The organism is Roseovarius marisflavi (genome assembly GCF_900142625.1).
GTDB classification, from domain to species: Bacteria; Pseudomonadota; Alphaproteobacteria; order Rhodobacterales; family Rhodobacteraceae; genus Roseovarius; species Roseovarius marisflavi.
Genome location: NZ_FRBN01000023.1, coordinates 1 through 54,688, shown reverse-complemented (window position 1 = coordinate 54,688; position 54,688 = coordinate 1). Strand labels below are relative to the sequence as shown.

63 protein-coding genes and 1 tRNA gene (1 of these 64 cut by a window edge) are annotated in these 54,688 nt (G+C 61.7%); 22 read left to right on the top strand and 42 right to left on the bottom strand.

Annotated elements, in window-relative coordinates:
- A protein-coding gene (locus BUB78_RS16315; RefSeq protein ID WP_073199859.1) for a GNAT family N-acetyltransferase crosses the window boundary here: on the bottom strand, nt 1–625 show its 5' portion. The gene continues 92 nt to the left of window position 1, outside the view; only the first 625 of its 717 coding nucleotides appear in the window; its start codon is at nt 623–625; its stop codon lies off the left edge, out of view.
- A complete protein-coding gene (locus BUB78_RS16310) occupies nt 622–1,344 on the bottom strand; it encodes a competence/damage-inducible protein A (RefSeq protein ID WP_073199877.1) in 723 nt (240 codons plus the stop codon). The genes BUB78_RS16315 and BUB78_RS16310 overlap by 4 nt, the downstream gene beginning before the upstream one ends.
- A 49-nt stretch (nt 1,345–1,393) precedes the next feature.
- Here BUB78_RS16310 and sfsA point away from each other — a divergent pair, with 49 nt between their 5' ends.
- Together sfsA and map are read left to right on the top strand one after the other, a co-directional pair.
- The gene (sfsA, locus tag BUB78_RS16305; protein ID WP_073199857.1) at nt 1,394–2,095 is read left to right on the top strand and encodes a DNA/RNA nuclease SfsA; all 702 of its coding nucleotides are present in this window, start codon (nt 1,394–1,396) and stop codon (nt 2,093–2,095) included.
- A gap of 376 nt (nt 2,096–2,471) precedes the next feature.
- A complete protein-coding gene (gene map, locus BUB78_RS16300) occupies nt 2,472–3,284 on the top strand; it encodes a type I methionyl aminopeptidase (protein ID WP_073199855.1) in 813 nt (270 codons plus the stop codon).
- A 2-nt stretch (nt 3,285–3,286) separates the two neighbouring features.
- On the opposite strand, the gene BUB78_RS16295 is transcribed toward map, so the two are convergent.
- Nucleotides 3,287–4,705 carry an FAD-binding oxidoreductase gene (locus tag BUB78_RS16295; protein WP_073199853.1) on the bottom strand — a complete coding sequence of 473 codons (1,419 nt, stop codon included), beginning with the start codon at nt 4,703–4,705 and terminating at the stop codon, nt 3,287–3,289.
- Nucleotides 4,706–4,866: 161 nt separating this feature from the next.
- Between BUB78_RS16295 and BUB78_RS16290 the strand changes: the two genes are divergently transcribed.
- Entirely contained in the window at nt 4,867–5,427 is a 561-nt protein-coding gene (locus tag BUB78_RS16290) for a TetR/AcrR family transcriptional regulator (protein ID WP_073199851.1), read from the top strand.
- Nucleotides 5,428–5,432: 5 nt separating this feature from the next.
- A complete protein-coding gene (locus tag BUB78_RS16285) occupies nt 5,433–5,822 on the top strand; it encodes an META domain-containing protein (RefSeq protein ID WP_073199849.1) in 390 nt (129 codons plus the stop codon).
- Nucleotides 5,823–5,846: 24 nt separating this feature from the next.
- Here the strand turns inward: BUB78_RS16285 and recO are convergent, their stop codons facing one another.
- The 12 genes from recO to folK form a co-directional block, all read right to left on the bottom strand.
- Complete coding sequence (gene recO, locus BUB78_RS16280) at nt 5,847–6,584, bottom strand: DNA repair protein RecO (RefSeq protein WP_073199847.1); 738 nt, start codon at nt 6,582–6,584, stop codon at nt 5,847–5,849.
- Between the two features lie 70 nt (nt 6,585–6,654).
- The gene (locus BUB78_RS16275) at nt 6,655–6,987 is read right to left on the bottom strand and encodes a DUF1491 family protein (protein ID WP_073199845.1); all 333 of its coding nucleotides are present in this window, start codon (nt 6,985–6,987) and stop codon (nt 6,655–6,657) included.
- 78 nt (nt 6,988–7,065) lie between these two features.
- Entirely contained in the window at nt 7,066–7,968 is a 903-nt protein-coding gene (era, locus tag BUB78_RS16270) for a GTPase Era (protein WP_073199843.1), read from the bottom strand.
- Nucleotides 7,965–8,651 carry a ribonuclease III gene (rnc, locus tag BUB78_RS16265; protein ID WP_073199841.1) on the bottom strand — a complete coding sequence of 229 codons (687 nt, stop codon included), beginning with the start codon at nt 8,649–8,651 and terminating at the stop codon, nt 7,965–7,967. The genes era and rnc overlap by 4 nt, the downstream gene beginning before the upstream one ends.
- Entirely contained in the window at nt 8,648–9,478 is an 831-nt protein-coding gene (lepB, locus tag BUB78_RS16260) for a signal peptidase I (RefSeq protein WP_073199839.1), read from the bottom strand. Before lepB ends, rnc begins: the two co-directional genes overlap by 4 nt.
- A gap of 63 nt (nt 9,479–9,541) precedes the next feature.
- Nucleotides 9,542–9,955, bottom strand: coding sequence for a holo-ACP synthase (gene acpS / locus BUB78_RS16255; RefSeq protein WP_073199837.1), 414 nt, complete (start codon nt 9,953–9,955; stop codon nt 9,542–9,544).
- Complete coding sequence (locus tag BUB78_RS16250) at nt 9,952–10,665, bottom strand: hypothetical protein (protein WP_073199835.1); 714 nt, start codon at nt 10,663–10,665, stop codon at nt 9,952–9,954. The genes acpS and BUB78_RS16250 overlap by 4 nt, the downstream gene beginning before the upstream one ends.
- 66 nt (nt 10,666–10,731) lie before the next feature.
- Nucleotides 10,732–11,487: a pyridoxine 5'-phosphate synthase gene (locus BUB78_RS16245; protein WP_073199833.1), complete on the bottom strand. Its 756-nt coding sequence runs from the start codon at nt 11,485–11,487 to the stop codon at nt 10,732–10,734.
- A 37-nt stretch (nt 11,488–11,524) separates the two neighbouring features.
- Nucleotides 11,525–12,187, bottom strand: coding sequence for a DUF2062 domain-containing protein (locus BUB78_RS16240; protein ID WP_073199830.1), 663 nt, complete (start codon nt 12,185–12,187; stop codon nt 11,525–11,527).
- A gap of 11 nt (nt 12,188–12,198) precedes the next feature.
- Nucleotides 12,199–14,340 (bottom strand): RelA/SpoT family protein, encoded by a 2,142-nt coding sequence (locus tag BUB78_RS16235; RefSeq protein WP_073199828.1) that lies wholly within the window; start codon nt 14,338–14,340, stop codon nt 12,199–12,201.
- A gap of 37 nt (nt 14,341–14,377) precedes the next feature.
- Complete coding sequence (gene rpoZ / locus BUB78_RS16230; RefSeq protein WP_073199826.1) at nt 14,378–14,731, bottom strand: DNA-directed RNA polymerase subunit omega; 354 nt, start codon at nt 14,729–14,731, stop codon at nt 14,378–14,380.
- 78 nt (nt 14,732–14,809) lie between these two features.
- The gene (folK, locus tag BUB78_RS16225; RefSeq protein ID WP_073199825.1) at nt 14,810–15,376 is read right to left on the bottom strand and encodes a 2-amino-4-hydroxy-6-hydroxymethyldihydropteridine diphosphokinase; all 567 of its coding nucleotides are present in this window, start codon (nt 15,374–15,376) and stop codon (nt 14,810–14,812) included.
- Nucleotides 15,377–15,519: 143 nt separating this feature from the next.
- On the opposite strand from folK, the gene BUB78_RS16220 reads away from it, so the two are divergent.
- The 8 genes from BUB78_RS16220 to BUB78_RS16185 all read left to right on the top strand — a co-directional run bounded on the left by BUB78_RS16220 (nt 15,520) and on the right by BUB78_RS16185 (nt 20,690).
- On the top strand, nt 15,520–16,092 hold the full coding sequence (locus tag BUB78_RS16220) for a LabA-like NYN domain-containing protein (protein ID WP_073199823.1): 573 nt from the start codon (nt 15,520–15,522) through the stop codon (nt 16,090–16,092).
- A 45-nt stretch (nt 16,093–16,137) separates the two neighbouring features.
- Complete coding sequence (locus tag BUB78_RS16215) at nt 16,138–16,590, top strand: YqaA family protein (RefSeq protein WP_073199821.1); 453 nt, start codon at nt 16,138–16,140, stop codon at nt 16,588–16,590.
- Between the two features lie 67 nt (nt 16,591–16,657).
- On the top strand, nt 16,658–17,608 hold the full coding sequence (ispH, locus tag BUB78_RS16210; RefSeq protein ID WP_073199820.1) for a 4-hydroxy-3-methylbut-2-enyl diphosphate reductase: 951 nt from the start codon (nt 16,658–16,660) through the stop codon (nt 17,606–17,608).
- Nucleotides 17,609–17,695: 87 nt separating this feature from the next.
- Nucleotides 17,696–18,511: a GNAT family N-acetyltransferase gene (locus BUB78_RS16205; RefSeq protein WP_073199818.1), complete on the top strand. Its 816-nt coding sequence runs from the start codon at nt 17,696–17,698 to the stop codon at nt 18,509–18,511.
- Nucleotides 18,512–18,567: 56 nt separating this feature from the next.
- The gene (locus BUB78_RS16200; protein ID WP_073199875.1) at nt 18,568–19,020 is read left to right on the top strand and encodes a DUF3429 domain-containing protein; all 453 of its coding nucleotides are present in this window, start codon (nt 18,568–18,570) and stop codon (nt 19,018–19,020) included.
- Nucleotides 19,021–19,055: 35 nt separating this feature from the next.
- A complete protein-coding gene (locus BUB78_RS16195; RefSeq protein ID WP_073199873.1) occupies nt 19,056–19,610 on the top strand; it encodes a class I SAM-dependent methyltransferase in 555 nt (184 codons plus the stop codon).
- Nucleotides 19,603–20,070 (top strand): ribonuclease HI, encoded by a 468-nt coding sequence (gene rnhA, locus BUB78_RS16190; RefSeq protein WP_073199817.1) that lies wholly within the window; start codon nt 19,603–19,605, stop codon nt 20,068–20,070. Before BUB78_RS16195 ends, rnhA begins: the two co-directional genes overlap by 8 nt.
- A complete protein-coding gene (locus BUB78_RS16185) occupies nt 20,067–20,690 on the top strand; it encodes a trimeric intracellular cation channel family protein (RefSeq protein WP_073199815.1) in 624 nt (207 codons plus the stop codon). The genes rnhA and BUB78_RS16185 overlap by 4 nt, the downstream gene beginning before the upstream one ends.
- Nucleotides 20,691–20,736: 46 nt before the next feature.
- Here BUB78_RS16185 and BUB78_RS16180 read toward each other — a convergent pair whose 3' ends face one another.
- From BUB78_RS16180 to def (BUB78_RS16155), 6 genes are all read right to left on the bottom strand, one after another.
- Entirely contained in the window at nt 20,737–21,144 is a 408-nt protein-coding gene (locus BUB78_RS16180) for a GFA family protein (protein ID WP_073199871.1), read from the bottom strand.
- A 135-nt stretch (nt 21,145–21,279) separates the two neighbouring features.
- Nucleotides 21,280–21,519: a GlsB/YeaQ/YmgE family stress response membrane protein gene (locus BUB78_RS16175; protein ID WP_073199813.1), complete on the bottom strand. Its 240-nt coding sequence runs from the start codon at nt 21,517–21,519 to the stop codon at nt 21,280–21,282.
- 6 nt (nt 21,520–21,525) lie between these two features.
- A complete protein-coding gene (locus BUB78_RS16170) occupies nt 21,526–21,768 on the bottom strand; it encodes a hypothetical protein (protein WP_073199811.1) in 243 nt (80 codons plus the stop codon).
- A 9-nt stretch (nt 21,769–21,777) separates the two neighbouring features.
- The gene (fmt, locus tag BUB78_RS16165; RefSeq protein WP_073199869.1) at nt 21,778–22,686 is read right to left on the bottom strand and encodes a methionyl-tRNA formyltransferase; all 909 of its coding nucleotides are present in this window, start codon (nt 22,684–22,686) and stop codon (nt 21,778–21,780) included.
- A gap of 88 nt (nt 22,687–22,774) precedes the next feature.
- Nucleotides 22,775–23,269 carry a peptide deformylase gene (def, locus tag BUB78_RS16160; RefSeq protein ID WP_073199809.1) on the bottom strand — a complete coding sequence of 165 codons (495 nt, stop codon included), beginning with the start codon at nt 23,267–23,269 and terminating at the stop codon, nt 22,775–22,777.
- A 4-nt stretch (nt 23,270–23,273) separates the two neighbouring features.
- Complete coding sequence (gene def / locus BUB78_RS16155; protein WP_073199807.1) at nt 23,274–23,792, bottom strand: peptide deformylase; 519 nt, start codon at nt 23,790–23,792, stop codon at nt 23,274–23,276.
- 96 nt (nt 23,793–23,888) lie between these two features.
- Between def (BUB78_RS16155) and BUB78_RS16150 the strand changes: the two genes are divergently transcribed.
- The gene (locus BUB78_RS16150; RefSeq protein WP_073199805.1) at nt 23,889–25,061 is read left to right on the top strand and encodes a MalY/PatB family protein; all 1,173 of its coding nucleotides are present in this window, start codon (nt 23,889–23,891) and stop codon (nt 25,059–25,061) included.
- 10 nt (nt 25,062–25,071) lie between these two features.
- Nucleotides 25,072–25,992: a dihydrodipicolinate synthase family protein gene (locus BUB78_RS16145; protein ID WP_073199803.1), complete on the top strand. Its 921-nt coding sequence runs from the start codon at nt 25,072–25,074 to the stop codon at nt 25,990–25,992.
- A 146-nt stretch (nt 25,993–26,138) separates the two neighbouring features.
- Here BUB78_RS16145 and cobM read toward each other — a convergent pair whose 3' ends face one another.
- From cobM to BUB78_RS16110, 7 genes are all read right to left on the bottom strand, one after another.
- A complete protein-coding gene (cobM, locus tag BUB78_RS16140; RefSeq protein ID WP_073199801.1) occupies nt 26,139–26,918 on the bottom strand; it encodes a precorrin-4 C(11)-methyltransferase in 780 nt (259 codons plus the stop codon).
- A 2-nt stretch (nt 26,919–26,920) separates the two neighbouring features.
- Nucleotides 26,921–28,744, bottom strand: coding sequence for a precorrin-3B C(17)-methyltransferase (gene cobJ / locus BUB78_RS16135; protein WP_073199799.1), 1,824 nt, complete (start codon nt 28,742–28,744; stop codon nt 26,921–26,923).
- Entirely contained in the window at nt 28,735–29,436 is a 702-nt protein-coding gene (cobI, locus tag BUB78_RS16130; protein WP_073199797.1) for a precorrin-2 C(20)-methyltransferase, read from the bottom strand. The genes cobJ and cobI overlap by 10 nt, the downstream gene beginning before the upstream one ends.
- A gap of 75 nt (nt 29,437–29,511) precedes the next feature.
- Complete coding sequence (gene cbiE, locus BUB78_RS16125; protein ID WP_073199795.1) at nt 29,512–30,714, bottom strand: precorrin-6y C5,15-methyltransferase (decarboxylating) subunit CbiE; 1,203 nt, start codon at nt 30,712–30,714, stop codon at nt 29,512–29,514.
- A 39-nt stretch (nt 30,715–30,753) separates the two neighbouring features.
- Nucleotides 30,754–31,392: a precorrin-8X methylmutase gene (locus BUB78_RS16120; protein ID WP_073199794.1), complete on the bottom strand. Its 639-nt coding sequence runs from the start codon at nt 31,390–31,392 to the stop codon at nt 30,754–30,756.
- A 74-nt stretch (nt 31,393–31,466) separates the two neighbouring features.
- Nucleotides 31,467–32,720 carry a sirohydrochlorin chelatase gene (locus tag BUB78_RS16115; protein ID WP_073199792.1) on the bottom strand — a complete coding sequence of 418 codons (1,254 nt, stop codon included), beginning with the start codon at nt 32,718–32,720 and terminating at the stop codon, nt 31,467–31,469.
- Complete coding sequence (locus tag BUB78_RS16110; RefSeq protein ID WP_073199867.1) at nt 32,720–32,947, bottom strand: DUF6732 family protein; 228 nt, start codon at nt 32,945–32,947, stop codon at nt 32,720–32,722. The genes BUB78_RS16115 and BUB78_RS16110 overlap by 1 nt, the downstream gene beginning before the upstream one ends.
- A 301-nt stretch (nt 32,948–33,248) precedes the next feature.
- On the opposite strand from BUB78_RS16110, the gene BUB78_RS16105 reads away from it, so the two are divergent.
- Nucleotides 33,249–34,223 carry a glutathione S-transferase family protein gene (locus BUB78_RS16105; RefSeq protein WP_073199790.1) on the top strand — a complete coding sequence of 325 codons (975 nt, stop codon included), beginning with the start codon at nt 33,249–33,251 and terminating at the stop codon, nt 34,221–34,223.
- A gap of 71 nt (nt 34,224–34,294) precedes the next feature.
- Here the strand turns inward: BUB78_RS16105 and BUB78_RS16100 are convergent, their stop codons facing one another.
- Complete coding sequence (locus BUB78_RS16100) at nt 34,295–34,696, bottom strand: (R)-mandelonitrile lyase (RefSeq protein WP_073199789.1); 402 nt, start codon at nt 34,694–34,696, stop codon at nt 34,295–34,297.
- Nucleotides 34,697–34,942: 246 nt separating this feature from the next.
- On the opposite strand from BUB78_RS16100, the gene rpmB reads away from it, so the two are divergent.
- The 3 genes from rpmB to BUB78_RS16085 all read left to right on the top strand — a co-directional run bounded on the left by rpmB (nt 34,943) and on the right by BUB78_RS16085 (nt 36,220).
- Nucleotides 34,943–35,236 (top strand): 50S ribosomal protein L28, encoded by a 294-nt coding sequence (gene rpmB / locus BUB78_RS16095; protein WP_073199787.1) that lies wholly within the window; start codon nt 34,943–34,945, stop codon nt 35,234–35,236.
- 106 nt (nt 35,237–35,342) lie between these two features.
- Nucleotides 35,343–35,693 carry a hypothetical protein gene (locus tag BUB78_RS16090; RefSeq protein WP_220084020.1) on the top strand — a complete coding sequence of 117 codons (351 nt, stop codon included), beginning with the start codon at nt 35,343–35,345 and terminating at the stop codon, nt 35,691–35,693.
- 47 nt (nt 35,694–35,740) lie between these two features.
- Nucleotides 35,741–36,220 carry a copper chaperone PCu(A)C gene (locus BUB78_RS16085; protein ID WP_073199785.1) on the top strand — a complete coding sequence of 160 codons (480 nt, stop codon included), beginning with the start codon at nt 35,741–35,743 and terminating at the stop codon, nt 36,218–36,220.
- 18 nt (nt 36,221–36,238) lie between these two features.
- Here the strand turns inward: BUB78_RS16085 and BUB78_RS16080 are convergent, their stop codons facing one another.
- A complete protein-coding gene (locus BUB78_RS16080) occupies nt 36,239–36,931 on the bottom strand; it encodes an NAD-dependent deacylase (RefSeq protein ID WP_073199783.1) in 693 nt (230 codons plus the stop codon).
- Between the two features lie 52 nt (nt 36,932–36,983).
- Between BUB78_RS16080 and BUB78_RS16075 the strand changes: the two genes are divergently transcribed.
- From BUB78_RS16075 to cuyB, 3 genes are all read left to right on the top strand, one after another.
- A complete protein-coding gene (locus tag BUB78_RS16075) occupies nt 36,984–37,421 on the top strand; it encodes a low molecular weight protein-tyrosine-phosphatase (protein WP_073199781.1) in 438 nt (145 codons plus the stop codon).
- A 123-nt stretch (nt 37,422–37,544) separates the two neighbouring features.
- Nucleotides 37,545–38,849: a histidinol dehydrogenase gene (gene hisD, locus BUB78_RS16070; RefSeq protein WP_073199863.1), complete on the top strand. Its 1,305-nt coding sequence runs from the start codon at nt 37,545–37,547 to the stop codon at nt 38,847–38,849.
- Between the two features lie 57 nt (nt 38,850–38,906).
- On the top strand, nt 38,907–39,587 hold the full coding sequence (cuyB, locus tag BUB78_RS16065) for a cysteate racemase (protein WP_073199779.1): 681 nt from the start codon (nt 38,907–38,909) through the stop codon (nt 39,585–39,587).
- Nucleotides 39,588–39,737: 150 nt separating this feature from the next.
- On the opposite strand, the gene rpoC is transcribed toward cuyB, so the two are convergent.
- From rpoC to BUB78_RS16010, 11 genes are all read right to left on the bottom strand, one after another.
- Complete coding sequence (gene rpoC / locus BUB78_RS16060) at nt 39,738–43,985, bottom strand: DNA-directed RNA polymerase subunit beta' (protein ID WP_073199777.1); 4,248 nt, start codon at nt 43,983–43,985, stop codon at nt 39,738–39,740.
- Nucleotides 43,986–44,083: 98 nt separating this feature from the next.
- Entirely contained in the window at nt 44,084–48,220 is a 4,137-nt protein-coding gene (gene rpoB / locus BUB78_RS16055) for a DNA-directed RNA polymerase subunit beta (protein ID WP_073199775.1), read from the bottom strand.
- A gap of 239 nt (nt 48,221–48,459) precedes the next feature.
- Nucleotides 48,460–48,837 carry a 50S ribosomal protein L7/L12 gene (gene rplL, locus BUB78_RS16050; RefSeq protein WP_073199773.1) on the bottom strand — a complete coding sequence of 126 codons (378 nt, stop codon included), beginning with the start codon at nt 48,835–48,837 and terminating at the stop codon, nt 48,460–48,462.
- A 74-nt stretch (nt 48,838–48,911) separates the two neighbouring features.
- Nucleotides 48,912–49,430 (bottom strand): 50S ribosomal protein L10, encoded by a 519-nt coding sequence (gene rplJ / locus BUB78_RS16045; RefSeq protein ID WP_073199772.1) that lies wholly within the window; start codon nt 49,428–49,430, stop codon nt 48,912–48,914.
- 253 nt (nt 49,431–49,683) lie between these two features.
- Nucleotides 49,684–50,382 carry a 50S ribosomal protein L1 gene (gene rplA / locus BUB78_RS16040; RefSeq protein ID WP_073199770.1) on the bottom strand — a complete coding sequence of 233 codons (699 nt, stop codon included), beginning with the start codon at nt 50,380–50,382 and terminating at the stop codon, nt 49,684–49,686.
- 1 nt (nt 50,383) lies between these two features.
- Nucleotides 50,384–50,809: a 50S ribosomal protein L11 gene (rplK, locus tag BUB78_RS16035; RefSeq protein WP_073199768.1), complete on the bottom strand. Its 426-nt coding sequence runs from the start codon at nt 50,807–50,809 to the stop codon at nt 50,384–50,386.
- A gap of 107 nt (nt 50,810–50,916) precedes the next feature.
- Nucleotides 50,917–51,450 (bottom strand): transcription termination/antitermination protein NusG, encoded by a 534-nt coding sequence (nusG, locus tag BUB78_RS16030; protein WP_073199766.1) that lies wholly within the window; start codon nt 51,448–51,450, stop codon nt 50,917–50,919.
- Nucleotides 51,451–51,641: 191 nt separating this feature from the next.
- Complete coding sequence (gene secE, locus BUB78_RS16025) at nt 51,642–51,839, bottom strand: preprotein translocase subunit SecE (protein ID WP_073199764.1); 198 nt, start codon at nt 51,837–51,839, stop codon at nt 51,642–51,644.
- A gap of 117 nt (nt 51,840–51,956) precedes the next feature.
- Nucleotides 51,957–52,463: a hypothetical protein gene (locus tag BUB78_RS16020; protein ID WP_245813539.1), complete on the bottom strand. Its 507-nt coding sequence runs from the start codon at nt 52,461–52,463 to the stop codon at nt 51,957–51,959.
- A 466-nt stretch (nt 52,464–52,929) separates the two neighbouring features.
- Nucleotides 52,930–53,005 (bottom strand) — tRNA-Trp (locus tag BUB78_RS16015).
- Between the two features lie 275 nt (nt 53,006–53,280).
- The gene (locus BUB78_RS16010) at nt 53,281–53,661 is read right to left on the bottom strand and encodes an MAPEG family protein (protein ID WP_073199759.1); all 381 of its coding nucleotides are present in this window, start codon (nt 53,659–53,661) and stop codon (nt 53,281–53,283) included.
- Nucleotides 53,662–53,742: 81 nt separating this feature from the next.
- On the opposite strand from BUB78_RS16010, the gene BUB78_RS16005 reads away from it, so the two are divergent.
- Nucleotides 53,743–54,525, top strand: coding sequence for a helix-turn-helix domain-containing protein (locus BUB78_RS16005; RefSeq protein ID WP_073199756.1), 783 nt, complete (start codon nt 53,743–53,745; stop codon nt 54,523–54,525).
- Between the two features lie 68 nt (nt 54,526–54,593).
- On the opposite strand, the gene BUB78_RS16000 is transcribed toward BUB78_RS16005, so the two are convergent.
- A partial coding sequence (locus BUB78_RS16000) for an EF-Tu C-terminal domain-related protein (RefSeq protein ID WP_207545791.1) occupies nt 54,594–54,688 on the bottom strand: 95 nt, incomplete at its 5' end.

The window sequence follows — 54,688 nt, the reverse complement described above, 5'->3', positions numbered from 1 at the left end:
CCACGCTCATATGGGTTGCGCCGTGGCTCGCGGCCCATGTGGCGGCGGCCTGCATCACGTGGCGGCCCATGTTCTTGCGCCGACTTTGGGGGTGAACCTCAAGCGCGTGGACCATGGCGACCCCGTCATGGATGGCACAGAATGCAGTGGCGGCGGGGCGGTTCTCGGCGCGCCCGAAGATGGTGGTCTTTGGGGCCTGCGCACGGCGCATTACGTCGATGCGGCCCGGCCCGATGCCCCCCGCCGCCCAGATATCAAGCTGGATCGCCAGAGGCTCCCATATGGCAAAGGTGCTGGTGGGCGGCGTCGGCCTGGCAAGGTCGACAATAGGTGTCACGTAGATATTGACCGGATCGACGATGCCATACCCCTGATCCGCCAGCATCCGGTCAAGCGCCGCGTCGCCCCCTCGGATCATGAAAAGCGGGGGCTGGCCAAGCGCCTGCATCGCGCTCTCGGCGACGGCGAGCTTATCAGCCGTGACCGACTGGCGCGCAGTGGCCGACGACACCCGTTTGCCGCCGCCCTGCCCGTCACGGATCACCCAATCGTCAAGCTCGGATATGGCGACGGGCGGCCATGTGCCCTCGACCACGTCGTAAAGGGTGTGCACGTCCGGGGTCATGCGGAAAAGATCGCCGCAAGCTCGGCCATGGCGGCGTCAACGCGGCTCCCGTCCTGGCCGCGAATGACGATATTGGCGCCATAGCATCCATCGCGCTGAAACGGGTAAGAGCCAATGGAAAGGTCGCTATAGCGCGCGGCCAATTCGCCAAGCGGGCCAGCGATATCGCCCTCGCCCCGGTTGATCTCAAGGGTTTGCGACAAGACCGGCGCGCCCCCGGTCAATGTCGGCAGGATGCTGGCCAGCATTGCCTGAAAGATCGAGGGCACCCCGGCCATCACATGCACGTTCTTGATGCTGAACCCCGGCGCGGTGCTGATCGGGTTGTCGATCAGGGTGGCCCCGTCGGGAATGCGCGCCATGCGCAGGCGGGCCTCGTTCAATTCCTGACCGGAGCGTGCGTAATGCGCGGCCAAAAGCGCGCGGGCATCCTCGCGGATGCCAATCGGGCGATCAAAGGCGCGCGCCACGTTCTCGGCCGTGATATCATCATGGGTCGGCCCGATCCCGCCCGAGGTAAAGACCGTGTCATACCCCGCACTGAGCGCCTTGACCGCAGCGGTGATGGCGTCCGGGTCATCGCTCACCACGCGGACCTCCTGCAGGTCGATCCCCGCCTTGGTCAACTCTGTGGCAAGGTAATGCATGTTCGCATCGCGCGTGCGCCCCGACAGGATCTCATCCCCGATGACAAGCATGGCGGCGGTTGGGTTGGGCATGATACGGGCCTCCTTGAACAGATCCATGACCCGGTATAGGCCTGCTGCCATGCGCTTTCAAACCCCTCTTGTGTCCGCCGTGCTTATCCGTCGCTATAAACGCTTTCTTGCCGATATCCGGCTTGAGGATGGCCGCGAGGTGACCGCCCATTGCGCCAATCCCGGAAGCATGATGGGTCTGGCCGAACCGGGCCTTAAAATATGGGTCGAGCCGAATGACGATCCGAAGAAGAAACTCAAATACGGCTGGCGACTCGTCGAACATGCCGATGGACATTTTACCGGCGTCGATACCAGCCTGCCCAACCGCGCCCTGCGCGCCGCCCTTGAGGCGGGCGACATTCCTGAACTCGCCACCTATGGCACCGTGCGCCCGGAGCAAAAGTACGGCACCAAGAGCCGAATTGATTTCCTTTTGCAACACACTGGATTGCCCGACGCCTACGTCGAGGTGAAATCCGTGACCCTGTCACGCACCACAGGCCTGGCCGAATTCCCCGATAGCGTGACGGCGCGTGGCGCGAAACATCTTGGTGAATTGGCCGAAATGGCGCGCATCGGTCACCGCGCCGTCCTGTTCTACCTGATCCAGCGCACCGATTGCGCAGAAATGACACTCGCAGCGGATATCGACCCCACCTACGCCGCCGCATTCGCCAACGCCAGGTCCGCAGGTGTCGAAGTGCTTGCCTATGGCACCAGAATCACCCCCAAGGCGGTCACACTTGGCACGCGTGTGCCTGTCAAATGATCCGCCCCCTATCGCCGCCAAAGCAGTGCCACTTGAGTATTTACGGAAAGATGAAAGTCAAAGCGCGCTCACATTCACCGTTCCCCAAATACTCATATCAGCTCTCCCTCGCGCCAAAGCCGTTTTGCGCGTCACGCCTCCCCCATCTCTGAGGAAGGCATCGCCTGACGAGGACCAAAGTGCGCGCGCCAGCGCGCTCCGTTCGGTCAGGCCTGAACGCACCAACAGCACCGCGAAAGGCACAAATTCCCGCAATCCAAGGATACATGCGCATGGGCGAGGCCCTAGATGAGCCCAGCATGCCGCACCCTCTGGCCCTTTGCTGCAATCCCGCCTAAACAGGGCTTAACAGATCAAGACGGCACGAGGCATAGACGTGAACACACACAAGGGACGACTGACCCGAGACGGCATCCGAATTCATGAGGACTCGGATTTTGCCGGCATGCACAAGGCCGGCGCACTGGCCGCACGCATTCTCGATGAGATCGCCGACCACGTCTTCGTCGGCCAAACCACCGGCGCAATCGACAAGATGATCGAGGATAAGGTCAACGAGGCAGGCGCCAAATCGGCCACCATCGGCTATAAGGGCTACCGTCACGCCAGCTGTATCAGCGTCAACCACGTGGTCTGTCACGGCATCCCGGGCGACAAATTGCTGAAAGACGGTGACATCCTGAACGTCGACGTGACGGTGATTGTCGATGGCTGGTTTGGCGACACAAGTCGCATGTACGTCGCAGGTAAGCTGAGCCGGAAGGCAGAGCGGCTTATCGAGATCACGCATGAATCCCTGATGAAGGGGATCGAGGCGGTCAAACCCGGCAATACCTTTGGCGATATCGGCCACGCGATTCAGTCTTATGTAGAGGCGCACCGCATGTCAGTGGTGCGTGATTTCTGCGGTCACGGCCTTGGCCGGGTGTTTCACGCCCCGCCCAACGTTCTGCACTATGGGCGTCCGGGCACCGGGCCGGCCCTCGAAGAGGGCATGTTCTTTACCATCGAACCGATGGTAAATCTGGGCCGCCCGGAAACCAAGGTTCTGGCCGATGACTGGACGGCGGTGACGCGTGACAAGTCGCTCTCGGCGCAGTTCGAGCATTCCATAGGGGTCACCGGAACCGGCGCCGAGATTTTCACGCTTTCGCCCGCGGGCCGGTTTCACCCGACCTGGACCGCATAACCTTAGACGGCGCGCAACACCGCGCCGGGGTTCATGATCCCCTTTGGGTCAAGTGCGGCCTTGATTGCGCGCATCGCCGAGAGTTTGGCCGGATCACCATAGCGCTCTAGGTCATCAACCTTGAGCCGCCCGATACCATGTTCGGCAGAGACCGAACCGCCCATCTCATCCACAAGATCGTGCAGTGCCCGCTTGATTAGGTCACGCTCGGCGTCATGATCGGCGCGGGTCTTTCCGGGCATCGGAAAGATGTTGTAATGCAGGTTGCCGTCGCCAAGATGGCCGAAGCAATTTATCCTGAACGCCCCCAAAACGGCGATTGCCTCTCGGCCTTTTTCGACGAATTCGGGAATCGCGCCCATCGGCAGGGAAATATCATGCGAACTGACCGACCCGACGCGCCGGTTGGCCTCGGGGATCTGTTCGCGCACCTCCCGAAAGGCCTGACGCTGTGCCTCGGATTGGGCAATCATGCCATCGCTGACCAATCCCGCCTCCATCGCCTCGCCGAACAGGGTCTCAAGCGCGCCCGCCGGGTCAAGCCCGCGGGCAAGGCCGACCTCGATCAACACAAACCATTCCGGGCGCTCTTCAAACGGCTGGCGAATATCGGGCAATTCCTGCGCCAGAAACTCCAGCCCCTGACGATGCATCAGCTCAAACGCACTGACGCCCTCGCCCATGTGATCGCGCGCCAGTGCCAGCAAATCCAGCGCCGCGCGTGGGTCTCGCACAACCATCACCGCCGTGCCCTCGCCTGCGGGACGCGGATATAGCTTGAGAGCGGCTGCGGTGATCACCCCAAGCGTGCCCTCGGACCCAATCAAAAGGTTTCTAAGATCATACCCGGTATTGTCTTTGCGCAACCGCTTGAGACCCTGCCAGATTTGCCCGTCCGGCAACACCGCCTCAAGCCCAAGACATAAATCGCGCGCATTGCCATAGCGCAGCACATTCACCCCACCGGCATTGGTCGCCAGGTTGCCGCCGATCCGCGCGCTGCCCTTGGCGGCGATGCTTAGCGGGAAAATCCGGTCAACCCTGGCCGCGGCCTCGTGAATGTCCTGAAGGATCATACCGGCCTCGACCACCATGACGTTCTCTTCGGGGAAAATCCCGCGCACCGCACGCATCCGCTCAAGGCTCAGGATCACCGGCAGCGCCCCCTCGGGGCAAAGCTGTCCGCCGACAAGCCCGGTCCCGCCGCCATAGGGCACAAGCGGCACAGCGGCCTCAGATGCAGCGCGCACGACCTTGGCCACATCGGCGGTGCAATCAGGTGCCACAACGACGCCTGCGCGTCCCTGCCAACGCCCGCGCGGCTCTTCTAGATAGGCCGGGCTCGCCTCACGAAAGGCGGCGGCAGGCAGTTCTGCGCGCAGATGATCGACAAAGGCGGGGGTGGCGGAATTCAATGTCATGCGCTCTACCTATCACGCAAAAAGAGGCAATCCAGCCCTTTCACCGTTCCAAAAATACTCGGCACCGCCGCCGCTCAACGAATAACGCCCCGTGCATGGTGCGACGAAGGGTGACAGAAGGGCATCTTGCGGCACTGCAGCATGAGGCGTATGCCTGAAGGATGAACACACAGCGCCGCCCCCGATTGAACCGTACCGACTGGCTTGTGGCCGGGCTCTCTGCGCTTTGCGACGAGGGGCCTGGGGCGCTTGGGGCCGAACCTCTGGCGCGGCGCGTCGGGGCGACCAAGGGGTCGTTTTATTGGCACTTCACCGATGTGCCCGCCTATAATCTTGCCCTTTTGGATTTATGGGAGGCCGCAGCGCGCCATGCACTGGCGACCTGCGCAGAGGCGGATGCGACCGACGCCACGCGCCTGCGCGCAACGGCTCAGATGATTGCCGCAACATCGAGCAGCGATACCCCCGCATTGCGCGCCGAGCCCGCGATTCGTGCATGGGCGCGCGACGACACCGGCTGCGCCACCGTGGTGGCCGAGGTGGACGAGGCGCGGCTGCAGCAGTTGCGCGGACTTTTGTCGGCCTGTGGCATCGACAATGGCGAAATGGCGCGCATCATTTACGCCAGTGCCATCGGCATGGAAGATCTGCACGACCGTGACGCAGCGCAGAATTCAGACGCGATCGGCTCGCTGGTCGATCTGGTTCTGGCGCTCCGGTAGCCCGGATGCGGTTTGCTGTTCTCCTCTCGGTGCTCTCCCTGTTTGGCGCCTGCAAGGACGAAACCGTGACCGGCTACGGCGGGGATGCCGCGACCTGGACCCTGCAAAGTATCGACGGGCGACCATTTGGCGCCCGTGCCACGCTGATCCTGCCCGAAGAAGGCCAGATCGCCGGGCAGGCACCCTGCAACAGTTATTCGGGCCAGCAGACCGCGCCCTATCCGTGGTTCGCGCCCACGGGCATTGCGGCCACAAAACGCGCCTGTCCCGAATTTGACGCCGAAGCCCGCTATTTTCGCGCCCTGGCGGAAATGACCCTTGTCGAAGTGGTCGGGGATATCCTTATCCTGAGCAATGACGCCGGGCGCGAGATGATCTTTTCCGCCGCAAGGTAACCGCGCGCCCCGCAAGGCGGCCTGTCAGGGGCGGTGAGCGCGCTGCACAAACCGGTCAACAAACCTTTGGCGCGCATCCGGCAGCGGCTTGTTGCCAAGCTCGGGGGCGAGATGATTGCGCAGGAAATGCCCGGTCAGATCGAACCCCTGCAATATCTCGGCATCAGGGGCCGGGCCCTGCCCCAGCATGCAGGGCGGCAGGGGCAGCAACCGATCGGCCCACTCCCCCGCCCCGGCGCGCGAAACGGCACGCCCGCTGCGCGGCGAGACGAACGACAGGTCGTTGGCCTGCGGCCCCATCACCGCACAGGCGCGCAGATCAACGCCAAAGCCCATCTCTTCCAGCAAGGCCAATTCCCAGTTGAGATAGGCCAGCGGCCAGATCTCCGGCTGATCCAGCAGGTCAAGCAATGTCTCGGTGCGCCGGTAAAGCGGCAGGCAGGCCTCGCGTTCAGGCAGACAGAACAGCAACAGCGAGGTCACCGCGTTCAGCCCCGCCAGCGCCAGCCTGTCGCCCATGGCCGTACCCGCGCGCGAGCGCAGCGGCTCGACCCGGAAGGTGCCGATGTGATCTTCCAGCCGCGCGCGCCATTCAAGATCAAGTTGGGCACCGGGTTGCAGGATCGGGGAAAGTTTGCGCGAGGCCCCACCGCGGACCACACCGGCATGGCGCCCGCGCTCGGGCGTCAGAACTTCGATGATGGCGGCATTTTCACCGTGCCTGCGGCTTGCCAGCAATATCCCCTGATCGCGCCAGTCCATCACCCGTTCCCTGCCCTCCGATCGCGCCATTTCACACCAGACGATGCGCCCTGCCAAGCCCCTTGGCGTTTCAGTCGGACAGACCCGGCTCATCAAGCAGGTGGCGCCCGGCGCGATCTTCGACCTCGATCACCCAGATATCCGGGTCAAACCCGCGCTGCCGGGCGATGGCGGCGTCAACCTCGGTCTCGTCGCCCTCGGCGAGAACCACCCAGGCCCGGGCGCCAGTCATCAGATCGAACGACCGCTGATAGGCGCGCGCCTGACCGTCGAGCGTGTTGAGCTTGACCAGAACCGCGCCGCCGGTGTCATCGCCATGGGCCACGACAAAGGCGGGGATATCCGCAAGCCGCAGACGCGCCAGATAGGCCTGCACCCAGAAAGAGGCAGTCAGGCGCGCCATCAGGCAGCTGTGCCTGTCGCGCGCGCGGACGCCTCCGGCGGGAGTATTTTTGCCAAGAAGAAGCCCGGGGGCATGACCCTAGTTCCCGTCCTTGAAATTGAGGCCCATTTCGGAATAGCGCTCGGATTCCTCAAGCCAGTTGGGACGTACCTTGACCTGTAGAAACAGGTGGATGCGCCGGTCTAGGAATTCCTCAAGCTCTTCGCGGGCCGCCTTGGATACGGCCTTTATCGTCTCGCCGCGATTGCCGAGGATGATGCCCTTGTGGCCGTCGCGCATGACATAGACGACCTGATCAATCTTGGCCGAGCCATCCTTGCGCTCTTCCCAGTTCTCGGTTTCGACCGTGAGTTGGTAGGGCAATTCCTGATGCAGGCGCAGGGTCAGCTTTTCGCGGGTGATCTCGGAGGCGATCATCCGCATCGGCAGGTCGGCGATCTGATCTTCGGGGTAAAGCCAGGGGCCTTCGGGCATCTGCTCGGCCAGCCAGGCACGCAGATGATCGACGCCGTGCCCCTTTTCCGCCGAGATCATGAAGGTCTCGACGAAGGGAAAGCGGGCGTTCATCTTTTGGGTCAGCGCCAGAAGAACCGGCGAATGCACCCGGTCGATCTTGTTGATGGCAAGCGCCACCTTGCGGCCCTTGGCGATATCGCCGAGGCCCTCAAGAATGCGCTCGACGCCTTCGGTGACGCCGCGATGCGCCTCGACCAGAAGCACGACCACATCAGCATCCGCCGCACCGCCCCAGGCCGCCGCGACCATCGCGCGATCAAGGCGGCGGCGGGGTTTGAACAGGCCCGGCGTGTCGACAAAGACCAGCTGGCTTTCGCCCTCCATCGCCACGCCGCGAATGCGCGCCCGCGTGGTTTGCACCTTGTGGGTGACGATGCTCACCTTGGCCCCGACCATCCGGTTCAAGAGCGTGGATTTGCCTGCATTGGGTTCGCCAATCAAGGCGATGAAACCGGCGCGGGTCATGTGTGTTTATCCAATCTGTCCAAAAGGGCACGGGCCGCCGCCTGTTCGGCGTGGCGTTTTGATCCGGCAGTTGCCTCGGCGGTTTCGCCGGTTTTAAGCGTTGCCTCGATGGTGAATTGCGGGGCGTGATCGGGCCCCGAGCGGCGCGTTTCCATGTAATCGGGCGGCGGCAACCCGCGCGCCTGCGCCCATTCCTGAAGCGCGGTCTTGGCATCGCGCGCATCATCCTTGACCGACCCGACCCGCGCGCCCCAGAGCCGCAGTACCAGATCGCGCGCGCCCTCGAACCCGGCGTCAAGATAAACGGCGGCAATCACCGCCTCCATCGCGTCGCCCAACAGCGCCTCTTTGCGTCGCCCGCCTGACATCATCTCGGAGCGACCCAATTTCAAGACCACCCCAAGATCAACCTCCCGCGCCACATCGGCGCAGGCCTCTTTGCGCACGAGCGCGTTGAAGCGCGGCGCAAGCTGGCCCTCAGTCGCGCCCGGATCATGCGCCAGAAGCGCCTCGGCCATGACAAGGCCCAAGACCCGGTCGCCCAGAAACTCAAGCCGCTGGTTGTCGTCGCGCGTCGGCGAGGACATCGAGGAATGCGTCAAAGCCCGCACCAGAAGTGCGGGCTTGGAAAACTGATAGCCCAACCGCGCCTCAAGCGCTTTCATGTCGCTTGAAAGCTTCAATCGAGCCTCGTGAAAAAGCGGTCGCTGCGCCATGTCCAGAAGGCCAGCATGGAAGAGCCCGCCGAGGAAAAGATCACCCGGTTGGCGCGGCCGATCAGGTTCTCGTAGGGCACGTAGCCAACCCCGCCCACCGCCGCCGGAAAGCGCGAGTCGGTCGAGTTGTCGCGATTGTCGCCCATGAAAAAGTAATGCCCCTCGGGCACGGTAAAGACGCCGGTGTGATCGGCGCGCTGATCACCGATGTTGATGATGCTGTGCGACCGGCCATTCGGCAATGTCTCGATCTGGCGCGACTTGATGCAGGCACCGCCCTCGCCCACAACCCCGTTTTCACAGCGCGGGCGAATGCCCATGGGGCCCTGGCGGCTGAATTCTTCGACGAAATCCGGTGCAGGCTCCAGCTTGACGGCGACATCATTGATATGCAGCACGCCATCCTTCATCTGGATGCGATCCCCCGGCAGGCCGATCACCCGCTTGATGAAATCGGTGCCATCGGTGGGCTGGCGGAACACGATGATGTCGCCGCGCTCTGGCTCTGATCCAAGGATGCGGGTGTTGTCGCCATCCAGAAAGCCACAGATATCCTTGGCATCGATATCAAGCCCGGCAAAGCGGATCGACGGGCAGGACGCATAGGAATAGCCATAGGCCATTTTGTTGACGAACAGGAAATCGCCGATCAAAAGCGTGTCTTTCATCGACCCGGAGGGAATCCAGAACGGTTGGAACAGCAGGGTGCGGAACAGGCCCGCAATCACGAGCGCCCAGAACACCGTCTTGATCGTCTCGACGATGGAATTTCCTGGTTTGGCGTCAGATGCCATCGGTGTCTCCGAAATTAACTGAATAAGAGGTTTGGGGCTACATGCGGTGCATGCGGCGGGGTGTCAAGCCGCAGGGCCGGCAATCGGGCGGGCCTCGATCACCACAAAGGCCTGCGCCCAGGGGTGATCATCGGTCAGCGTGACATGAATGATCGCAGCATGACCCGGCGGTGTCATCTCGGCCAGACGCTCAGCGGCCCAACCGGTGACCTCCATCACGGGCTGGCCGGTCTCAAGATTGCTGACGGCCATGTCACGCCAGGCGATGCCCATCCGAAGACCGGTGCCAAGCGCCTTGGAACAGGCCTCTTTCGCGGCCCAGCGTTTGGCATAGGTGCCGACAACATCGCGGCGACGCTCGGCCTTGGCCTGTTCGACGGGCGTAAAGACGCGATTGCGGAATCTGTCGCCAAAGCGCTCAAGCGTGCGCGCAATCCGCTCGATATTGGCAAGGTCTGTGCCGATACCAAGGATCATTGCGCCATAACCTCGGCTTCACCACAGGTAAACCAACGGCAGGCGAGCCCGATCATACGTTCATATGTACCCGTGAAGGATACATCCGGCAGATTGTCATATAAGCCCCTTACGCGTTTCCAAGCATCACCGGGGCTCTGACGGATAGTTTGCCATAGCTCTGCGTTCGTAGGGGCCTGCATTCCGCAAACCTCGCGCGCGTCGATCGCGTCTTCCGGATTAAAGGCGATATCGAGTTCATGGAGATCCTTGATCATTTCGCAGGCATCATGAAGCTCCCAGGCAGTTGCCGCAACTATGACCCCTACTCCGATCACAGGCATCGCCTCCCCTGCCATAGAGCCGACATTGCGCGCTGAAGCTGTCGCCACTCTCCGGCTTACCCGCGTGCTGGTATCTTTGACCGCCTCGCGCACGCTGCGCTTGGCACCGCGATAGGTGACGCCAGTATCCATTAGCTTACCCTTGAGCAGTTTATTATCAGCCTTGAGACGGGAATTTCTTCGGCCAAACTCGTCATTACGCGTTTTAAGGTCACTCACAGTCGCAACGTGCCTAGCCCGAACAGTGCGCGCCCCGGCCACGGCCTCGACGGCGTTAGAGAATACACCAAACACAGTTGAAGATGTCACGGTCAAGACAGTCAGGGCAAATGACATTACCATCACCAAGGCGAGAAACGCTTTTGATGTGGAAAGTATAATTTTCATCGGAAATCGGACATATGCAAAAAGTCGCGTCATCTAGTTTTTACCCAACAAATTATCAAACGAAGGTCAAAGCCCTCCCCGCGCCTCGTCCATCAGGCGGCGCATTTCGCCGATGGCGGGGCCGAGGCCGCGAAAGATTGCCTCGCCGATGATGAAATGCCCGATATTGAGCTCGGCCACCTCGGGAAAGGCCGCGACCGGCTTGACGGTTTCATAGTTAAGACCGTGCCCGGCATGCACCTCAAGACCAAGCGAATGGGCATAGGTCGACATTTCGCGCAGTGCGGCAAGCTCGGTGTCGCGCTCTTTGAAGCGGCCCTCGGCATGGGCGTCGCAATAGGCCCCGGTATGCAGCTCGATCACCTGCGCGCCGATGCGCGCGGCGGCCTCGATCTGACGGCTGTCGGCGGCGATAAAGATCGACACCCGGCTGCCGGCCTCGATCAGCGGGGCGATAAAATGGGCAAGACGGTTTTCCTCACGCGCCACTTCAAGCCCGCCCTCGGTGGTGCGCTCTTCGCGCTTTTCGGGCACGATGCAGACCGCATGCGGCTTGTGGCGCAGGGCAATCGCCTGCATCTCGGCGGTGGCGGCCATCTCGAAGTTGAGCGGCACGCTGAGGCCCGCCATCAGCCCATCGATATCCGCATCCGAAATATGGCGGCGATCCTCGCGCAGATGCGCGGTGATGCCATCGGCGCCGGCCGCTTCGGCCACCTTGGCCGCGCGCAGCGGATCGGGATAGGCCCCGCCGCGGGCATTTCGCACCGTGGCAACATGGTCGATATTCACGCCAAGGCGCAGTTTGCCCTCAAACGACATCGGCTTTTCCTTTGTTGTAACGCGACTCGAGACGAACCTAGTCCTGTTTTGGCTTGGCGTCAGCCTTGAGCGCCTTTTTTTCCTTCAGCGCCGCCCATTTTGCCTTGAGCGCGCCCTTGCGGCGGTTCTGATAGGCCTGAATGACCGGCAGACTGAGGTAATAGCAAATCAGCGCCGTGATGATGCCCGGAATGATCCCGCCGATCATGTAGGGGAAAAACACCTCGTCATAGAACACATGCAGGCTATACCAGTCGGCCTCGCGCTCGGAAAACATCGCGAGAAAGTTGTCGCGCAGATCGTCCCCCGCATCGAGGAATTTACCGCCCAGCGAGCGGCGCACTTCATCCTCGCCCGGGCCGGTGCCCCCCAACAGAAAATGCCCGGTCTGCAGCGACACCACACCAATCGGCACATAGGTCAGCGGATTGCCGAAGAACGTGCCCAAAAGAGCCGCCGGGATACTGCCGCGCAGCACCCAGGCCAGAAACGCCGCCACCACGAAATGCAGCCCGTAAAATGGTGTAAACGTGGTGAAAACACCCGCAAAGATCCCGCGCGCAATCCGGTGTGGCGGATCCGGCAGACGATGCAGGCGGTGCTTGACATAGGTAAACGCCCGCGCCCACCCACCACGGGGCCACAGAAAGTCAGAGATGACTTTCCAGAAGGGGCGTTTGTCTCGGCGTTTGAAAACCAACAGTCGGGCTCCTAGGGTTCATGGCTCTGCATAGCCCCGGACCGGGACGGATCACGATAGCGTTCAATAGCGGCGACGTCGGTTTCGGCATCAAGCGCGGACAACACACCATGCAGGTGTTCGGCGTCGCGCAATTCAACATCTATAAGCAATCTGTAAAAATCTGGTTTCCGGTCTACAAAGGTCAAGTCCGAGATATTGGCCTTCTGCTCTCCGATCAAGGTGCAAATCCGCCCCATCACGCCGGCATCGTTGCCAATCGTGATATCAAGCGTCACCGCATAAACCGCAGGGTGTGTTCCGTTGTGCCAATGCAAGTCAAGCCAGCGCTGCGGCTGATCGTCATAGGCCGACAGGGTTTCGCAATCAATCGCGTGAATGACCACCCCACGCCCGCGATAGGTGATGCCGACGATGCGCTCGCCCGGCAGCGGCTGGCAACAGCGCGCGCGCTCAAAGCTCTGATCCGCCTCAAGGCCGATCACCGCAAGATCACGCGCCACCTCGTTGCCCGCATCGGGCACCAGATCAGGGTAAACCGCGTTCAGAACCTGATGCGCAGTCAACTCTGCACTGCCAAGGCGCGCGCGCACTTCCTCTGCGTTCTTGAGCCGCAGCGTACGCGCCGCCGCTTCAAGCGCCTTGTCGGTGGCCTTTTTGCCAACATGCTCGAACGCCGAGCGCGCCAATTCACGCCCCAGCTTGATAAAGCGGTCGCGATCAAGCTCGCGCAGCGCACGGCGAATGGCGGCGCGGGCCTTGCCGGTGGTGGCAATATCAAGCCATGTCGCCTGCGGCGTCTGGCCCTCGGCGGTGATCACCTCGACCGATTGTCCGTTCTTGATCCGGGTCCAGAGCGGCACCCGCATGCCGTCGATCTTGGCGCCGACGCACACATGCCCGATCCGGGTGTGAATGGCATAGGCGAAATCAATCGGCGTCGCCCCGCGCGGAAGCTTGATCACATCGCCCTTGGGCGTGAAACAGAACACCTGGTCGGCGTACATCTCAAGCTTGACCGCTTCCATGAATTCGGTGTGGTCTTCTTCGGCGTCAAACTGTTCGGTGACCGATGAAATCCAGCGCGCGGGATCGACCGCAAAGGGGTTTTCGCTGCGCACCCCGTCACGATACGACCAATGCGCCGCAACCCCGGTTTCGGCCACGTCATGCATCTGGCGGGTTCTGATCTGAACCTCGACGCGCTTGCCATCGCGGCCCGACACGGTGGTGTGGATCGAGCGATAGCCGTTTGATTTCGGCTGGCTGATGTAATCCTTGAACCGCCCCGGCACCGCGCGCCAGCGTTGGTGGATCGCTCCGAGTGCCGCGTAGCAGTCATTCTCGCTCTGGGTCACGACGCGAAACCCGTAGATGTCAGAGAGACGCGAAAAGCCCATCTCCTTTTCCTGCATCTTGCGCCAGATCGAATAGGGCTTTTTAGCGCGGCCGAACACCTCGGCGGTGATCCCGGCCTTGTCAAGCTCGTGACACATGTCATTGGTAATCCGCTCGATCACATCGCCGGTTTCTTTTTGCAGGGTGATAAAGCGGCGGATGATGCTGGCGCGGGCCTCTGGGTTGAGCACGCGAAAGGCAAGATCCTCCAGCTCTTCGCGCATCCACTGCATGCCCATCCGGCCCGCCAGCGGCGCAAAGATATCCATGGTCTCGCGGGCCTTCTGGGCCTGCTTGTCCGGGCGCATTGCCTTGATCGTGCGCATGTTGTGCAAGCGATCCGCCAGCTTGACCAGAATAACCCGCAGATCCTTGGACATCGCCATGAACAGCTTGCGGAAGTTTTCGGCCTGCTTGGTTTCGGAACTGCTGAGTTGCAGATTGGTAAGCTTGGTGACCCCGTCGACAAGATCGGCCACCTCGCGCCCGAACTTTTCCTCGACCGTCTGATACGACGCTTTGGTATCCTCGATCGTGTCATGCAAAAGCGCGGTGATGATGGTGGCATCATCCAGCCGCTGTTCGGTCAGAATGGCGGCCACGGCGACGGGATGCGTGAAATAAGGCTCGCCCGAATGGCGGAACTGCCCTTCGTGCATCGCACGGCCATAATCATAGGCCGCGCGAATCAACGCTTCGTTGGTCTTTGGATTATAATCCCGAACGAGCGTGATCAGGTCGTCAACGGCGATCATCTGATCTGCGCCCCTGGCTCTGGGTGGGGGCTATGGCTCAGCCTTGACCCTGTGCTTCCATCAGTGCCCGCAGAAGCTTTTCTTCGGACATATCATCGGCCTCGGGCTTGTCTGCCTCGCCGCCCATCAACAGAGCCATCGAATCTTCTTCGGGCTCGTCAACTTCGATCTGGCTCTGATTCGATTCGATCAGACGCTCGCGCAGGTCATCCGCCGACTGGGTTTCTTCTGCGATCTCGCGCAGGGCCACGACCGGGTTCTTGTCATTGTCACGATCCACGGTCAGCGGCGCACCAGCCGCAATTTCACGCGCGCGATGCGCGGCAAGCATTACCAGATCAAACCGATTCGGGACCTTATCAACGCAATCTTCTGTGGTAACGCGGGCCATTTGACCTCCGGATATTAGGGGCAGGTGTGCAAGAAGCCCTGTATTTAGGCCGTCAATACAGGATTTACAAGCAGAGAATCAGAGCAGAACAACGGCATCCCTCTCCGCTTGCGGCAAGGCTTCAAGCATCTCCTGCACGGATTTGCCCAGGACCGGATGCACCCAGCCCGGCGCCACCTCGGCCAGAGGCACCAGCACAAAGGCGCGGTCCTGCATTCTGGGGTGCGGCAGGATAAGCTGATCGGGCGCGCGCAAGCTCTGCGCATCAGGCGCCAGATCACGCCAGGCCTCAAAACCGGGAACATCGGGCAAGACCTGAGTGCCGAGTGCAATCAGGTCAAGATCAAGCGTGCGTTGCCCCCAGCGGCGCACCCTTTCCCGCCCGAATGCCGCCTCCACCCGGTGCAACAGCGCCAGAACCTCTTGCGCATCCCCGTCAAACCGAAGCACCGCCGCGCCATTCACGTAGTCCGGCCCGGCACCAGCGGGGAAACAGGGGGTGCTGAAAAGCCTGCTTGACGCGACAACATCTGCGCCATCGTGACGCAGCATGTCCATCGCCGCGCGCAGCGTTTCAGCAGGCCCGCCAAGCCCGGACGGCATATTTCCACCCATAGCGATCAAGCATTGTTGATTGAATGTCATGAACGCCCTATCCTTTCGAAATGTATCATGCTCTTGTGTGTCACGAATAAGACATCTAATTAATTTCTCTACGTCTGTCCTGCCTCACCACTCACACACACGACCCCCCGGGCAAGACACTATACTTCGGAAGGACATTTGAAATGTTTTATAAGGATGAACGACTGGCTTTGTTCATCGATGGATCAAACCTCTATGCGGCCGGCAAGGCTCTTGGGTTTGATATCGACTACAAGCTGTTGCGTACCGAGTTCATGCGTCGCGGTAAATTGCTGCGCGCGTTCTATTACACCGCCCTGCTTGAGAATGACGAGTATTCGCCAATCCGGCCTCTGGTCGACTGGCTGCATTACAACGGGTATTCGATGGTCACCAAACCGGCAAAAGAATACACCGACAGCCAGGGCCGTCGCAAGGTCAAGGGCAACATGGATATCGAGCTGACTGTGGATGCAATGGAACTTGCGCCGCATGTCGATCATATCGTTCTGTTCTCGGGCGACGGCGATTTCCGCCCTTTGGTGGAAAGCATGCAACGTCAGGGCGTGCGTGTCTCGGTGGTCTCGACCATCCGAAGCCAGCCGCCGATGATCTCGGACGAGCTGCGCCGTCAGGCCGACAACTTTATCGAGTTGCAGGATCTCAAGGATGTCATCGGGCGCCCGCCGCGCGAAGTCAGCCAAGAGCGCGAAGAGGTCTACGCAGGTCAGGACTGAACCAATCTTGCGCCGCACCAAAGTTGACGCCCAGGCCCGCCGCCAATGATTGGCGCGGATCTGGGCGTTTTCGCGCAATTGGGTGGTTTGTTTCTGGCGGCCTTCGGGGCCGCCACAGTTTTGCCGTTTCAATCAGAGATCGTCTTTGTCGGCCTGCAACTGGGCGGCACCGCCTCGCTTACGTGGCTGGTCATCGTGGCCAGCATCGGCAACACCCTCGGGGCGGTGGTCAACTATGGGCTCGGCTACTGGATCGAGCATTACCGCGACCGGCGATGGTTTCCCTTCAACGCCGGCCAGATGGCGCGCGCCGAGGGCTGGTATTCCAAGTGGGGCGTCTGGACGCTGCTGCTAAGCTGGGCACCCCTTGGCGACGCCTTTACGGTGATCGCGGGCGTGATGCGCACCCCGCCCTGGCTTTTCCTGATCCTTGTCACCATCGCCAAGACCGGGCGTTATATTGTGCTTGCCTGGCTGACCGCGCAGACAACCGCCTGAGCGACGCCCATCAAGACTGGACGCCGCGCGCCGCAAGCCTTACCTCTGACCCCGACAGGAGGCGCGCATGACCAAACCACCCCTTACCCTTTACCTCGCGGCCCCGCGCGGGTTTTGCGCCGGCGTGGACCGCGCCATCAAGATCGTCGAAATGGCGCTCGGGAAATGGGGCGCGCCGGTCTATGTGCGCCACGAGATCGTGCATAACAAATACGTGGTCGATGATCTGCGCGCCAAGGGGGCGGTGTTTGTCGAGGAGCTTGACGATTGCCCCGATGACCGCCCGGTGATCTTTTCCGCCCATGGCGTGCCAAAATCGGTGCCCGCCGAGGCCAGTGCGCGCCAGATGCTATACGTCGATGCCACCTGTCCGCTTGTCAGCAAGGTCCATATCGAGGCCGAGCGCCATGCCGAGGCCGGATTGCAGATCATCATGATCGGCCACGCAGGCCACCCCGAAACCGTTGGTACGATGGGCCAGCTTGCCGAAGGCGAGGTTCTGCTTGTGGAAACCCCCGCCGATGTGCCCGCCCTTGCGGTGCGTGATGCGCAAAAGCTTGCCTTCGTGACCCAGACCACGCTCTCGGTTGATGACACCGCCGATATCGTCGCCGCCCTTCAGGCCCGGTTTCCGGCCATCAAGGGGCCGCACAAGGAAGACATCTGTTACGCCACCACCAACCGCCAGGAGGCGGTCAAGGCAATGGCGCAAAAGGCCGAGGCGATGCTTGTGGTCGGCGCGCCGAACTCGTCCAACTCGCGCCGCCTGGTCGAGGTGGGTGCGCGTGCGGGCTGTGGCTATGCCCAGCTTGTGCAACGCGCGACCGATATAGACTGGCGCGCGATTGAGGGCATCAGGAGCATCGGCATCACCGCCGGCGCCTCGGCCCCCGAGGTGCTTGTGAACGAGGTGATCGCGGCCCTTGAGGCCCGCTATGACGTGACGATCGAAGAGGTGGAAACCGCCACCGAGAACGTCGAATTCAAGGTGCCCCGCGTCCTGCGCACCCCGGCCTGAACCGGACCGGCGCGCAGCCATTGCGGGCTTCGCTATATCGAGCCCCCGTGCAATACTGCGCGTCACAAACGGGGAAGGAAAGGCGCGATGACATCAACCGGGCAGGATTATTTCGGCACCGAGGCCCAGATATCCGTTCTGCGGCGCGGTCGCGCGCTTTTCGATCTCACCGATACCGATCTGCGGATGACCTATTATGGCCGTAGCGTCGGATTGGCCGACACCGATGCGCAGGCGATGGACCGGCTGGCGGCGCTGATTGCCCTGCAAGGCAATAGCGCGCTCGGTGCCGTCGAGGATGGCGATATCGGCCACTGGCAAGCCGAGGCCCAGCGCCGCAACCTCACGATAACGCATTACGCCCGCTGGCTTGGAACGCAGAAGGCCACCCAAACCGCCCGGACCCTGCTTGATCTCCATCCATTGCCGCAGGACCTGACGGTTATCCGGGTCGACAGGGACGCCCCGGCCGAGGCCATGGCGCAGCTCGCAGATGTCTCGCTGGCCTGCGGCGTTCTCCCGCCGTCCGGCGCCGTCCTGCGCGGTGTCCGCAAACCCGGCATTGGCCTTGTGGCCCTTGATCAGACCGGCAAGGGCGTCGCCTGTGCCGGGGCGGCCAGCTATTGGCACCCGGACCACCCCAAGGGACAACGGCAATGCTGGTGGGGGATGCTTGCCACCCTCCCCGAGCGGCGCGGCCAGCGCCTTGCCCTGATCCTTGGCGCCATGGCCGTGATCGAGATGCAGGAGCGTTATGGTTTCACCGAAGTCTTTACCGGCGTCACACCGGGAAATGCCGCCTCCGAGGCGGTCTGCGCCCGGCTTGGCCTGCGCGCCGAAGGCACCAACGTGCTGGCCTTTACCGATCCGCACCAACTGCCCGGCGGACGGATGACAAAGTAGGCTTTCGCGCGCAACGCGCTCTTGCCAAGGAGGGATCACAAACTATGGTGCCGGCCATGAACACGATCCCCCGCGCCCCTCTTGTCCTTGGCCTTGCCGGTCTTTTGCCCTTTCTCTGGGGGGCGGTGACCGTGGTCTTGCCCGATCTCGGGTTATGGACGGCCCAGACCATCGGGCCGCGCTTTGCCGGGCCTTACGTCATGCTGTTTTACGGCGCGGTGATCCTGTCGTTCATGTCCGGCGTGCTTTGGGGCTTTGCCGCACAACTCAGCGGCGCGCGCGCCACCAGCGGCTATATTCTGTCGGTGCTTCCGGCGCTTTGGGCGTTCTTCATGACCGGCGGCGGGCCGACCAGCGCAGGCATCTCCCTGATCACCGGCTTTGTCGGATTGCTTGGTCTTGACTGGCTCTTTTGGCATCACGGTGCCACCCCGCCATGGTGGATGCGCCTGCGCGTTCTGCTCACCACCGTGGTGGTGATCTGCCTTGCGATCGGAGTATTCGCGTGAGCCCCGACAGCGAAACCCTGCGCGTCTATGATGCGATGGCGGATCAATATGCCGCCGTCACCGCCGATGCGGGCGCGGATCCGCTGCTTGCGGGCTTTATCGACGCCCTGCCAACGGGGGCGCAGGTGCTTGATCTCGGCTGTGGCCCCGGCATCATCGCGGCGCATATGGCGCGCGCGGGCCTGAGCGTGACGGCCACCGACGCCTCGCGCGAAATGGTGGCACTGGCGGCCGACTCTTCGGGCGTGACCGCCCGCCTCGCCACATTCGACGACATTACCGAAGAAGACGCCTATGACGGCATCTGGGCCAATTTCTCGCTTTTGCACGCAGCGCGCGCCGACATGCCACGCCACTTGGCGGCGCTTCATCGGGCCCTCAAACCCGGTGGGCTCTTGCATATCGCGCTCAAATCCGGCACCGGTGCGCATCGCGACACCCTTGGCCGTCTTTACACCTATTACACCGCCGACGAGCTTGAAACGCTTCTGATCGCCGCCGGTTTCATTCCGTTTTCCTCTGCCACCGGTCGCGACACCGGGCTGAGCGGGGAAATGGCCGATTGGATTGCGATTTCCGCCCATGGCTAAGCTTTATGCCTATACTGACGGCGCCTGTTCGGGCAATCCCGGCCCCGGCGGCTGGGGCGCATTGTTGCGCGCGACCGAGGGCGACAAGATCGTCAAGGAACGTGAATTGTCCGGCGGCGAGGCCCTCACCACCAACAACCGGATGGAGCTTTTGGCCGCGATCCACGCGCTTGAAACCCTCGCCAAGCCAAGCCAGATCACCATCGTCACCGATAGCGCCTATGTCAAAAACGGCGTCACCGGCTGGATCCATGGCTGGAAGCGCAACGGCTGGAAAACCGCCGCCCGCAAACCGGTCAAGAATGTCGAACTCTGGCAGCGCCTGGACGAGGCCCAGGCCCGCCACGACGTCACCTGGGAATGGGTCAAGGGCCACGCCGGGCACCCCGAGAACGAGCGCGCCGATGAATTGGCCCGCGCCGGAATGGAGCCGTTCAAACCCGGCAAACCCCGCACATGAGCCCGCTGATCCTGCTCGATTATGCCTCGGTGCTGATCTTCGCGCTGACCGGCGCGTTGGTGGCCAGCCGCCAACAGCTTGATATCGTCGGCTTTGCCTTTATCGCCAGCCTGACGGCGGTCGGCGGCGGCACGCTGCGCGATGTGCTGCTGGATCGCAACCCGGTGTTCTGGCTTGGCAATCCCAACTATATCCTGATCGCCTGCGGTGCCGCGCTTGTGGTGTTTTTCACCGCGCATCTGGTGGAAAGCCGCTATCGCCTGCTGCTCTGGCTCGACAGCTTTGCGCTTGCCGTCGCCGTCCCTGCCGGGGTGGCCGCCGCGATGAGCATGCTGCAACCCGGCGCGATCGTGGTGATCATGGGCGTTGTTACCGGCTGTATGGGCGGGCTGTTGCGAGATGTGGTCTGCAACGAGGTGCCGCTTGTGCTCAAGCAAGGCGAGCTTTACGTCAGCGCCGCCTTCGGGGGGGCCCTTACCGCCGTCACGCTAAGCCAGTTTAGCGGCGAGGTGCTCGTTATCCTTGGCGGCTGCGCCCTTGTCACATGGGCCCTGCGTGCAGGCTCTCTTACCTTTGGCTGGCGCCTGCCCGTCTATCGCAGCCGTCCACCGCGCGTGTGAAGCTGCCGCCAGACATCAGCTCGCGGTTCTCAGGGCCATTGGCTTGTCAATCCTGAGCGTCATGTCGCAAGATCACTGACAAGTCGAAAACCCACGGAAGGGCCGATCCGCACCAGACCTGAACTTTTGGCTTCAATTGGGCCCGTTGTCGTATCGTACCCACCCGCAAACCAAAAAATGCTGTGGGGTCGCCTTTTGTGCGGGCATGGATTCTGGTACCGCAGTCCGGGCAGAAGCTCAGGTGACGTATGCGCCCGCTCTCTGCCATTTTCTCGTATTCTTTGAGCGTCCCGGTCATAAGTCGAAACTGCCCGTCGGTTACGCTCGCGACCACCCCATAGGCAGAGCCTGAATTAACCTGGCAGTCGGCACAATGACAGATTGCCACTCTATCGGGGTCGATTCCCGCCTCGTATGTGACCTGCCCACAAAGACAAGCGCCATCAACCTTCATTCTGAACCTCGCAGGACCACGCATTGGGCGAAGAGTTTACACTCTTGCACCGATGCAAAAAACCAGGCAATCCAATGGGCCAGTCCGGGCTCAGTCACACCGCCCAGCCAGAGCCCCAAACCCTCAGATGAGCCCCTACTTCCGCCCCAGATAGGTCTGATAAAGCCAGATCAGCAACATCGCGCCAAGCACCGCCCCGATCAAACCGCCCAGCAAGCCTGTCACCGTCAGCAGCACCCGGATCACAAGCCCGCCGATAAGCGCACCCGCGATCCCGATCAGAACGGTCGGCACGATGCCGGCCTCGACCTTCATCATCCTTGTCGCCAGAAACCCGGCCGCGGCCCCGATGATAATGAGATAGATAACCCCCATGTCGCCCTACTTTCTGCCACGCCAATGCGTCGGCACGATGATCAGCGCGCCGATCGAGGAAATGATCGCATCAATCCCCGGCGCGCCAAAGCGAAACCCGAACATGATGCGCATGAAATAGAACAGGAACGCCCCGCCGACGCAAATGATGATCGACGCCACATACCCGTTGCGCGTAAAGCCGCTTTTCTCGGACACATAACCAACGATGCCCGCGATCACCACCGTGCCGAAAAGTTGCAGAAACATAACCGCCCCCTAGCCCAGAACCATGCCGACAGGCAGGGCCATTCCACGCAAGAACTCGCCCCTATCCTGCGCGCCCTTACCCGCCCGTTGCAAGCGCAAAAGCCGCACTGCACCCGTGCCACAGGCCACCGTCAGCTCGCTATCCAGCACTTCACCGGGCGCGCCCTGTCCCGTCGCCAGCACCGAGCCAAGCAGTTTCACCCGCACGCCGTTCACCTCGATCCAGGCACCGGGAAAGGGCGAAAGCCCCCGGATAAGCCGGTCAACCTCTGACGCGGGGCGGCTCCAATCGACCTGCGCCTCGGCCTTGTCGATCTTGGCGGCATAGGTGACGCCCGCCTCAGGCTGCGGCTCTGGCTCAAGCGCATCAAGCCGCTCCAGCGCCTCGACAATCAGCCGCGCACCCATGGCGGAAAGACGATCGTGCAATGCGCCGGTGGTCTCCTGCGTGCCGATCTCTGTCGCCTCGCACAGCAGGACCGGCCCGGTATCAAGCCCGGCCTCCATCTGCATGATGCAGACACCGGTCTGCGCATCACCAGCCATGATCGCGCGGTGAATGGGCGCGGCCCCGCGCCAGCGTGGCAAAAGGCTTGCGTGAATGTTCAGGCACCCGCGCGCGGGCGCATCCAAAATCGCTTGCGGCAGGATAAGCCCATAGGCCACAACCACCGCCACATCGGCGTTGAGCGCGGCAAAGGCCTCCGCCTCTTCCCCGCTCCTCAGGCTGACCGGATGTCGCACCTCGAGGCCAAGCGCCTCGGCGCGCGCCTGCACCGGCGAGGGGCGCTCTTTCTTGCCGCGCCCGGCGGGTCTCGGCGGCTGACAATAGACCGCGACAACGTCGTGACCCGCCGCCACCAGCGCCTCCAGCACCGGTACGGAAAACTCGGGCGTCCCCATGAAAACCACACGCATGACCGCCCCTTTCATCTTTCCAAAAACACTCAATCACCAAGAAAATTCGCCGAATTTTCTTGGTCCGCCCCTACCGCAGGCGGCGTGGCTAGCCCTGCTTTCGCGCCTTGCGCAAAAGCATGTCCCGTTTGACCTTGCTCAGCCGGTCAAAATACATCCGCCCTGCCAGATGGTCGATCTGGTGCTGCACGCTGGTCGCCCAAAGCCCGACGAAATCGCGCTCCTCAAGCTCACCCGCTTCGTTGAGAAACTGCACCGTCACCGCGCGGGGCCGCGCGATCAGGGCCGACTGCCCCGGCAGGTTCGGGCTTGCCTCGGCATGCGGGCGCAATTGCACGCTGGCGTGAAGCACCTTGGGGTTGGCCATGCGCACCGCCTTGCCGCGGCTCTCGCTGGCATCGACCACGGCAAGGGCACGCATTACGCCGATCTGCACCGCCGCAAGACCGACGCCTGGCACCGCCTCCATCGTGTCGATCATATCGGTCCAGATCGCGCGCACCTCGTCGTCGATCACCTCGACCGGCGTCGCGACACTGCGCAGCCGCTTGTCGGGCCAGGGCAGACAGGGGCGCACCGCCACCGCGCTAGCCCCGTGCCATTTCGCGTTTCAGCTTTTGCATCCGCCGGGTGATCATCTGCCGCTTCATCGCGCCGAGGTAATCAATGAACAGCTTGCCATCGAGGTGGTCGATCTCGTGCTGCACGCAGGTCGCCCAAAGCCCGCCAAAGCCTTCTTTGTGCTCCTTGCCGTCAATATCAACCCAGCGCACCTCGACCTCTTTGGGGCGGGTCACCTCGGCATATTGATCCGGAATCGACAAACAGCCCTCTTCATAGACATTGGTCTCGTCCGACACGGCGACAACCTCGGGGTTGATCATCACCATCGGGCGCGGGGTTTCATTCTCGCCCTTCACGCAATCCAGCACGATCACCCGCTCAAGCACACCGACCTGCGGCGCGGCCAGACCGATGCCCGGCGCGTCATACATGGTTTCAAGCATGTCTCGTGACAGCTCACGCAACGCGTCCGTCACATCGGTCACGGGCGTGCATACCTTTTTAAGGCGCGGGTCGGGGTGGATCAGGATCGGCCGTTTCATATGGGTCATTTAGGATATGAAGACCAGTTCTGCAACGCCTCTTGCGCCCAACGCCATTTCGGCTAGCTTGCGCGCGCAGCCTATAGGAGAGCACCAATGAATTTCGACGAGATCATCGACCGGCGCGGCCACCTGTCCAACAAATGGGACATGATGGAGAACATTTATGGCGTTCCGGCCGATGACGGGCTGGCGATGTGGGTGGCCGACATGGACTTTCGCTCGCCCGATTGCGTGCAGGACGCGGTGCGCGCCAAGCTTGAGCACGGTATTTACGGCTATCTCGGCGACTACACGCCCTACACCTCGGCCATTCAATGGTGGATGAAGACCCGCCACGGCTGGGAGATCGAGCACGACTGGATCATGACCACCACCGGGCTTTGCAATGGCGTCGGCATTGCCGTCGACACGCTGACCAATCCCGGCGATGCGGTGGTGCTGTTCACACCGGTCTATCACGCCTTTGCGCGGGTCATCCGGTCGGCGAACCGCACTGTGCTCGAATGCCCGCTGGTCAACACTGCCGGGCGCTACGAGATGGATTTCGACAGATACGAAACCATGATGACCGGCAAGGAAACGATGCTGATCCTCTGCTCGCCGCACAATCCCGGCGGTCGGGTCTGGAGCAAGGACGAATTGCGCGCCGTCGCTGATTTCGCCCGCCGCCACGATCTATTGGTCATTTCGGACGAAGTGCATCACGATCTGGTCTTTCCCGGTCATAAACACACGGCCATGCCACTCGCCGATCCCGGCATCGCCGACCGGCTGATCATGCTCACCGCGCCGTCGAAAACCTTCAACATTGCGGGCACGCATTGCGGCCAGATGATCGTGCCGAGCGATACGCTGCGCGGCCAGCTCAAGGCCCGCATGTCGGCGCTGTCCCTGGCCAGCCACGATTTCGGCGTGGCGATGACCACCGGCGCCTATAGCCCCGAGGGCGCCGCCTGGGTGGACGAGCTTGTCACCTATCTCGACGGCAATCGCAAACTCTTTGACGACGGCCTTAACGCCATTCCCGGCATTTCCTCGATGACGCTTGAATCCACCTACCTGTCGTGGGTCGATTTCTCGGGCACCGGCATGACCCGCGAGGAATACAAGAAGCGCGTCAACAAGGATGCCCGCATCGCGGTCAACTATGGCTCGACCTTCGGCACCGGCGGCGAAACCTTCCTGCGCTTTAACATCGGCATGCCACGCTCCCAGATTGCCGAGGCGGTTGAACGGCTGCAATCGGCATTCAGCGATCTGCAATAGGACGCCCGCGATGACACAAGCCAGCCTGTTCGCCGGGCTCTCGGCCTTTCCGCTGACCCCGGCGAATGCTTCGGGCAAGGTTGAGACCGACGCGCTTCAGACGCTTGTTGCACGCGGCGTTGCGGCGGGCGTAGATTCGATCTGTGTGATGGGCAGCACCGGCATCTATGCCTATCTGACCCGCGCCGAGCGCCGCCGTGCGATTGATGCGGCCGTTTCCGTGGCGGGTTCAACCCCCATTCTGGCCGGCATCGGCGCTCTGCGCTCAGATGAGGCCATCGCCCTTGCCCGCGACGCACAAGAGGCCGGCGCCAGGGGGCTTTTGCTTGCGCCTATGTCCTATACGCCCCTCACCCAGGATGAGGTCTTTGAACATTTCCAGTCTGTGGCGAGCGCAACCAACCTGCCGCTCTGCATCTATAACAACCCCTCGACGACCCATTTCCAGTTTTCCCTGCCCCTGCTGAGGCGGCTGGCGGATATCCCCACCATCGTCGCGCTGAAAAATCCCGAACCCGCTCAAGGCAGCATAGCTGAGGAATTGGCCCTGCTGCGCACCAATCTCGCGGCGCCCTTCACGCTTGGCTATAGCGGCGACTGGTGCGCGGCGCGCGCCCTTTTGGCCGGGGCCGATAGCTGGTTCAGCGTCGTGGCGGGTCTGTTTCCGGTGCCAGCCCTGGCCATGGCCCGCGCCGCGCAAGCGGGCGAAACTGACAGGGTCATGCAGATCGACGCGCAGTTCGCGCCGCTCTGGGCGCTGTTCAAGGACTTCGCAAGCCTGCGGGTGATCTATGCCGCCGCCAATCTGCTTGCGCTGACCGATGCACAGCCACCGCGCCCGATCCTGCCGGTCCCCCAAGAGCATACCGCGCGCCTCAAAGCCGCGATTGCGCCGCTTGTCGATTGGACCGCGCCCTGGAAAACCGCATGATCGCCGCACTCGACCTGTGCCGTGTCGGCGATCACTTTGGCCGAATAGTCAAACAGCCGCCCCTGCCCGTTTTCAGGCATGGCATCGGCGATGTTCTGGCCACCTGAGGCATCCAGCGCCTTAGAAGCCGAAAAATCCTGCGTGCGTTACGCCGATGCCTTGGCGCTCGCCTTGGGACGCAGCACATGCGGCACCGCCGGATCATAAAGCGCACTTTCCTTGAAATCGCTGATCTCGCCCAGCACCTTGCCGACCATGATCAAGGCCGTCCGGGTGATCTTTTCGGCCCGCACCTTGGCATGGATATCGCCAAGCGTGCCGCGAATGAACATCTGATCCGGCCAGCCGACGCGATAAGCGACCACCACCGGGCAATCCTCACCATAATAGGGCGCCAGAACCCGGTGGATTTCGCGCAGGTTACGCACCCCAAGATGGATCGCCAGCGTCGCGCCGGTGCGCGCGAAATTCTCAAGCGTTTCGCCCTCGGGCATCGAGGTGGATTTCATCGACACCCGCGTCAGCACGATGGATTGCGCCACTTCCGGCACAGTGAGTTCCTGACCCAAAGCCGCCGCCGCCGCCGCATAGGCGGGCACGCCGGGAATGATCTGATAGTCGATGCCATCGGCGCGCAAACGGCGGATCTGCTCGGCAATCGCGCCATAGAGCGAGGGATCACCCGAATGCACCCGCGCCACATCCTGCCCCTTGGCATGCGCAGCCTTGATCACGCCGTGGGTGTCATCAAGCGTCATCGGCGCCGTGTCCATCACCAGCGCCCCCTCGGGCGCGCAATCAACCACCTGCGGCGGCACAAGGCTTCCGGCATAAAGACAGACCGGGCATTCGCCGATCACCCGCGCCGCCTTGAGGGTCAGAAGTTCCGGGTCACCCGGCCCCGCGCCAATAAAATAAACCGTCATCTCTATGCGTTCCCTGTGGATTTTGTGACGCGCGCCTGCGCCAGATCGCCGTCAATCTTGCGGGCATAGCCGCGCGGCGTGAACATGCGTGGCCCCTCGCCCAACTGTGCCAGACGCGAATTGCTCGACCCGATCAGAACCACGGTCAGCATGTCAACCTCGTCAACCTCCAACGCGTCAAGTCGGCGATAGCGGATGAATTCCTCGGGCCGCCCGAGCGAACTTGCCAGCATCACCGGCGTATCCGCCGGGCGATGCTGAAGCAGGATATCGCGCGCTTCGGCCAGAAGGGTGCGGCGGGTTTTCGAGACCGGGTTGTAGAATGCGATCACGAAGTCGCCCTCGGCTGCGGCATGAAGACGGCGGATGATATCATCGCGCGGTGTCAGAAGATCACTGAGGCTAATGGTGCAGAAATCATGCCCCAAAGGCGCCCCGGCCCGCGCCGCCGCACCCTGAAGCGCCGACACACCGGGCGAACAAACCACCTCGATGCGCCGGGCCGCGTCGCTGACGCCATGCTCGTCGGGGCCACGATCCAAAAGCTCGAACACAAGCGCGCCCATGGCATAGATCCCGGCATCCCCGGAACAGACCAGCGCGACATTCTTGCCAAGCGCCGCCTGCTCAAGCGCATAGCGACAGCGCGCCTCTTCCCCGCCAAGCGGAAAATCCGAGCGCGCCTTGCCGGCCGCGAGCGGGCCCAACAGGTCGATATAAAGGCCATAGCCCACAAGCTCTTCGGCCTCGGCCACAAGGCGGCTGACCTCGGGCGTGCGCCAGGTCGCCTGACCGGGGCCGATGCCGACAACCGAAAGCCGCCCGCGCGCCCGCCCCGGCATCTCGGTGATCGGTTCCGCGCTTCGGGTCAGCGCACAGGTGGCATTGGCGGTCTTGCGTTTGGGCACGACAAGATCGCCACCAACGGCCAGGGCCGCGCCTTCGCAGACCCCGTGACAGCCGACCTCGGCAAAGACCACCTCGGAGGGGTTGGCCAGCCGCGCGGCCTGTTCTTCAAGCTCGGCAGCGGTGAACAGGCGGAACGGAACGCCAAGGCGGCGCGCCACCTCGTTCATCGCACCCTCATCGGCCTTGAGGTCGATCGAGGCCACGCAGGCGACAGCACCGGGCGCGATACCGGCCTCTGTGAGCGTGTCAGAGACAAGCGCCCACATCTCTTCGGTGTCACAGCCCCGCGCACAGCCAAGCCCAAGCGCAAAGCGCTGCGGATGATAGACCAGCCGCTCTTCGCCCCCTTGCCGGGGCGCCTCGCTTACGATCACCTCGACCGCGCCGCCGGTATCCTCAACGTCAAAAATCGCCTCGCCCGTCAAGCGAAGCCCCTTGCCCGCCAGCATCAGCGCCATCGCCGCCTTGGCATCCTCTGGATTGGCCAGCCGATACCCCGAGGGCGGCGCATCAAGCGCCACGCCCATGGCCACGTCGCCCGCCGTCGTCACCGCGGCCACACCGCCCAATCCCGCCGCGATCTCGGCCGCAAGACGGTTGGCGCCGCGATGCCCGCCCAAAAGCGGCACCACCACCGCGCCGTCATCCGAGACCGACAGCACCGGCGGCTCGACTCGTTTATCCGACAACATCGGCGCCACCGCGCGAATGAGGATGCCACTGGCGCAAACCCCCACAACCGGCACCCCTGCGGCAAAGAGATCGCGCGCGTGATCAAGAGCATTGGCAAAGAACGCATCGGCCCGCGCCACGCGCCCCTCGCGGCCATGCACCTGCGCGCCGATCATCTCGGCCACGCGGTGCGCGGTGTCCTCGCCCGACCGGCTCAGCGCCAAGACAACAGGTTTCACAGCCATGGATCGGCCCCTTTCGTGAGCAATATCATAGAAAAATACGGTGCCTTTTCCGGCGCCTCCGCGAGCGGGCAAACCACTTCCTGCGGCAGGCTTGCGCGTTCCACGTAAACCGCCCGCGATGTCAGGCCAAGGCCGTCAATCACGCCGCGGATCTTGGGCATATGCCGCCCCACCTTCATGATGGCAACGCTTTCCGCGCCCTCAATCCGGGCGCGTAATTCGGCCTCGGGCAAGGGCCCCGGCAACACGGTAAGACGCTCGTTGCGCGCCGCCAGCGGCAGACCCGCGCGCGCCGCACAGGTGGTGATCGAGGTGACACCGGGCACAACCTCGACCTCGAACCGTCCGGTGAGGCGCGCGAAAAGATACATGAACGAGCCATAAAAGAAGGGGTCCCCCTCACAGAGACACACCACGTCCTCACCCGCTTCAAGCGCCGCCGCGATCTCGGCGGAACCTTTATCATAGGCCGCCTGCGCAGGCTCTCGCGCCGTGCTCATCGGCACATCCATGACGATTTCGCGGGCATCTTTCGCGATCACATCCGCCGCAATCGAGCGCGCGAAACTATCGCCCCCCGCAAGCGTCGGATAGGCCACCACCTGCGCCTCTGAAATAAGCCGATGCGCCCGAAGCGTCATCAACTCCGGATCGCCCGGCCCAAGACCGACGCCATATAGCTTACCAACCATGACGGCACCCGTCTTTCATCTTTCCGGAAATACTCCCGCCGGAGGCGTCCGACGCCTGCCAGATGCGCAAATCATTCATCGCTTGATCAGGCTCCATTGCGTGACCGGCATAAGCGGGCGCCAGCCGGTCAACCCTCCCACCGGCTCGGCGCGATGCACCTGAAGCTTGACCAATTGCCCGCCATGGCGCTTGTGCAGATCCAAAAGCAGGGCCTCGCTTTCAAGCGTCACCGCATTGCACACCAGCCGCCCAAGCGGTCGCAACGCCGCCCAGGCCGCATCAAACACCGCCTCGGAAAGCCCCCCGCCGATGAAAACAGCATCCGGCGGCTCAAGCCCCTCAAGCGCCTCGGGCACGCGGCCCTCGATCAGCTCAAGCTTGGGCACGCCAAGCGCAAGCGCATTGGCCGCCGCCATCGCGCGCCTGTCTGCGCGCGGCTCGATGCCGATGGCGCGGGCATAGCGCGCGCCGCGCATCCATTCGACCGCGACCGAACCGCAACCCGTGCCGATATCCCACAAGAGTGCGCCGCGCATCGGCATCAGCTTGGCCAGGGTTGCGGCGCGCACCTCTTGCTTGGTCATTGTACCGTCATGCTGAAACAGGTCATCCGCCAGCCCCGGCACACGCGGCAACAGTGCCGCATCCGGCGCCGCCAAACACTCGACCGCCAGCGTGTTGAAAGGCGGCACCGTATGGTCCCAACTCTCGGCAACCCCGTCAAAGCGCGCCTCATCCTTGCCGCCCATATTGGCCAGCACGCTCATCCGCGACTGACCAAAACCGCGCTCGCTCAGAAACCGCGCGATCTGTGCGGGGGTCTCGGCCCCGGTGGTCAGGATCAAGAGCCGCACATCGGGCTGGATAAAGGCGATCATCTGCTCGACAGGGCGTCCATGCACGGTCAGCGTCTCGACATCCGGCAAGCTCCATCCCATGCGCGCGGCGGCCAGCTGGAACGCGGACAATTGCGGATGATAGACGATTTCGCCGGGCTCCATCGCCCGGCCAATCCGGGCCCCGACCGAAAACCACAAGGGATCGCCCGTGGCCAGAACCACCACCCGACGCCCCTTGTGGGCGCGCAAAACATCAATGAGCGCATCAAAGGGCGATGGCCAGGCGACGCGCTCGGCGCTGATCCCGTCGGCAAGCTGATGATGGCGCTCGCCGCCGACAATCACTTCGGCCGCCTCAACAATGGCGCGGGTGGCGGGCAACAACCCGTCCATCCCGTCTTCGCCGATCCCGACAATGTGCAACCATGGATCAGACATGACCAACCTCGCCTCCCCCGGATTTTTCGCAGAAAAATCTCATGTCCGCACCTCCGGCAATCCCGCCGCAAGGGCATTGACGGCCGCCGAGGCTATCGCAGAGCCGCCGCGCCGCCCGCGCAGGGCCACGTAATCACAGCCGCGCGGGTTGGCCGCCAGTTCGGCCTTGCTCTCGGCCGCGCCGACAAATCCGACCGGGAACCCAAGGATCACGGCTGGCTTTGGCGCGCCCTCATCCAGTAGTTCCAACAGGTGAAACAGCGCCGTCGGCGCATTACCGATCGCCACAACCGCGCCTTCAAGCCGCTCGGCCCAAAGCTCGACCGCCGCAGCGGAGCGGGTATTGCCGATCCCCCCTGCGATGCCCGGCACACGCGCATCGTTCAGCGTGACGATCACCTCGTTCTCGCAGGGCAGATAGCGGCGGATGATCCCGGCACCCACCATTTCGCAATCGCACAGCACCGGCGCCCCGGCGCGCAGCGCCGCCTGCCCCGCCGCGAAAGCGCCCGCAGAAAAATCAAGCCGGTCCGCCACCTCGACCATGCCGCAGGCATGAATGAGCCGGATCGCCAAGTCTTCCATGCCCGGCCCGAACCGGTCAAGCCGCGCTTCGCGGCGCACGGTGGCAAAGCTCATTTCATAGATCGCCGAAGGGCTTTTTTCGTAGGGGCGCACAGCTCAGACCTTACATGTCGCGGCGGCGGCGGATGCCTCCGGCGGGAGTATTTATGGAAAGATGAAAGCCCGGGTCAGGCTTTGGATTTACGCGCGCTTTCCGGGCCATGCGGGTGATCGGCATGCGGATAGGGCGCGTGATGATGGTGGTTGTGGTGATCATGATCGTGGTGGTGATGGTCGAGATCATGCGCGTCATCGTGATGGTGGTGGTGATCATGCGCGGCCTCAAGACGGCACAGGCCGGTGCAGAAGGTGTCACAGAGCGCGCAATCGGCCACGTTTGAGCCCGGAGCCGAGGCGCCCTGACCTTCGACATGGTGATGATGGCTTTCCTGGATCGCGCCGACTTCGGATTCAAAGCCGAGGACTTGTGTGCGGTACTTGCACATCACGCAGGTCGGCGGCGGCACATCGCTGAAGGCCGGATGCCCGGCGCCTTTCGCGGCGGCAAGGGCGGCCCGCTCGGCCGGGGTAATCTCGCGCACCTCTTCGCCCTCGATGGCCAGGACCTGGGTGCGATACTGGCAGGTGCCGCAATTGGGCGGCGGCGTTGCGCCAACCTGCTCCATGATGCGCTCGGCGAAGGTTTCAAGCACCTTGGGGTGATCGCCGAGGTAGCCCGCCTTGATGAATTCGATCTGCGGATGCTCGGCGGCCACCTGATCGGTGAAGCCATATATCCGGTCGATCAGAATACCCGAGAACAGGAAATACGGGAACACGACGACCCGCTTGTAGCCAAGCCGCGTCACATGTTGCAGGCAGGGTTCGACCAGCGGGAAGGTCACCCCGGAATAGCCCACCTCGCACCAGCCAAAGCCCATGCCTTCCTGAAGCATCCGGGCGATCTTGGCGACGTTGCCATTGGCATCCGGATCAGACGCCCCGCGCCCGATCACCACAAGACAGGTGTCGTGCAGCGAGACCTCGCCCAAATCGGCATTGGCGCGATCAAGCGCCTCGCGGATACGCGCACCGGCGGCGGCGATCATCTTGGGATCCACCCCAAGCTCGCGGCCGTAATGAACGTCGATGTCATGTTTGGCGGCATAGGTATTAAGAACCGTGGGGATGTCATTCTTGGAATGCATCGCCGCAAAGAGCATCCCCGGCACCGCCAGAATACGCGCGCAACCGGCCTCGCGCAGCCGATCAAGACCGTCGCGGATCACCGGGTTGGCGAATTCAAGATAGCCATATTCGGTCATCCAGTCAGCGGGCAGGTAGGCAGGCAGTTTTTCCGCCAACACGCTGAATTCATCCACCGCCGCCTGGCTGCGAGAGCCATGGCCACAGATCATCACACCGGTTTTCGTCATGGGCATTACGCCTCCTGCAATTCGTCGTCTGCTGTCTCTTCGTCGGCCTCGTCGCTGGATGACGCCGAATCCTTGCGCGCCCGAAGCCCCGCCCAAAGACCGATGGCAATCGCCGCCCCAAGAGCCGCCGCGCCAAGCCAATGCCCATGACCCGCAACCTCGGCCATATGACCGGGATGAGCCTGGGCGGCAGTGGCCGCCAATAGGGTGATTAAAATGGTGGCAAATTTCATGCGGGGGTCCCCTTTTTGGTCAGGCGCGCGGTGCCGAAAAAGGGTGAGCCGGGCCTTTGCCCCAGACGATGCGACAGCGGCCCCCGACATGGGTCAGCCAATAATCGCACACCTTTCCGGCCCGTCCGCGGGCTTCGTCTTGCCCCGCTTATAGGCGGGCGGGCCGGGGCGTGCAAACGAAGAAACGCCGCGCTTGGCCTCGATTGCGACATGTGCAGCCCTGCACGTCCTCTGCGCGGCGCGGGGCCTTATCTGGGGCGCCTGCGAGGCCTAGGTTGCGGTCAGACAAGGAGATTGAAACATGGGCCAACTGGTACACGGCGTCTGGAAAGACGAATGGTACGACACCGAATCGACAGGCGGCAAATTTGTCCGCTCGACAGCCGCCTTTCGCAACTGGATCACCGCCGATGGCGCACCCGGCCCTTCCGGCACAGGCGGGTTCAAGGCGGACTCCGGGCGCTATCATCTTTACGTGTCGCTGGCCTGTCCCTGGGCGCATCGCGCCCTGATCTTTCGCGCCCTCAAAGGCCTTGGCGATCATATCGGCGTCTCGGTGGTGCATCCCGACATGATGTCAGAGGGCTGGGAGTTTCGCACCGATTTCCAGGGCGCGACCGGCGACACGCTCTATGGCTTGCCGTTTGCGCGCGACATCTACCTCAGGGCCGACCCCGAGATTTCGGGGCGCGTGACGGTGCCTATCCTCTGGGACAAAGAGAGCCAAACCATCGTGTCGAACGAATCGTCGGAAATCATCCGAATGTTCAACAGCGCCTTTGACGGGTTGACCGGCAATCGCGACGATTACTGGCCCGAGGACCTGCGCGAGGCGATCGAGCCTGTGAATGCGCGGATTTACGACACCGTCAACAACGGCGTCTACAAATCCGGCTTTGCCACCAGCCAAGAGGCCTATGACGCCGCCGTTCATCCGCTGTTTGACAGCCTTGAGTGGCTTGAAGAGCGCCTTGGCGCGCATCGCTACCTGATGGGGGATCGCCTGACCGAGGCCGACTGGCGGCTGTTCACCACGCTGATCCGCTTCGATCTGGTCTATCACCTGCATTTCAAATGCAATCGCAAGCGGATCGTGGATTACCCCAACCTCTGGGGCTATCTGCGCGAGCTTTACCAATGGCCCGGCGTGGCCGCGACGGTGAACTTCGAGCATATCGTGCGCCACTATCACTATAGCCACGACACGATTAACCCGAGCCGGATCATCCCGATCAACCCACAGCCCGATTTTGACGCGCCGCACGGACGAGGCTAGCGCTGCGCGGCCCCCATAGCATGTTGCTCAAAAGTGGGACCCGGTTTTGAGCTTCTCGACCATGCGGCACGCTAGTCGGGGGCGCGCGCGAAATCCTTGTCGCTGACGTGCTCAAGCCACTCGGCCACCGAACCATCAAGCGATTCCTGAATCGCCAGATGGCACATCATGGTGTCGGCCGTGGCGCCATGCCAATGCTCTTCGCCGGGCGGGATCCAGACCGTATCCCCGGCGCGGATCACCCGTGGCGCGGCCCCGCGCAGCCCGACAAGCCCGACCCCCGACAGCACATGAAGCGTTTGACCCAGCGGATGCGTGTGCCAGGCGGTGCGCGCCCCCGGCTCGAAGGTGACGCGCAGGGCGCGCACCCTTGCGGGTTCGGGTGCCTCGATTACGGCGTCCTGCCAGACCCGCCCGGTAAACCAGTCGGACGAGGCCAGACGGCTGGGTTTGTCGCTAGTGAAAATATCCATGATCGGGTCTCCTCGATGGTATCTTTGCATGTTAGCGTTATATCCGGCGGCTGCAACGTCGCCCTGCCCGCGCCCCTAGGGTGAAATCGGTGCAAAGGCCCGACCAATTTACGCGTCGAATCCCTTGACGCCCCTCTGCTTTGGGCCTAAAGACCCCAAACGGAATTCGGGCGCTGCCGTTGGCGGTGCCCTAGTATATTGTAGAAGGGCCACGACGCGCCCTGGACCCAAGACGAGGATGAACCCATGTCGCGCCGCTGCGAACTGACCGGAATAGGCCCCATGTCTGGCAATAACAACAGCCATGCAAACAACAAAACACGTCGTCGGTTTCTGCCGAACTTGAATGATGTGACCCTGCAGTCCGAAGCTCTGGACCGTGGCATCAAGCTCCGGATCACAGCTGCGGCCCTGCGCAGTGTCGATCACCGGGGCGGGCTTGACGCCTTTCTTGCCAAGGCCAAGGACGACGAGCTGTCGACCTCTGCGCTGAAGGTCAAGAAAGAGATCGCCAAAGCAAAGGCCGCCGCAGCCGCTTGAGCCAAGGCGCTTTGACTGAAAATTTTGAAACAGCCCTGCCCCTATGCGGCGGGGCTGTTTCCTTTTGTCGCTTGGCCTTGTCCCCTAGCATCCCCTATATCACGGCATGATGACATCGCTTCGCCCCATATTGGCCCTCTGCCTTTGCGCGCTGCTGGCCCTGACCAGCCAGACGATGGCGGTGGCGCGTGGCACACCGGCCCCTGCGGGCACGATGGTGCTCTGTACCGGTACCGGGCCGGTGACGGTTCTGGTCGACTCCGAGGGCACGCCGACCGGTGCGGTGCATATCTGCCCTGATTGCGCGCTTGGCCTGTTTGACGCCGTCGCGACAATCCCTCCCGACGCCCCGCAAACGGCAACCGCCACGGCGCTTGATCCTTTTGAACCCACGCTGGAAATCGTGGTCGCCGCGCGTTCGGCCTTTAAGGCGCGCGCGCCGCCGACCCGCGCCTGAGCGATCCCATTTCCAACCTGAATCCAACCCACAAAAGGAGAGGCGCAATGTCCCTCAAATCCACCCTGCTTGCGGCACTTGCCGTCACCGCCCTTGGCCTTCCGGCCCTTGCCCAGGATATCGACGTCATGGATGCCTATGCCCGCAGCGCAAGCCCGATGGCCAAGACCGGCGCGGCCTTCATGCTGATCAACAACACCGGCGATGCCGATGACCGCCTGATCGAGGCACGCTCGCCGATGGGCAAGCTGGTTCAGCTTCACACCCATATCCAGAACGCCGAGGGCGTGATGAAAATGACCCACGTCGAAGAGGGCTTTGTCGTGCCCGCCGGTGAAACGCTTGTCCTGCAACGCGGCGGCAACCACGTGATGTTCATGGGCCTCGATAAAGGCTTTGAGATGGGCGATACGGTGCCGCTGACGCTGGTCTTTGAAAAATCCGGCGAGATCACCCTTGATGTGCCCGTCGACCCGACCCGCAAGCCCAAAGAGGGCCACGGCAAAATGCACGGCTCCGGCAACTAGGCCGCGCGCGGTGCGGGCCTAACCGCCAAGCACCGCGTCAACCCACTCCGGCACAATGACCGAGGCGCGGCCCAACCACGTCTCGGCAAAATCGCGGGTGTTCTGCGATGCTTCAAGGTTAAGCTCGATGGTCTGCGCCCCTGCCCGCTCTGCATGCTGGGCAAAGGCCGCCGCCGGATAGACGTTGCCCGAAGTGCCAATCGCGGCAAACACATCCGCCTCTTCCAGATGGGTCCAGATTTCTTCCATCCCATAGGGCATCTCGCCAAACCAGACGATATCGGGGCGCGTGGCCTCTGCGCCACAGACCGGGCAGGCATCATGCGTCGCCATCACCATTGGCGCAGGCCAACGCGACTCGCAACGCGCGCACAGCGCCCCGGCAAGCGCCCCATGCATATGCATCACCGCGCGGCTGCCCGCCGCCTCGTGCAGGGCATCGACATTCTGGGTCACAAGCACCACCTCGCCGCTATACTGCTCTTGCAGGCGGGCCAATGCGACATGCGCCGCATTTGGCGCCACCTCAGCCGCCTGCGCGCGGCGCGCATTGTAGAACCGGAGCACAAGGTCGGGATCGCGTTCAAAGGCCTCGGGCGTGGCCACATCCTCGATCGCGTGCTGCGCCCAAAGCCCGCCCTCGTCGCGAAAGGTCGAGATACCGCTTTCCGCCGAAATTCCGGCGCCTGTCAGAATGACGATCTTTTCCATTGCGTCCCTCTTGCCTATCCTGCGCGGTGCAACCTGCCGGAAAGGGCCCGCGATGACCAGTGCAATCCTCTTTGTCTGCCTTGGCAATATTTGCCGGTCGCCCGCCGCCGAGGGCGTGTTTCGCGCGCTTGCCCCAAATGTGCACACCGACAGCGCCGGCACCGGCGGCTGGCATGTGGGCGAGCCGCCCTATGGCGCCATGCAGAAGGCGGCGCAGGCACGCGGAATTGACCTTTCTGATCTGCGCGCGCGCCAGTTTCGCGCCGATGATTTCACCCGCTTTGATCTGATCATCGCGATGGATGCCCAGAACCTGCGCGACATCGAGGCGCTGCGCCCAAAGGGCAATGCCACGCCTGTGCGCCTGTTCACCGATTACGCGCCCGGTGAGGGCATCGATCAAGTGCCCGACCCTTACTACACCCGCGATTTCGACGGCACGCTTGACTTGATCGAACAGGCGGCGCACGGCCTCTGCGCAACCCTTTAGAGGCCCGCCTTCGGGATTTCCGAAAGCCGCTTTCAGCCCATGAAAAAACCCGGTGCTGCCCGCGCCAATCTGCTTGCCCGATGCCCCCGCGCCGCGTCATTCATGAGGCAAGGAGATCGCCTCATGCCCATGACCTATCTGAAAACCGCCCCAGGCCAGCCGCCTCAAACCGCCGCAGATGTGGCCGATACCGTTCAGGTGATGCTGGCGCGATTGCGCAAAGGCGGGGCGCAGGTTGCGCTTGAATACGCCCGCAGCCTTGATGGCTGGCAGGGCGAGATCACCGTGACCCGCAGTCAGATCGCCGCCGCAACCGCGCGGGTGCCACAGGCCCTCAAGGACGATATCGACTGGGCGCATGACAACATCTCGCGCTTTGCCGAGGCACAGCGCGCCACCGCACAGGACATGCAGATCGAGGTGCGCCCGGGCCTCATCGCCGGTCAGCGCCAGATCCCGCTTGGCGCGGCGGGCTGTTACGTGCCCGGCGGGCGCTATAGCCATATCGCCAGCGCCCTGATGAGCATCGCCACCGCGCGGGTCGCAGGCGTGGCCGATATCACCGCCTGCTCGCCGCCCTGCGCGGGCGCGGGCATCCCCGATGCGATGCTTTATGCGATGGATCTGGCCGGGGCCACGCGCATTCTGACCATCGGCGGGGTGCAGGGGATTGCCGCCCTCGCCTTTGGCCTGTTTGGCGCACCGCCCGCCGATATTCTGGTTGGGCCCGGCAATGCCTATGTCGCCGAGGCCAAGCGCCAGCTGTTTGGCCCCATCGGCATCGACATGTTCGCAGGCCCGACCGATAGCCTGATCCTCGCCGATGACACCGCCGATGCCGAAACCGTCGCCGCCGATCTTGTCGGACAGGCCGAACATGGCGCCAATTCTCCGGTCTGGCTGGCAACCACGGACCCTGCCCTCGCAGAGGCCGTTCTCGACCGTATCCCGGCGCTGATCACCGATCTGCCAGAGCCGAACCGCTCTGCCGCCGCCACCGCCTGGGCCGATCTTGGCGAGGTCGTGCTTTGCGACACCCCCGAGGATATGGCGGGTTTTGCGGACCAAAAGGCCCCCGAACACCTGCATGTGCAGGCCCGCGATCTTGACTGGTGGCGCACCCGGCTGCGCGCCTATGGCTCGCTGTTTCTCGGCGAAAAGACCACCGTGGCCTTTGGCGACAAGGCGGCAGGGCCGAACCACGTTCTGCCGACCTCGGGGGCGGCGCGCTATACCGGGGGGCTTTCGGTGCACAAGTTCCTCAAGACCGTCACCTGGCAAGAGGTAGACGACCGCGCCCTGCCCGATCTGGCCCGCGTCACCGCCAGCCTGAGCCGCGCCGAACGGATGGAGGGGCACGCCCGCACCGCCGATATTAGGCTGGCGCAGGCCACGCCCGAAGCGCAGGCCATACCATCGGCCGGCTAGACAGCTGATCCCGGATCAGGCAGGACAGGACCGGCGGCATTGCACAGGACGACAGACATGAAAACCGTGGGCATTCTTGGCGGCATGGGCCCCGAGGCAACGATCCTTCTGATGCAGAAACTGCTGGCCGCCGTGCCCGCACGCGACGACGCGGATCACCTGCCGCTGATCGTGCATCAAAATCCTCAGGTCCCAAGCCGGATCGCCGCGATCATCAACGGCACCGGCGCCGATCCCGGCCCGGTCCTGGCGCAAATGGCGCGCGATCTGCAAAACGCAGGTGCCGCGGCTCTGGCGATGCCCTGCAACACCGCGCATCACTATGCCCCCGCCGTGGTGGCGGCCACGCCGTTGCCCTTCCTCAACATGCTTGATCTGACGGCGGCGGCGCTTGCCACCAAGGGCGGCAAACGCATCGGCATGCTGGCCTCGCCCGCCACCCGGCTCGCGCACGTGTTCGATGCGCCCTTTGCCGCCCATGGGCTGACGCCGGTCACCCTGCCCGACGACAGCGAGCTGCTCGCCATCATCCGCGCCGTCAAGGCGGGCGAAACCGCCACCTCTCTTGGCCCGCGCCTGCACAATCAGGCACAACTGCTCATAGCTGAGGGCGCCGATCACCTTCTGGTCGCCTGCACCGAGCTTTCGCTGATGACCGATGCCCTGCCTGCCGATACCCCCTGGACCGACAGCCTTGATTGCCTCTGCGCAGCCATCGCGGAGTTTGCCCAAGGTTAGAGCGTGTCGTGCAAAAGCAGAGACCGATTTTGCAGCCTGCGGACAGGCGAAATCAATAGGTTAGCGCAATCGGATATCGCCAGGCCAGCAAAATGAAAAAGGCCCCGCCATCACTTGGCAGGGCCCTCTTTTCTACTCAGACCGTTGGTCTTATTCGTCGCGGCTCTCCGGTGTGTCCACCAGATTGTCGAACTCGTCACCGCCAACAACATCATCTTCCACCACAGGCGCGGCAAGAGCGGCCGCAGCGGCGGCTTCTTCCTGACGGGCCTCGATCACGACGCTGTCACGCGCGGTTGCGATGCGACGCATCTCCTGGGTGGCGCCACCGGTGCCCGCCGGGATAAGGCGACCCACGATAACGTTCTCCTTGAGACCGACCAGCTTGTCGCGCTTGCCCTGAACCGATGCCTCGGTCAGCACGCGGGTGGTTTCCTGGAACGACGCCGCCGAGATAAAGCTGCGGGTTTGCAGGCTGGCCTTGGTGATCCCGAGAAGGATCGGCTCGCCCTGTGCCGGACGTCCGCCCTTCGAGATCGCCTTGTCGTTGGCTTCGTCAAACTCGGCCTTGTCGACATGCTCGCCCTTCAGAAGCGTGGTATCGCCGCTGTCCTGGATTTCCCATTTCTGCAACATCTGGCGCACGATCACTTCGATGTGTTTGTCGTTGATCTTCACGCCTTGCAGACGATAGACCTCTTGCACCTCGTCGATCATGTAGTTCGCCAGCGCCTCGACACCCATGATCCCGAGGATGTCATGCGGCGCGGGGTTGCCGTCCATGATGTAATCACCCTTCTGGACAAAATCACCTTCCTGAACCGGAATGTGCTTGCCCTTGGGCACCATGTATTCAACGGGCTCCAGGGTATCGTCGGCCGGCTCGATGGTGATGCGACGCTTGTTCTTGTAGTCGCGACCATAGCGAACATAGCCGTCGATTTCCGCGATGATGGCGTGATCCTTGGGGCGACGTGCCTCAAAAAGTTCGGCCACACGCGGCAGACCGCCGGTAATGTCCTTGGTCTTGCCACCTTCGCGCGGAATCCGCGCGATCACGTCACCGGCATGCACCTCCTGGCCTTCTTCAACCGCGAGAATGGCATCGACCGACATCGGATAGGTCACCGGGTTGCCCGCATCGTTGCGCATCGGCTCGCCATCGGCGCCCACGATGAACACCTCGGGCTTAAGCTCGTTGCCCTTGGGCGCCGCGCGCCAGTCGGTCACGATCTTCTGGGTCATGCCGGTGGCATCATCGGTCACGTCACGCACGGCAACGCCGCTGACGAGGTCGACAAATTTCGCCGTACCGGATTTCTCGGCCAGGATCGGCAGGGTATAGGGATCCCATTCGAACAGTTTCTGACCGCGCACAACCTTGCCGCCCTCTTCAACGAACAGACGCGTGCCGTAGCCGACCTTGTGGCTGGCAAGTTCAACGCCCTTGTCGCCGATGATCCGCAACTTCATGTTCCGGCCCATGACGAGGGTTTCACCGTTGGAATTGACCAGTGTCTGCGGCTGATCATAGGTGATCGTGCCCTCTTGGCTGGCTTCAAGGAACGACTGCTGGCCACCTTGGGCAACGCCGCCGATGTGGAAGGTCCGCATCGTAAGCTGTGTGCCCGGCTCGCCGATCGACTGTGCCGCGATGATGCCCACGGCCTCGCCGATGTTGACCATCGTACCGCGCGCAAGGTCACGACCATAGCACATGGCGCATACGCCATCCTCGGCCTCACAGGTCAGCGGCGAGCGCAGACGCACGGTTTGCACCGCAGCCTCTTCAAGCGAATCCGCCATACGTTCGTCGATAAGCTGACCGGTGGTGATCAGAACCGCGTCGCTGATCGGATCAACGACATCCTCGGCCACGACACGGCCCAGAACACGTTCGGCCAGCGAGGCCACGATCTCACCGTCATTGACAGCCGCTTCAACCGTCACCGCACGCTCGGTTCCGCAATCATGCTGACGCACGATACAGTCTTGCGCGACATCCACCAGACGACGTGTCAGGTAACCCGAGTTGGCCGTCTTCAGAGCCGTATCAGACAGACCTTTACGGGCGCCGTGGGTCGAGTTGAAGTATTCAAGAACGGTCAGACCTTCCTTGAAGTTCGAGATGATCGGTGTCTCGATGATGTCGCCATTCGGCTTGGCCATCAGGCCGCGCATCCCGCCCAGCTGTTTCATCTGGGTGACCGAGCCACGCGCACCGGAGTGCGCCATCATATAGACCGAGTTCGGCTCCATCACGGCACCGTTTTCGTCTTTACGCTCGGCCGAGATGGTTCCCATCATCGCATCGGTGACCTGATCGTTACACTTCGACCAGGCATCGACAACCTTGTTGTACTTTTCGCCCTGGGTGATCAGACCGTCCATGTACTGCTGCTCGAAACCTTTCACCTGACCGCGAGTTTCCTCGACGATGGTCCATTTGGTGTCGGGGATCACCATGTCATCCTTGCCGAAAGAAATGCCGGCCTTGAAGGCCTCGCGGAAGCCGAGTGTCATGATCTGGTCACAGAAAATGACGCTCTCTTTCTGACCGCAATAGCGATAGACGGTGTCGATGACCTGCTGCACTTCTTTCTTGCGCAGCAGACGGTTCACAAGGCTGAACGGCGCCTTGGCGTTTTGCGGCAGAAGCGCCCCAAGACGTACCCGGCCTGGAGTGGTTTCCACGCGGATGATCACCTCGTTGCCCTCGGCATCAATCTGCGGCACCCGTGCGGTAACGCGCGAGTGCAGATGCACCTCGCCCGAGTCCAGCGCATGCTGAACCTCTTCGATCGACGAAAACACCATGCCCTCGCCCTTCATGCCTTCGCGCATCAGCGTGACATAATAGAGGCCAAGGATCATGTCCTGCGAGGGAACGATGATCGGCGCGCCGTTGGCGGGCGACAGAACGTTGTTGGTCGACATCATCAACACGCGCGCTTCAAGCTGGGCTTCAAGCGAAAGCGGCACGTGAACGGCCATCTGGTCACCGTCAAAGTCGGCGTTGAAAGCGGCACAGACCAGCGGGTGAAGCTGAATGGCCTTGCCCTCGATCAGAACCGGCTCGAACGCCTGAATGCCAAGACGGTGCAGGGTCGGCGCCCGGTTAAGCATCACGGGATGCTCGCGGATCACCTCATCAAGGATATCCCAAACCTCGGGACGTTCCTTTTCCACCAGCTTCTTGGCCTGTTTCACGGTCGAGCTGAGGCCCTTGGCCTCAAGACGCGAATAGATGAACGGCTTGAACAGTTCGAGCGCCATCTTTTTCGGCAGACCGCATTGATGCAGCTTGAGCTCGGGACCGGTCACAATCACCGAACGACCGGAAAAGTCGACGCGCTTGCCCAAAAGGTTCTGGCGGAAACGACCCTGTTTGCCCTTGAGCATGTCCGACAGCGATTTCAGCGGGCGCTTGTTGGCGCCTGTAATGACGCGGCCACGACGACCGTTGTCAAACAGCGCATCGACCGATTCCTGCAGCATCCGCTTTTCGTTGCGCACGATGATATCGGGCGCACGCAGCTCGATAAGACGCTTGAGGCGGTTGTTCCGGTTGATCACGCGACGATAGAGATCGTTAAGGTCAGAGGTGGCAAAACGGCCCCCATCCAGCGGCACCAGCGGGCGCAGCTCTGGCGGGATGACCGGAATGACCGTCATCACCATCCATTCCGGGCGGTTGCCGGAATCAAGGAAGGATTCGACGACTTTCAGACGCTTGATGATCTTCTTCGGCTTGAGTTCTCCAGTGGCCTCTTTGAGATCGGCGCGCAGACGCTCTGCCTCGGCCTCCAGGTCGATGTTCTGAAGCATTTCGCGGATCGCTTCGGCGCCGATATTGGCGGTGAAGGCGTCCATGCCATAGGCATCCTGAGCATCCATGAACTCTTCTTCGCTCAGCATCTGACCATAGGTAAGGTCGGTCAGGCCGGGCTCGATGACGACATAGTTTTCAAAATAAAGCACACGCTCCAGATCGCGCAGGGTCATGTCCAGCATGAGACCAATGCGCGACGGCAGCGACTTCAGAAACCAGATGTGGGCGCAGGGCGCGGCCAGCTCGATGTGGCCCATACGCTCGCGGCGGACCTTTTGAAGGGTGACTTCAACGCCGCATTTCTCGCAGACAACGCCACGATACTTCATCCGCTTGTATTTGCCGCAAAGGCATTCGTAATCCTTGATCGGGCCAAAGATACGCGCACAGAACAGACCATCACGCTCGGGCTTGAAGGTCCGATAGTTGATGGTTTCCGGCTTTTTGATCTCGCCATAAGACCAGCTCAGAATACGTTCGGGGCTGGCAAGGCTGACCTTGATTTCATCGAACACCTTGGTGGGAGCCACCGGGTTGAACGGGTTGTTTGTGAGTTCCTGGTTCATTTTCAAATCCTTAGAGACTGGCGGTGAAGGGAGGGACAACACCGTTTTCTTGAAAAGAAAACGGACCGGACCCTTTGAAAGGGTCCGGAGCGCTGCGCTTACTCATCTTCCTCCGCATCCAGGAGTTCCATGTTGAGGCCAAGGCCCCGGACCTCTTTGACAAGAACGTTGAACGATTCCGGGATACCGGCTTCGAAATTGTCCTCGCCCTTGACGATCGACTCGTAGACCTTGGTGCGGCCTGCCACGTCGTCCGACTTCACAGTCAGCATTTCCTGCAGGGTATAGGCGGCGCCATAAGCTTCCAGAGCCCAGACCTCCATTTCCCCGAAACGCTGGCCACCGAACTGCGCTTTACCGCCCAACGGCTGTTGGGTGACAAGGCTGTAGGGCCCTGTCGAACGCGCGTGGATCTTGTCATCGACCAGGTGATGCAGCTTGAGCAGATACTTGATGCCCACGGTCACCGGACGCGCAAACTGCTCGCCCGAGCGGCCATCAAACAGCACCGACTGACCACTTTCGTCAAAGCCCGCGCGTTTCAGCGCATCGTTCACGTCATGCTCTTTGGCGCCATCAAACACCGGCGTTGCAATCGGCACACCGCGTGTCACGGTACCGGCCGCATCGACCAGGGTCTTTTCGTCCATATCGGCGATGCCCTCGTCATAGACATCGTCGCCATAGGCGATCCGCATCGCTTCGCGCACCGGGGTCATGTCGCCAGAGCGGCGATATTCCTGGAGCGATTCATCGATCTTGATACCAAGCGAACGCGCCGCCCAGCCCATGTGACACTCAAGGATCTGGCCCACGTTCATCCGGCTGGGAACGCCGAGCGGGTTAAGACAGATATCCACGGTCGTACCATCCGCAAGGAACGGCATGTCCTCGATCGGGATCACCTTGGACACAACACCCTTGTTGCCGTGCCGACCGGCCATCTTGTCGCCCGGCTGAAGCTTGCGCTTCACGGCGATGAAGACTTTCACCATCTTCATCACACCCGGCGGAAGATCGTCGCCACGGCGCACTTTCTCGACCTTGTCCTCGAACCGCGCATCCAGCGTGCGCTTTTGCGCCTCGTACTGTTCGTGCAGCGCCTCGACGATCTGGGCATCGGCCTCGTCTTTCAGCGCCAGCTGCCACCACTGACCTTTGGTCAGCGTCGCCAGCAGGTCCTCGGTGATGTCCGAGTTCGACTTGACGCCTTTGGGGCCTTTGACGGCCACTTTGCCAAGCACAAGCGTCTTGAGACGGGCATAGATGTTGCGATCCAGGATCGCCAGCTCGTCGTCACGGTCACGCGCCAGACGCTCGACTTCTTCACGCTCGATCTGAAGCGCGCGTTCGTCTTTTTCCACACCATGGCGGTTAAAGACGCGCACTTCGACGACCGTGCCGAAATCGCCCGGCTTGACGCGCAGGCTTGTGTCACGCACGTCCGAGGCCTTTTCGCCAAAGATCGCCCGCAGCAGCTTTTCTTCCGGTGTCATCGGCGATTCACCCTTCGGGGTGATCTTGCCCACAAGGATATCGCCCGGCTCCACATCGGCGCCGATGTAAACGATGCCGGCCTCGTCGAGGTTGCGCAGCGCTTCTTCACCGACGTTGGGAATGTCGCGGGTAATTTCTTCCGGTCCAAGCTTGGTATCTCGTGCGGCCACTTCGAATTCTTCGATATGGATCGAGGTAAACACGTCATCGCGCACGATGCGTTCCGAGATCAGGATCGAGTCTTCGTAGTTGTAGCCATTCCACGGCATGAAGGCCGTGATCACGTTCTTGCCAAGCGCCAGCTCGCCCATATCGGTACAGGGACCATCGGCGATCACTTCGCCCTTGGTCACCAGATCGCCCACCTTCACCAGCGGCTGCTGGTTGATGCAGGAGTTCTGGTTCGAGCGCTGGAATTTGCGCATCCGGTAGATATCAACGCCCGGATCCCCGATCTCAAGATCAGAGGTCGCCCGGATCACGATCCGCTGTGCATCGACCTGGTCGATGACACCGCCGCGACGCGCCATGATGGCCGCGCCTGAATCGCGCGCCACGACACCTTCGATACCGGTGCCCACAAGCGGGGCCTCGGCACGCAGGGTCGGAACCGCCTGACGTTGCATGTTCGAGCCCATGAGGGCGCGGTTGGCGTCGTCGTTTTCAAGGAACGGAATAAGCGAGGCGGCAACCGAGACCAGCTGTTTGGGGCTGACGTCGATCAGGTCCACGCTTTCGCGCGGCGCCAGCATGTATTCGCCCGATTGGCGCGTGCTGACCAGATCGTTGACGAACTTGCCTGATTCATCGAGGTTGGCGTTGGCCTGCGCCACGGTGTGGCGCATTTCCTCGGTGGCGGACATGTATTGCACGTCATCCGTCACCTGACCGTCAACCACCTTGCGATAAGGGGTTTCGATAAAGCCGTACTTGTTAACCCGCGCAAAGGTGGCGAGGCTGTTGATCAGACCGATGTTCGGGCCTTCCGGCGTTTCAATCGGGCACATCCGGCCATAGTGGGTCGGGTGCACGTCGCGCACCTCAAAGCCCGCGCGTTCGCGCGTAAGACCACCCGGCCCAAGCGCCGAAAGACGGCGTTTGTGGGTCACTTCGGAGAGCGGGTTGGTCTGGTCCATGAACTGCGACAGCTGCGAAGAGCCGAAGAATTCACGCACCGCGGCCGCGGCCGGCTTGGCGTTGATAAGATCCTGCGGCATCACCGTGTCGATCTCGACCGAAGACATCCGCTCTTTGATCGCGCGTTCCATCCGCAGAAGGCCGACGCGATACTGGTTCTCCATCAATTCGCCAACCGAACGCACCCGGCGGTTGCCGAGGTGGTCGATGTCGTCGATATCGCCGCGCCCGTCGCGCAGCTCGACCAGCGCCTTGATGCAGGCCACGATATCATCGCGGTCCAGCGTGCGCTGTGTGTCGGGCTTGTCGAGGGCAAGACGCATGTTCATCTTGACGCGACCAACGGCCGAAAGGTCATAGCGCTCGGAGTCAAAGAACAGCGTCTCGAAAAGCGCCGCCGAGGCCTCTTCGGTGGGTGGCTCGCCCGGACGCATCACCCGGTAGATATCCATGAGCGCGCTGCCGCGGTTCATGTTCTTGTCTGCCGCCATCGTGTTGCGGATGTAGGGGCCAACATTGATGTTGTCGATGTCCAGCACCGGGATATCGGTCACGCCCGCATCCATCAATTCCTGGAGGCTGCCACCGGTGACTTCGCCCGCTTTGTCATACTCAAGCGTAAGCTCATCGCCCGCTTCGACATAGATCGCGCCGGTTTCTTCATTGATGATGTCACGCGCCACGAACTTGCCGACGATATGGTCGAACGGCACCAAAAGTTCGGTCACATTGCCTTCGTCGATCAGCTTCTTGACCGCGCGCGGCGTAACTTTCTTGCCCGCTTCGGCAATCACTTCACCGGTTTTGGCGTCGACAAGGTCATAGGTCGGGCGGGTGCCGCGCACGCGCTCGGGGAAGAACTTGGTGACCCAGCCCTTTTTCTTCTTCAGCTTGAAACCGACGGTGTCGTAATAGGCATCCATGATCGCCTCTTGGTCAAGACCAAGCGCGTAAAGAAGCGTCGTCACCGGCAGTTTGCGGCGACGGTCGATGCGCGAAAAGACGATGTCCTTGGCGTCGAATTCAAAGTCGAGCCAGGAGCCGCGATAGGGGATGATCCGGCAGGTGAACAGCAATTTGCCCGACGAATGGGTCTTGCCCTTGTCGTGGTCAAAGAACACGCCCGGGCTGCGGTGCATCTGGGAGACGATCACGCGCTCGGTGCCGTTCACGACAAAAGTGCCGTTCGGCGTCATCAGGGGCATATCGCCCATGAATACGTCTTGTTCCTTGATATCCTTGACGGATTTCGCGCCGGTATCTTCGTCGACATCAAACACGATCAGCCGCAGCTTGACCTTCAGCGGGGCGCTGTAGGTCATGTCACGCTGCATGCATTCCTCAACGTCATATTTCGGCTTTTCAAGATCGTAGCTTACGAATTCCAGCACGCTGGTTTCGTTGAAGTCCTTGATCGGGAATACCGATTGGAAAACGCCTTTAATCCCCTCGCCGTCCATCGGCTGGGGCTCATCGCCTGATTTCAAAAACAGATCATACGAGGATTTCTGAACCTCGATGAGGTTCGGCATTTCAAGCACTTCACGGATCTTGCCGTAATATTTGCGCAAACGTTTCTGGCCGAGGTAGGTCTGAGCCATGGTCGAAGTCACCTTTCATTTCTCACCGGTCGCGCGCGCTGTCGGGCTCCAGCGCCGCGGCCATACGAGAGGGCCTGATTTGATCCATTCACGGCCATCGTCCCAAAGACAGCCTCCCGATCATATAAACCTTGCCTTAGAAAAGCCCCGAGCATCGCAGGGCCTCTCTGAGACAGGTTTGGCCGGGCCCGGAAACCCGGACCCAGCCTTTATTTTCCTCCGGGTTGCCCCGGCGAAGATTACTTCAGTTCGACTTCGGCGCCAGCTGCTTCCAGCTTGCCCTTGATCTCTTCTGCTTCGTCTTTCGAGACTTGCTCTTTCACGGCTTTGCCGCCTGCTTCCACCAGATCTTTGGCTTCTTTCAGACCAAGACCAGTGATCGCGCGAACCTCTTTGATGACGTTGATCTTCGACGCACCGGCCGATTTCAGGATCACGTCAAATTCGGTTTGCTCTTCAGCAGCCGCACCAGCGTCGCCAGCCGGGCCAGCCATCATGACCGCGCCACCGGCGGCGGGCTCGATGCCGTACTCGTCTTTGAGGATGGTTTTCAGTTCTTGTGCTTCGAGAAGCGTCAGACCAACGATCTCTTCTGCAAGTTTTTTCAGATCAGCCATTTGTGACTCTTTCCGTTTTCTAGATGTGTTCCAACGTTGGGTAATCAACCCCCTACGCGGATAATACAGTTACCTTACGCGGCTTCGGCCTTCTCTTCGATGGTCGAAAGAATGCTCGCGATATTCGAAGCAGGTGCGCCAATGGCCCCCGCGATGTTGGAAGCAGGTGCGCCGATCATGCCAACGATTGTCGCGATAAGTTCATCGCGCGACGGCAGTTTCGACGTGGCTTCAACACCAGCACGGTCCAGAGCGGTCTCGCCCATTGCCCCGCCAAGGATCTCAAACTTTTTGTTATCTTTGGCGAAGTCCTCGGCCACCTTGGCTGCTGCCACGGGGTCCTCGGAGAAGGTAAGAACGGTCATACCCGAGAGGTAGTCAGCAATGCTTGCGCACGGCTTGCCCTCAAGGGCGATTTTGGCGAGCCTGTTCTTGGCTACACGAACTGATGCCTCTGCCGCACGGGCGCGGGCACGCAGATCTTGCATTTCGGCAACTGTAAGACCCGTGTAGTGGGCAACCACTACAACGCCAGAGCTTTCAAAGATCTGGCCGAGTTCCTCGACCACTTTCTCTTTCTGGGCTCTATCCACAGTTTCACTCCAAATTTGGGGGTCTCCCCCCGGCTCATTTTTGCCACCCCGAGGGGCAGCGTTCGGGTCCAATTTCAGGGTCCCGAGGCCAAAATCACCCGAAGGCGGCTGCCCTCGTTTGAAATCTTATCTCGTTCCCCATCTCAGGAAGGAATTATGAACCGCGGCTGCGGCAACCCTCCGTCTCGGACAGGACAGGGCCAAGGTAAGGCCCTGCCATTCGCCCCCGGATCAGTGACCCGGGTGCAAATTCTTATTCGACAACCGCGCTTGTGACGTCGATCGACACACCGGCGCCCATGGTCGAAGAAATCGAGATTTTCTTCACATAGGTGCCCTTGGCGCCGGCCGGACGGGCCTTTTGCACGGCGACAACAAAGGCGCGGACGTTCTCGGCAAGCTTGCCTGCGTCAAACGAGGCTTTGCCGATACCGGCATGCACAACACCGGCTTTTTCGGCCTTGAACTGCACTTCGCCGCCTTTGGCGTTCTTGACGGCCTGCGCCACATCCATGGTGACCGTGCCCACTTTGGGGTTCGGCATCAGATTGCGCGGGCCAAGCACCTTACCCAGACGGCCCACAACGGGCATCATGTCGGGGGTGGCGATGCAGCGGTCAAAGTCGATCTTGCCGCTTTGCACGATTTCCATCAGGTCTTCTGCGCCAACGATGTCGGCACCGGCGGCCTGCGCCTCTTCGGCCTTGGGGCCACGGGCGAACACGGCGACGCGAACGTCTTTGCCGGTGCCATTGGGCAGACCGACAACACCGCGAACCATCTGGTCAGCGTGACGCGGATCAACACCAAGGTTCATCGAAATCTCAACAGTTTCGTCGAATTTCGCGGTGGCATTGTCTTTGACCAGGGCAATGGCGTCTTCAACGCTCAGGTTGTCCTTGCCAGCGAAAGCTTCACGAACGGCGCGGGTACGTTTTCCAAGTTTTGCCATCTTACTTCACCTCGATGCCCATGGAACGTGCAGAGCCGAGGATGATCTTCATCGCCGCTTCGACGTCGTTTGCGTTCAGGTCTTTCCATTTCGCTTCAGCGATTTCCTTGACCTGCTTGGTCGAGACATAACCGGCTGTGGTGCGGCCGGGGGTTTTGGACCCCGAAGGCAGCTTGGCAGCTTTTTTCAGATAGTAGGACGCGGGCGGCGTCTTGATTTCCATCTCGAACGATTTGTCCTGATAGTAGGAAATCACTGTCGGACAGGGGGCACCGGGCTCAAGGTCTGCGGTCTTGGCGTTGAACGCCTTGCAGAATTCCATGATGTTGATGCCGCGCTGACCGAGCGCGGGGCCCACGGGCGGGCTGGGGTTAGCTTGCCCGGCTTTCACCTGCAGCTTCATCTTACCAACGAGTTTCTTGGCCATCTGGCCTCTCCTTTGTTTCCAACACCGTCAGGGCGCGCCCCTCGGGTTCTTCGTTGTGTGGTCTGGTCCGGATGCCGCGGCACCCTCGCCTCCCACGTCTCACAAGATCAGGACTGTTTCGTGACCTGTGTGAATTCCAGTTCGACCGGGGTTTCCCGGCCAAAGATCGACACCGACACCTTGAGGCGCTGGTTGTCTTCATCGACTTCCTCGACCATGCCGTCGAAATCCTCGAACGGGCCGTCGTTGACCTTGACCTTCTCGCCGATCTCAAAGTGGATCAGGGTGCGCGGGCTGTCTTCGCCCTCTTGCACGCGGTTGAGGATCGCGTTCACCTCGGCATCGCGCATCGGCATCGGGCGCCCCTGCGGGCCAAGGAAACCGGTCACGCGGTTGATCGAGTTGATCAGGTGATAGCCGCGGTCAGACATTTCCATGCGCACAAGAACGTAACCCGGCATAAAGCGACGCTCGGCGGTCACTTTCTTGCCACGGCGGATCTCGATCACCTCTTCGGTGGGCACAAGAACCTCTTCGATCTCGTCCTCAAGACCGTTCTCGATGACAGATAGTCTGATTTGCTCGGCGATCTTCTTTTCGAAATTCGAAAGAACACTGACCGAGTACCACCGCTTTGCCATCTTCGACCTATGCCTTTTATTCTGACCGGCATTTCGCCGGAAGTCCGTATTCTTTCAGGCACTTGACCTGCACTTTCCGGAACAAAAATCGGCGCGCAACCCGAATCGCCGCGCGCCATCTCCAGAAGTGTGCCGTCAACTACCTTTGATTGCCCGCAATTTCAAGGGTCTGTCCGCGATTTTATGCCGACCTAGCCAAACATGTTCAGCACGGCCTGCAGACCACCGCGAATGGCCAGATCGACCAGCGCAAAAAAGATCGCCGTAACCGTGGCCATGATAAACACCATGACCGTGGTCAGCAAAACCTCGCGGCGGGTGGGCCAAATCACCTTGGCCACTTCCGAGCGGACCTGCTGAATAAACTGAAGCGGATTCGTGCGTGCCATCTGCGCTGTCTTCTCTGATATACCTGTTAAGCGCGACATACGCGGGCTGGCGCATGAATTCAAGGGCAGAAGGGCCACTGCCCCCCTGCCCTTTGTACAGGTCTGAAAGATGAAGCCTTACTGCGGCTCGGGGCTGATCCGCTCGAACGGATCGGGAAGGTGCTCAAACGGGTCCGGATCTGCCTCGCGGCGCAGTGTCAGCGGCGGCAAGTCGCGCGACAGCGCCCAGATTTCTGGCAGCGTCGCAAACGCCTTGCTGCGCAGGCCTTTCATCCATTCAAGCCCAAAGATCGCGGCGCCAAGCACCACCATCCAGAAACCGACAAAGAGCGTTGCCAGTACAAGCATCGGCCAAACCAATACCAAGACAAAGGTCACCAGCCAGAATGCGTGATGCGGCTTGACCGGCGTGGCCTTGAGCCGTGCCATCACATCGGCAGGTTTCAAAAACCCGCCGAGTTTGGAGGTCCTAGTTGATTTCGCCGCCGCCTTTGTGGCATTCTTGCGGCCGCGTTTAGGACGTGCCACAAGATGCGACGCCGAGGCTCCCGGTGCCAGATCAGGCAGGCTCCGGCGGCTTATGGTGCGGCGTTCTTCGGTCAGGATTTCGTGGATCGTCGCCATGGCATTGGTAACTGCCTCATCCGTAGAAGCAGCATCAGCAGGCGCATGGCCTTCAAATTCAGATCCAACATGCGGTAAATATGATTGCGGGTTTGCGCCCCGCATAAATTGCGTTGTCATAGCAGCTACTTTCTCATTCTCCCACGCCCCCACGCGGATCGGTCGCGCTTTCCCCCGAAAGCTCACGAGTCGATTAAAGGTGAAGGTGCGGCACAAATGGGGCAAAAAGATGGCACGCCTGGGGCGGAACCGGGGCGCGTCTCCTTTAGTCACATTTTCGTCAGAGTTTTATCTGGCTTCCAAAGCGGGTCAGCCAGCCACCAACCACATGCACCGGCATATCGATCAAGCCCGGACCGATCCACATGCGCGCCCCGATCGGTTGCAGCATACTGGAAAGCGCCAGCCCTGTCGCCGGTTGTCAGCAACTGAACGCATGTCTGCGGCCTGATCTTGTCTGAGGAAATGGCAGGGGCACAGGGACTCGAACCCGGGACCTACGGTTTTGGAGACCGTCGCTCTACCAACTGAGCTATACCCCTATCGTGGCGCCGGATTAAGCCACCTTTGGCCGGGAATCAAGCGCGCAATTGCTTGTTTCTGCGGATGGACCGTTAAAAAACAAGCCGCCCGCCTTCCACAAGCTGCGCCCGCCCCCCGGACCTGCCGGACTGGCGGATCAAATCGCTTGCATGCACTCTGTGAATGCCGACACGCCCAGGGCCTGCGGACATTCATCATGCCCCACCCGCGCGAGACACATTTTGCCGCTCGCACTCTGATTTGAGGGCAGCAATGTGATGACTGTTCACAAGCCCTAACTCAACGACAGCGCCATCATCACAAGACCGACAAACCCGACCGCAAACACAACCGAGCGCACCATCGGCAGGCCGCTCACGTAGATCGCAACATAGACCAGCCGCGAAAGCACGAAAATCTCCGCCCCAAGAGCCGCCTGCGCCATATCCGCGCCCGGCACGAGCATCGCCAAAAGACCAAGACCCAGAAACACCGGCATATGCTCTTGAAAGTTACTGGCCGCCCTGAGGGCGCGGGCGCGCCGCACACCGGGATCCGGCAAGGTATCGCGCGGGCCGGTGTAGGCGCGCAAGCCGATCTGCGCGAACAAGATCATTGCAGGCAAATAGACTGTAAGCAGGTAGGCGCCGAGGCCTGCCAGTATCCAGAAAACCATCTTCCATTCCTTTTGCTGTGATGTCTCTTGAGGTAAAAGCCAAAGGGAATACTCTCAATTCCCTTGTAAGGAATATTCGCCATGCAATCCGACATTACTTTCGGCAACGCCCTCAAGACCCTGCGCCGCACCCTCGGGATCAGCCAACTTGCGCTTGCCGCGCAACTCTCGAGCACACAGCGCCACCTGTCATTTCTGGAAACCGGCCGCTCAAAGCCCACGGTCGGTTTTTTGCGCCGCCTGTGTTCAGAGCTGAATCTGAGCGCCGCGCAGCGCAGCGCTCTGTTCGAGGCATCGGGGCTGCGCAATCCCTATTCGGAACGCTCGCTCTCTTCGGCCGAGATCACCGGGGCGCTCGACATGATCGAGCGGCGCATTCTGCAAAACTGGCCCTTCCCCGCCTTTGCGCTTGATCGCGACTGGACGATTCTTCGGATGAATGCGCGTGCCGCGCGCCTGTTCGCGAGTTTCGGCTTTGATTTCTCGAATGCCGCGCCAAGCCTTTTGACCGTAATCCTGTCCCCGGCGTTCCGGGCGGGCATTCACAACTGGGAGGATGCCAGCCTTGGCCTCTATTTCCGCCTGCAAAGCGCATCCGGGCGCAACCCGGCCATTGCCGCCGGCTTTGCCGATGCCCGTCGCAACGGGGTATTCGATCACATCCCCGCGCTTATCACCGGCCAGCACCAGGCGCCGGTGTTCACGGCCCTCGAAATCGGCGCGCCCGACGGCCCGGTGCTGCGGATGACGCCCTTCGTCGGGCAGCTTGCCACCCTTCAGGACGCGCGCCTTGACGGGCTTGAAATCGAATTCATGGTCCCGCTCGATGATGCCAGCGCGAATTTCCTGCGGGATTTACAATAAATAAGGGCGCCATTTCTGGCGCCCTCTCTGAATGCGTAGGGTGGGTGTGAAACCCACGCGCGGCAAACTTACTCGATGATTTTGGAGACGACGCCGGCGCCGACGGTACGGCCGCCTTCGCGGATGGCGAAACGGAGGCCGTCTTCCATGGCGATCGGGGCGA

Excerpts from the sequence above, each read along its gene's own strand:
- BUB78_RS16110 (WP_073199867.1), bottom strand. The coding sequence starts at position 32,947 with ATGAAATTTGCCACCATTTTAATCACCCTATTGGCGGCCACTGCCGCC.
- BUB78_RS16245 (WP_073199833.1), bottom strand. The coding sequence starts at position 11,487 with ATGTCGTTTGAGGGCAAACTGCGCCTTGGCGTGAATATCGACCATGTT.
- BUB78_RS16105 (WP_073199790.1), top strand. The coding sequence starts at position 33,249 with ATGGGCCAACTGGTACACGGCGTCTGGAAAGACGAATGGTACGACACC.
- BUB78_RS16010 (WP_073199759.1), bottom strand. The coding sequence starts at position 53,661 with ATGGTTTTCTGGATACTGGCAGGCCTCGGCGCCTACCTGCTTACAGTC.
- rpoB (WP_073199775.1), bottom strand. The coding sequence starts at position 48,220 with ATGGCTCAGACCTACCTCGGCCAGAAACGTTTGCGCAAATATTACGGC.
- BUB78_RS16080 (WP_073199783.1), bottom strand. The coding sequence starts at position 36,931 with ATGGAAAAGATCGTCATTCTGACAGGCGCCGGAATTTCGGCGGAAAGC.
- BUB78_RS16235 (WP_073199828.1), bottom strand. The coding sequence starts at position 14,340 with ATGATCGCCGTTGACGACCTGATCACGCTCGTTCGGGATTATAATCCA.
- folK (WP_073199825.1), bottom strand. The coding sequence starts at position 15,376 with ATGACATTCAATCAACAATGCTTGATCGCTATGGGTGGAAATATGCCG.
- cobI (WP_073199797.1), bottom strand. The coding sequence starts at position 29,436 with ATGGTTGGTAAGCTATATGGCGTCGGTCTTGGGCCGGGCGATCCGGAG.
- BUB78_RS16180 (WP_073199871.1), bottom strand. The coding sequence starts at position 21,144 with ATGAAGGTTGATGGCGCTTGTCTTTGTGGGCAGGTCACATACGAGGCG.
- hisD (WP_073199863.1), top strand. The coding sequence starts at position 37,545 with ATGCCCATGACCTATCTGAAAACCGCCCCAGGCCAGCCGCCTCAAACC.
- BUB78_RS16220 (WP_073199823.1), top strand. The coding sequence starts at position 15,520 with ATGTTTTATAAGGATGAACGACTGGCTTTGTTCATCGATGGATCAAAC.
- BUB78_RS16115 (WP_073199792.1), bottom strand. The coding sequence starts at position 32,720 with ATGCCCATGACGAAAACCGGTGTGATGATCTGTGGCCATGGCTCTCGC.
- BUB78_RS16020 (WP_245813539.1), bottom strand. The coding sequence starts at position 52,463 with ATGGCGACGATCCACGAAATCCTGACCGAAGAACGCCGCACCATAAGC.
- BUB78_RS16090 (WP_220084020.1), top strand. The coding sequence starts at position 35,343 with ATGATGACATCGCTTCGCCCCATATTGGCCCTCTGCCTTTGCGCGCTG.
- ispH (WP_073199820.1), top strand. The coding sequence starts at position 16,658 with ATGACCAAACCACCCCTTACCCTTTACCTCGCGGCCCCGCGCGGGTTT.
- era (WP_073199843.1), bottom strand. The coding sequence starts at position 7,968 with ATGACCCGCGCCGGTTTCATCGCCTTGATTGGCGAACCCAATGCAGGC.
- BUB78_RS16145 (WP_073199803.1), top strand. The coding sequence starts at position 25,072 with ATGACACAAGCCAGCCTGTTCGCCGGGCTCTCGGCCTTTCCGCTGACC.
- fmt (WP_073199869.1), bottom strand. The coding sequence starts at position 22,686 with ATGCGTGTGGTTTTCATGGGGACGCCCGAGTTTTCCGTACCGGTGCTG.
- recO (WP_073199847.1), bottom strand. The coding sequence starts at position 6,584 with ATGGACTGGCGCGATCAGGGGATATTGCTGGCAAGCCGCAGGCACGGT.
- rplK (WP_073199768.1), bottom strand. The coding sequence starts at position 50,809 with ATGGCCAAGAAACTCGTTGGTAAGATGAAGCTGCAGGTGAAAGCCGGG.
- nusG (WP_073199766.1), bottom strand. The coding sequence starts at position 51,450 with ATGGCAAAGCGGTGGTACTCGGTCAGTGTTCTTTCGAATTTCGAAAAG.
- rplL (WP_073199773.1), bottom strand. The coding sequence starts at position 48,837 with ATGGCTGATCTGAAAAAACTTGCAGAAGAGATCGTTGGTCTGACGCTT.
- BUB78_RS16185 (WP_073199815.1), top strand. The coding sequence starts at position 20,067 with ATGAGCCCGCTGATCCTGCTCGATTATGCCTCGGTGCTGATCTTCGCG.
- BUB78_RS16175 (WP_073199813.1), bottom strand. The coding sequence starts at position 21,519 with ATGGGGGTTATCTATCTCATTATCATCGGGGCCGCGGCCGGGTTTCTG.
- BUB78_RS16005 (WP_073199756.1), top strand. The coding sequence starts at position 53,743 with ATGCAATCCGACATTACTTTCGGCAACGCCCTCAAGACCCTGCGCCGC.
- rnhA (WP_073199817.1), top strand. The coding sequence starts at position 19,603 with ATGGCTAAGCTTTATGCCTATACTGACGGCGCCTGTTCGGGCAATCCC.
- cobJ (WP_073199799.1), bottom strand. The coding sequence starts at position 28,744 with ATGGCTGTGAAACCTGTTGTCTTGGCGCTGAGCCGGTCGGGCGAGGAC.
- BUB78_RS16195 (WP_073199873.1), top strand. The coding sequence starts at position 19,056 with ATGGCGGATCAATATGCCGCCGTCACCGCCGATGCGGGCGCGGATCCG.
- lepB (WP_073199839.1), bottom strand. The coding sequence starts at position 9,478 with ATGGCATCTGACGCCAAACCAGGAAATTCCATCGTCGAGACGATCAAG.
- BUB78_RS16150 (WP_073199805.1), top strand. The coding sequence starts at position 23,889 with ATGAATTTCGACGAGATCATCGACCGGCGCGGCCACCTGTCCAACAAA.
- secE (WP_073199764.1), bottom strand. The coding sequence starts at position 51,839 with ATGGCACGCACGAATCCGCTTCAGTTTATTCAGCAGGTCCGCTCGGAA.
- BUB78_RS16215 (WP_073199821.1), top strand. The coding sequence starts at position 16,138 with ATGATTGGCGCGGATCTGGGCGTTTTCGCGCAATTGGGTGGTTTGTTT.
- BUB78_RS16310 (WP_073199877.1), bottom strand. The coding sequence starts at position 1,344 with ATGCCCAACCCAACCGCCGCCATGCTTGTCATCGGGGATGAGATCCTG.
- cobM (WP_073199801.1), bottom strand. The coding sequence starts at position 26,918 with ATGACGGTTTATTTTATTGGCGCGGGGCCGGGTGACCCGGAACTTCTG.
- BUB78_RS16200 (WP_073199875.1), top strand. The coding sequence starts at position 18,568 with ATGAACACGATCCCCCGCGCCCCTCTTGTCCTTGGCCTTGCCGGTCTT.
- cbiE (WP_073199795.1), bottom strand. The coding sequence starts at position 30,714 with ATGTCTGATCCATGGTTGCACATTGTCGGGATCGGCGAAGACGGGATG.
- BUB78_RS16170 (WP_073199811.1), bottom strand. The coding sequence starts at position 21,768 with ATGTTTCTGCAACTTTTCGGCACGGTGGTGATCGCGGGCATCGTTGGT.
- def (WP_073199807.1), bottom strand. The coding sequence starts at position 23,792 with ATGAAACGGCCGATCCTGATCCACCCCGACCCGCGCCTTAAAAAGGTA.
- rpoZ (WP_073199826.1), bottom strand. The coding sequence starts at position 14,731 with ATGGCCCGCGTTACCACAGAAGATTGCGTTGATAAGGTCCCGAATCGG.
- BUB78_RS16285 (WP_073199849.1), top strand. The coding sequence starts at position 5,433 with ATGCGGTTTGCTGTTCTCCTCTCGGTGCTCTCCCTGTTTGGCGCCTGC.
- BUB78_RS16075 (WP_073199781.1), top strand. The coding sequence starts at position 36,984 with ATGACCAGTGCAATCCTCTTTGTCTGCCTTGGCAATATTTGCCGGTCG.
- acpS (WP_073199837.1), bottom strand. The coding sequence starts at position 9,955 with ATGATCCTTGGTATCGGCACAGACCTTGCCAATATCGAGCGGATTGCG.
- BUB78_RS16295 (WP_073199853.1), bottom strand. The coding sequence starts at position 4,705 with ATGACATTGAATTCCGCCACCCCCGCCTTTGTCGATCATCTGCGCGCA.
- rpmB (WP_073199787.1), top strand. The coding sequence starts at position 34,943 with ATGTCGCGCCGCTGCGAACTGACCGGAATAGGCCCCATGTCTGGCAAT.
- BUB78_RS16290 (WP_073199851.1), top strand. The coding sequence starts at position 4,867 with ATGAACACACAGCGCCGCCCCCGATTGAACCGTACCGACTGGCTTGTG.
- BUB78_RS16205 (WP_073199818.1), top strand. The coding sequence starts at position 17,696 with ATGACATCAACCGGGCAGGATTATTTCGGCACCGAGGCCCAGATATCC.
- BUB78_RS16100 (WP_073199789.1), bottom strand. The coding sequence starts at position 34,696 with ATGGATATTTTCACTAGCGACAAACCCAGCCGTCTGGCCTCGTCCGAC.
- BUB78_RS16085 (WP_073199785.1), top strand. The coding sequence starts at position 35,741 with ATGTCCCTCAAATCCACCCTGCTTGCGGCACTTGCCGTCACCGCCCTT.
- BUB78_RS16250 (WP_073199835.1), bottom strand. The coding sequence starts at position 10,665 with ATGAAAATTATACTTTCCACATCAAAAGCGTTTCTCGCCTTGGTGATG.
- sfsA (WP_073199857.1), top strand. The coding sequence starts at position 1,394 with ATGCGCTTTCAAACCCCTCTTGTGTCCGCCGTGCTTATCCGTCGCTAT.
- BUB78_RS16275 (WP_073199845.1), bottom strand. The coding sequence starts at position 6,987 with ATGGCGCGCCTGACTGCCTCTTTCTGGGTGCAGGCCTATCTGGCGCGT.
- rpoC (WP_073199777.1), bottom strand. The coding sequence starts at position 43,985 with ATGAACCAGGAACTCACAAACAACCCGTTCAACCCGGTGGCTCCCACC.
- rplA (WP_073199770.1), bottom strand. The coding sequence starts at position 50,382 with ATGGCAAAACTTGGAAAACGTACCCGCGCCGTTCGTGAAGCTTTCGCT.
- cuyB (WP_073199779.1), top strand. The coding sequence starts at position 38,907 with ATGAAAACCGTGGGCATTCTTGGCGGCATGGGCCCCGAGGCAACGATC.